General features: G+C 32.1%; 40 protein-coding genes and 1 pseudogene. 33 read left to right on the forward strand and 8 right to left on the reverse strand.

Annotation, left to right across the window (positions count from 1 at the left end):
* Nucleotides 1-581: 581 nt before the first annotated feature.
* The 3 genes from I6U48_RS13595 to I6U48_RS13605 are packed head-to-tail and all read right to left on the reverse strand — an operon-like array spanning nucleotide 582 to nucleotide 4655.
* Nucleotides 582-1199: a HutD family protein gene (locus tag I6U48_RS13595; RefSeq protein WP_218321008.1), complete on the reverse strand. Its 618-nt coding sequence runs from the start codon at nucleotides 1197-1199 to the stop codon at nucleotides 582-584.
* A 19-nt stretch (nucleotides 1200-1218) separates the two neighbouring features.
* Complete coding sequence (locus tag I6U48_RS13600; RefSeq protein WP_218321009.1) at nucleotides 1219-3030, reverse strand: sensor histidine kinase family protein; 1812 nt, start codon at nucleotides 3028-3030, stop codon at nucleotides 1219-1221.
* Nucleotides 3031-3047: 17 nt separating this feature from the next.
* Entirely contained in the window at nucleotides 3048-4655 is a 1608-nt protein-coding gene (locus tag I6U48_RS13605; RefSeq protein ID WP_218321010.1) for a response regulator, read from the reverse strand.
* A 358-nt stretch (nucleotides 4656-5013) separates the two neighbouring features.
* Between I6U48_RS13605 and I6U48_RS13610 the strand changes: the two genes are divergently transcribed.
* The 10 genes from I6U48_RS13610 to I6U48_RS13655 all read left to right on the forward strand — a co-directional run bounded on the left by I6U48_RS13610 (nucleotide 5014) and on the right by I6U48_RS13655 (nucleotide 17026).
* Nucleotides 5014-6000, forward strand: a complete 987-nt coding sequence (locus I6U48_RS13610) for a sugar ABC transporter substrate-binding protein (protein WP_218321011.1) — start codon at nucleotides 5014-5016, stop codon at nucleotides 5998-6000.
* A gap of 109 nt (nucleotides 6001-6109) precedes the next feature.
* Entirely contained in the window at nucleotides 6110-7615 is a 1506-nt protein-coding gene (locus I6U48_RS13615) for a sugar ABC transporter ATP-binding protein (RefSeq protein ID WP_218321012.1), read from the forward strand.
* A 29-nt stretch (nucleotides 7616-7644) separates the two neighbouring features.
* A complete protein-coding gene (locus I6U48_RS13620) occupies nucleotides 7645-8613 on the forward strand; it encodes an ABC transporter permease (protein ID WP_218321013.1) in 969 nt (322 codons plus the stop codon).
* A gap of 26 nt (nucleotides 8614-8639) precedes the next feature.
* Nucleotides 8640-9578: an ABC transporter permease gene (locus tag I6U48_RS13625; protein ID WP_218321014.1), complete on the forward strand. Its 939-nt coding sequence runs from the start codon at nucleotides 8640-8642 to the stop codon at nucleotides 9576-9578.
* 28 nt (nucleotides 9579-9606) lie between these two features.
* Entirely contained in the window at nucleotides 9607-10647 is a 1041-nt protein-coding gene (locus tag I6U48_RS13630; RefSeq protein WP_218321015.1) for a uroporphyrinogen decarboxylase family protein, read from the forward strand.
* 57 nt (nucleotides 10648-10704) lie between these two features.
* A complete protein-coding gene (locus tag I6U48_RS13635; protein ID WP_246615342.1) occupies nucleotides 10705-11025 on the forward strand; it encodes an L-rhamnose mutarotase in 321 nt (106 codons plus the stop codon).
* A 102-nt stretch (nucleotides 11026-11127) separates the two neighbouring features.
* On the forward strand, nucleotides 11128-11769 hold the full coding sequence (locus I6U48_RS13640) for a cobalamin B12-binding domain-containing protein (protein ID WP_218321016.1): 642 nt from the start codon (nucleotides 11128-11130) through the stop codon (nucleotides 11767-11769).
* Nucleotides 11770-11829: 60 nt separating this feature from the next.
* The gene (locus I6U48_RS13645; RefSeq protein WP_218321017.1) at nucleotides 11830-12636 is read left to right on the forward strand and encodes a methyltetrahydrofolate cobalamin methyltransferase; all 807 of its coding nucleotides are present in this window, start codon (nucleotides 11830-11832) and stop codon (nucleotides 12634-12636) included.
* Between the two features lie 153 nt (nucleotides 12637-12789).
* Nucleotides 12790-14484, forward strand: coding sequence for a methyl-accepting chemotaxis protein (locus I6U48_RS13650; protein ID WP_218321018.1), 1695 nt, complete (start codon nucleotides 12790-12792; stop codon nucleotides 14482-14484).
* Between the two features lie 76 nt (nucleotides 14485-14560).
* Complete coding sequence (locus tag I6U48_RS13655; RefSeq protein WP_246615343.1) at nucleotides 14561-17026, forward strand: ASKHA domain-containing protein; 2466 nt, start codon at nucleotides 14561-14563, stop codon at nucleotides 17024-17026.
* A 143-nt stretch (nucleotides 17027-17169) separates the two neighbouring features.
* Here the strand turns inward: I6U48_RS13655 and I6U48_RS13660 are convergent, their stop codons facing one another.
* Nucleotides 17170-18081 (reverse strand): helix-turn-helix domain-containing protein, encoded by a 912-nt coding sequence (locus I6U48_RS13660; RefSeq protein WP_218321019.1) that lies wholly within the window; start codon nucleotides 18079-18081, stop codon nucleotides 17170-17172.
* Between the two features lie 165 nt (nucleotides 18082-18246).
* Here I6U48_RS13660 and I6U48_RS13665 point away from each other — a divergent pair, with 165 nt between their 5' ends.
* From I6U48_RS13665 to I6U48_RS13695, 7 genes are all read left to right on the forward strand, one after another.
* On the forward strand, nucleotides 18247-19482 hold the full coding sequence (locus I6U48_RS13665; RefSeq protein ID WP_218321020.1) for a uroporphyrinogen decarboxylase family protein: 1236 nt from the start codon (nucleotides 18247-18249) through the stop codon (nucleotides 19480-19482).
* A 29-nt stretch (nucleotides 19483-19511) separates the two neighbouring features.
* A complete protein-coding gene (locus I6U48_RS13670) occupies nucleotides 19512-20165 on the forward strand; it encodes a cobalamin B12-binding domain-containing protein (protein WP_218321021.1) in 654 nt (217 codons plus the stop codon).
* Nucleotides 20166-20369: 204 nt separating this feature from the next.
* Entirely contained in the window at nucleotides 20370-21371 is a 1002-nt protein-coding gene (locus tag I6U48_RS13675; RefSeq protein WP_218321022.1) for an ABC transporter permease, read from the forward strand.
* A 13-nt stretch (nucleotides 21372-21384) separates the two neighbouring features.
* On the forward strand, nucleotides 21385-22434 hold the full coding sequence (locus I6U48_RS13680; protein ID WP_218321023.1) for a sugar ABC transporter substrate-binding protein: 1050 nt from the start codon (nucleotides 21385-21387) through the stop codon (nucleotides 22432-22434).
* Nucleotides 22435-22776: 342 nt separating this feature from the next.
* Nucleotides 22777-24285, forward strand: a complete 1509-nt coding sequence (locus I6U48_RS13685) for a sugar ABC transporter ATP-binding protein (RefSeq protein ID WP_218321024.1) — start codon at nucleotides 22777-22779, stop codon at nucleotides 24283-24285.
* A 29-nt stretch (nucleotides 24286-24314) separates the two neighbouring features.
* The gene (locus I6U48_RS13690; RefSeq protein WP_218321025.1) at nucleotides 24315-24638 is read left to right on the forward strand and encodes an L-rhamnose mutarotase; all 324 of its coding nucleotides are present in this window, start codon (nucleotides 24315-24317) and stop codon (nucleotides 24636-24638) included.
* Nucleotides 24639-24668: 30 nt separating this feature from the next.
* Entirely contained in the window at nucleotides 24669-25757 is a 1089-nt protein-coding gene (locus tag I6U48_RS13695) for a methyl-accepting chemotaxis protein (RefSeq protein ID WP_218321026.1), read from the forward strand.
* A 356-nt stretch (nucleotides 25758-26113) separates the two neighbouring features.
* Here I6U48_RS13695 and I6U48_RS13700 read toward each other — a convergent pair whose 3' ends face one another.
* On the reverse strand, nucleotides 26114-27022 hold the full coding sequence (locus I6U48_RS13700) for an AraC family transcriptional regulator (RefSeq protein ID WP_218321027.1): 909 nt from the start codon (nucleotides 27020-27022) through the stop codon (nucleotides 26114-26116).
* Nucleotides 27023-27205: 183 nt separating this feature from the next.
* On the opposite strand from I6U48_RS13700, the gene I6U48_RS13705 reads away from it, so the two are divergent.
* The 4 genes from I6U48_RS13705 to fucO are packed head-to-tail and all read left to right on the forward strand — an operon-like array spanning nucleotide 27206 to nucleotide 32493.
* Nucleotides 27206-28999 carry an L-fucose isomerase gene (locus tag I6U48_RS13705; protein WP_218321028.1) on the forward strand — a complete coding sequence of 598 codons (1794 nt, stop codon included), beginning with the start codon at nucleotides 27206-27208 and terminating at the stop codon, nucleotides 28997-28999.
* A 20-nt stretch (nucleotides 29000-29019) separates the two neighbouring features.
* Complete coding sequence (locus I6U48_RS13710) at nucleotides 29020-30570, forward strand: FGGY-family carbohydrate kinase (RefSeq protein ID WP_218321029.1); 1551 nt, start codon at nucleotides 29020-29022, stop codon at nucleotides 30568-30570.
* A 26-nt stretch (nucleotides 30571-30596) separates the two neighbouring features.
* The gene (locus I6U48_RS13715; RefSeq protein ID WP_218321030.1) at nucleotides 30597-31283 is read left to right on the forward strand and encodes a class II aldolase/adducin family protein; all 687 of its coding nucleotides are present in this window, start codon (nucleotides 30597-30599) and stop codon (nucleotides 31281-31283) included.
* Between the two features lie 55 nt (nucleotides 31284-31338).
* Complete coding sequence (gene fucO, locus I6U48_RS13720) at nucleotides 31339-32493, forward strand: lactaldehyde reductase (RefSeq protein ID WP_218321031.1); 1155 nt, start codon at nucleotides 31339-31341, stop codon at nucleotides 32491-32493.
* Between the two features lie 98 nt (nucleotides 32494-32591).
* Here fucO and I6U48_RS13725 read toward each other — a convergent pair whose 3' ends face one another.
* Nucleotides 32592-33479 (reverse strand): LysR family transcriptional regulator, encoded by an 888-nt coding sequence (locus I6U48_RS13725; RefSeq protein ID WP_218321032.1) that lies wholly within the window; start codon nucleotides 33477-33479, stop codon nucleotides 32592-32594.
* Nucleotides 33480-33635: 156 nt separating this feature from the next.
* Between I6U48_RS13725 and I6U48_RS13730 the strand changes: the two genes are divergently transcribed.
* Nucleotides 33636-34202 (forward strand): GNAT family N-acetyltransferase, encoded by a 567-nt coding sequence (locus I6U48_RS13730; RefSeq protein ID WP_218321033.1) that lies wholly within the window; start codon nucleotides 33636-33638, stop codon nucleotides 34200-34202.
* Nucleotides 34203-34314: 112 nt separating this feature from the next.
* Here the strand turns inward: I6U48_RS13730 and I6U48_RS13735 are convergent, their stop codons facing one another.
* Nucleotides 34315-34923, reverse strand: a complete 609-nt coding sequence (locus I6U48_RS13735) for a TetR/AcrR family transcriptional regulator (RefSeq protein WP_218321034.1) — start codon at nucleotides 34921-34923, stop codon at nucleotides 34315-34317.
* A 223-nt stretch (nucleotides 34924-35146) separates the two neighbouring features.
* Between I6U48_RS13735 and I6U48_RS13740 the strand changes: the two genes are divergently transcribed.
* The 8 genes from I6U48_RS13740 to I6U48_RS13770 all read left to right on the forward strand — a co-directional run bounded on the left by I6U48_RS13740 (nucleotide 35147) and on the right by I6U48_RS13770 (nucleotide 43608).
* Complete coding sequence (locus I6U48_RS13740; protein WP_218321035.1) at nucleotides 35147-36316, forward strand: uroporphyrinogen decarboxylase family protein; 1170 nt, start codon at nucleotides 35147-35149, stop codon at nucleotides 36314-36316.
* 11 nt (nucleotides 36317-36327) lie between these two features.
* Nucleotides 36328-36456 (forward strand): hypothetical protein, encoded by a 129-nt coding sequence (locus I6U48_RS30115; protein ID WP_281421822.1) that lies wholly within the window; start codon nucleotides 36328-36330, stop codon nucleotides 36454-36456.
* 111 nt (nucleotides 36457-36567) lie between these two features.
* Nucleotides 36568-37203 carry a cobalamin B12-binding domain-containing protein gene (locus I6U48_RS13745; RefSeq protein ID WP_218321036.1) on the forward strand — a complete coding sequence of 212 codons (636 nt, stop codon included), beginning with the start codon at nucleotides 36568-36570 and terminating at the stop codon, nucleotides 37201-37203.
* Nucleotides 37200-38009, forward strand: coding sequence for a methyltetrahydrofolate cobalamin methyltransferase (locus I6U48_RS13750; RefSeq protein WP_218321037.1), 810 nt, complete (start codon nucleotides 37200-37202; stop codon nucleotides 38007-38009). Before I6U48_RS13745 ends, I6U48_RS13750 begins: the two co-directional genes overlap by 4 nt.
* 206 nt (nucleotides 38010-38215) lie before the next feature.
* Nucleotides 38216-38860: a DUF1638 domain-containing protein gene (locus I6U48_RS13755; protein ID WP_218321038.1), complete on the forward strand. Its 645-nt coding sequence runs from the start codon at nucleotides 38216-38218 to the stop codon at nucleotides 38858-38860.
* Nucleotides 38861-38962: 102 nt separating this feature from the next.
* Nucleotides 38963-39373 (forward strand): RrF2 family transcriptional regulator, encoded by a 411-nt coding sequence (locus I6U48_RS13760; protein ID WP_218321039.1) that lies wholly within the window; start codon nucleotides 38963-38965, stop codon nucleotides 39371-39373.
* A 137-nt stretch (nucleotides 39374-39510) separates the two neighbouring features.
* Entirely contained in the window at nucleotides 39511-40137 is a 627-nt protein-coding gene (locus I6U48_RS13765) for a class I SAM-dependent methyltransferase (protein ID WP_218321040.1), read from the forward strand.
* A gap of 162 nt (nucleotides 40138-40299) precedes the next feature.
* Nucleotides 40300-43608 (forward strand): ATP-binding protein, encoded by a 3309-nt coding sequence (locus tag I6U48_RS13770; RefSeq protein WP_218321041.1) that lies wholly within the window; start codon nucleotides 40300-40302, stop codon nucleotides 43606-43608.
* 216 nt (nucleotides 43609-43824) lie between these two features.
* Here I6U48_RS13770 and I6U48_RS13775 read toward each other — a convergent pair whose 3' ends face one another.
* Complete coding sequence (locus I6U48_RS13775; RefSeq protein WP_218321042.1) at nucleotides 43825-44196, reverse strand: pyridoxamine 5'-phosphate oxidase family protein; 372 nt, start codon at nucleotides 44194-44196, stop codon at nucleotides 43825-43827.
* 221 nt (nucleotides 44197-44417) lie between these two features.
* On the opposite strand from I6U48_RS13775, the gene I6U48_RS13780 reads away from it, so the two are divergent.
* The 3 genes and pseudogenes from I6U48_RS13780 to I6U48_RS13790 all read left to right on the forward strand — a co-directional run bounded on the left by I6U48_RS13780 (nucleotide 44418) and on the right by I6U48_RS13790 (nucleotide 46435).
* Nucleotides 44418-44921: an Rrf2 family transcriptional regulator gene (locus I6U48_RS13780; RefSeq protein WP_218321043.1), complete on the forward strand. Its 504-nt coding sequence runs from the start codon at nucleotides 44418-44420 to the stop codon at nucleotides 44919-44921.
* Between the two features lie 76 nt (nucleotides 44922-44997).
* Nucleotides 44998-45192: pseudogene (locus tag I6U48_RS29715) on the forward strand (VOC family protein); the annotation flags it as partial.
* A 508-nt stretch (nucleotides 45193-45700) separates the two neighbouring features.
* Nucleotides 45701-46435: an MBL fold metallo-hydrolase gene (locus I6U48_RS13790; RefSeq protein WP_218321044.1), complete on the forward strand. Its 735-nt coding sequence runs from the start codon at nucleotides 45701-45703 to the stop codon at nucleotides 46433-46435.
* Nucleotides 46436-46698 lie beyond the last annotated feature (263 nt).

The raw sequence follows: 46698 nt of genomic DNA on the forward strand, positions 1-46698 counted from the left end.
TGCAAGAAATAAGATTCCTGAGCTTCAGAAAGCATTGAAAGGTAATATTAAAGAACATCAGGTTATTATGTTAAGACATCAAAATGAAGAAAAAATTATTAAGAAGAATATAAAATCTATAGAAAGTCTCGGATATGAGGTTGTTCTACAAAAGACTTAGTTGTTTGGGGTTTTATGGTAAAATTTTAAGCCCGCCAATCGGCAGGCCTATTAGTTATGCATTAAAGTCGGAGAAAAGGTCGGCAATGCATAACGTGATGGATTGGCACTAAAATAATATACCAAAGCTGTGTAAATTCAAAAAAAGAGAGGTAATGAAGTGTTCAGAACTAGTTGCAGAGTAGACTATCAGATGAGCAGTCTGAAAAAATGAGTATGCCTTAGTGTTAATAATCCCTAAAAGAAATAAAATGTAAACCTGTTGCGCTTAGGTAACACTTAAATACTTTACAGAAAATAATAACAACTAATGGATATACAAAATCCGTTAGTTGCTTTTACGTTTCTATTATAGTTTCAGGTAATTCATTTGTATTATGAAGTATGAGATTTTATGTAGAAGTAATTTAGAGTTCGATAAATTAATTACGATAAATTATGCTTACTATTATATTAGTAATTTCTGAAGTATTGTTAGAAAGTATAAATTCATGAGTATTGCTTGAATTTACACAGTTAATTAAAATTAAATCATTTTTAACAGTTTCAAAAAATTTATCATCAATAGTAGAGTTAAATCCACCATTTACAGTGTAAAAACAAATTGCTGCTAAATCTTTATTTAATGAAGTTTTATACTCGAATTTAAGCTGTTTGTAAGGACTAATATTAAGATGAAATAATTCACCATTATAATTTTCTCTTGTCATTAAATTAAAAACAGTAGCTTTACCATAAGTTTTAGTTTTCCAATCGCCCATAAAGTCGTCTTGCTCAAAAGGGTTAAGTAATTTCTTGTAATTATTCTCATGATCAAGAGTTATTTCTCCTTCTATAACCATAAATTTACGAGAAACCTTTGGTAGACTACTAAAAGTAGATTCTGGTATATCAATTTTAGCAACTCCCAATCTCCATAAAAAGTTTTTACTGGCATAATCAGAATTTAACGGATATGTTGTAAGTTCTGTAGCCATGCCTCCAGACCAAAATGTTGGCTTGTAATTTTCCTGTCTTAGTAATTCTACATTGTAGTTCATATATTAATTACACCTCTTCTTATATATCATTTATGTTCATTATATTAAAAGATATAGGAATTAAAATTTGCACAGTAGTTCCTTTACCAGGTTCGCTGGCTATTTTCAAACCATAATTTTCTCCATAATAAAGTTTGATTCTTTCATTAACGTTTTTTAGGCCTACACCATTATGACTTTTATTTATATTATTACTTGGATTATATTTTAATATTTCTTCACATTTTGTTTTATCCATTCCAGCGCCATCATCAATAATCTCATATAGAATATTATTATCAATTTTTTTTGCATTTATAATAATTAACCCTTTTTGTCTTTTGGCCTTTATACCGTGATATATAGCATTTTCAACTAGAGGTTGAAGGATTAATTTTAATGTAGTATTATTTAGTATACTTTCATCAGCATTGATTTCATATTCAAATTTATTAGTGTATCTCATACTCTGAATAATAAGATAGTTTCGAATATGCTCTATTTCCCTTTCGACAGTAATCATTTCTTGTCCGCCACTCAAACTAATTCTAAAAAGTTTTGCTAAGGCATCAACCATCAATACCACATTTTCATTATTTACTTCTGCCATCCAAATAATTGAGTCTAAAGTGTTATAGAGAAAATGAGGATTAATTTGTGCCTGAAGCATTTTGAATTCCAATTTTCGTTTTTCTTCCTGCTCTTTTACTACTTGCTCCATAAGTATCCTAATTTCATTAATCATAGTATTGAATCTTTGACCTAACATTCCAATTTCATCATTACCTTTAAAATCTAAAGATATGTCAAGATTGCCTTTCTCAGCTTTTTTCATAAAATGTGCTAGCTTTTTTAATGGTTTTGTTATCATAGAAGCTATGAATATAGACAGCAGAAAGGCGCATAGAAGACATACAAAGCAAATAAGAAACATAAAGGTTTTCATATTATTTATTTGTTGTACTATTTCACTATATGGGGTAACGCTTACAACAGTCCAATTGGCAGGCTCGTACCTCTTAAAAGTAACTTGCTGCTTTTCTGAATTTATAGATCTTATAAAGTTTCCTTCTGCAGACTTTAGAACATCAGAAATAAGGGTATCATCAGATTTAGAGATATAACTATAATCTGGATGATAAACTATATTCCCATTTTTATCAACAATAAATACATAGCCATCTTTACCAAGTTTTGCATTTTTGCAGATATCTTCTAAGGCATCTAAGTTTAGGTCTACTAAAAGCACTCCAATTATCTCATCTTTGCTATAACTTTTAACGGCTTTACTCAAAGAAACTACTGATTTGTCACTATTGATTACGTAACTTTGAGAATGGGGGCTGACAATTATTGATTTATCATCATGTTGAAAAGCATCCTTATACCACTGTTGTTTAGTGAAGTTATAATTTTTGTCAATATTTATGCTATATTTATCACTCACTGCAGAACCATTATTAGCTATCAAAAATATCGATACAACATCTCTTCTAAGACTTTCTATTTCCGTAAGAAAATTCACTAGATTATTAAAATCCATAGTAACATCTAATTGATTATCGGGCTGTACAGTTTTTAAATATCTCTGAATATTATAATTATAATTTGCAATAGGGGATATGCTTTGCATTTCATTAACATAGAAATCAACACTTTTAATTACCTGATCCACAACCTGATTACTATAAACTGTCGTATATGTCTCTAGAGAGTTTCTATACTCGTTGATTACAAATGCACTAATAGTACATATAGTACAAATTATGAGAAGGAAAAAGGATACGATTATTTTATTTTTAATCTTTATATTTACAAAAAAATTAAGCTTGTACAAAAACAACTTTAACATAATTTTCACTCCAGAAGCTATTTGGCATTTTTGAACTCAGAAGGACTAAAGCCAATATGCTTTTTAAAACATATACTAAAATAATGAGGATCTCTAAAACCAATTTTAAACGCCACCTCGGAGGGCTTTAAATTATTAACAATTAAAAATTCTTTAGCTTTTTCCATTCGTAATTTTGTAACATATTCTATGAAGGTTTCATTATTTTCTTTTTTGAAGATTATACTTAAGTAACAGGAACTAACAGAAACAAAATTTGCAACGGTATCAAGAGATAAGTCAGGGTTCCAATAGTTTTCCTTAATGAATTTTTTGGCCTTTTCGACAGTTTGCAAATTTCTGTTATTTCCCACTACATGCATATTTGAATAAGTAGATTCTACATATTTCCATAGAAGTCTTTTTACATCATCTAAAGTCTCACAAATATTTATTTCCCTATAAATATTCAAATATAATGTATGATTTGTAGATTTTTTATCTTCAAGATTAAGTAGAAGCTTTTGTATTTGATTTATTAATTCAAACATAATAAGTTTGATATTCTCTGATGAAATATTTGAAAAGTTTATTAAGTCCGTAAAGAATGAATCGAAAGAAATTTTTACTCTTTCTAAGGATTCGAACTTAACTTTAAATAACAAATCATCGATTTTTTTAAAAGGAAAATAAAAACTTAGAGTTTCATTTGTTTTATTGTTGATACTATAAATATTATTTTCACCCATAAGAAACTTATGTTCTAAAGCGTTTAAAGCCTCATTATAAGAAGTTTTTAAATTTTTTAATTGTGATACTAAAGTTCCGATACCAATAGTTACAGTAATATGCAAGTTATTTTTAATGGTATTTTTAATTGAAAGTAATGAATCATAAATTTCCATTTCAAAAATTTTCGATTTATAATCTTCAATGCTATATATTATAACTTTTCTATTTAAATTATCATTAAAGACAAAACCAGAGTTTCCTATGGAATCAGAAATTATCTTAAGCAAATCAATATTTAAAGAAGATATGTAATTAGATTCGCATTTGCTAATTAAGTTATTTAAGCTATCAATCTCTAATACACATACAATAAATAGATTCCCAATAAAATTGATATTTAAATTTTTAAGATCAGAAGAAATTTCCTCTTCACTAATACCCTCATTTATTAAAGAATTAAAGAATTTTTCTTTTAATAAGGGAAGAGTTTCAGTAATTTGTCTTTTAATTTGGAGCAGTTTGTTATTTTCTAAGTTTTTTTCATCGAGTTGATTTTTTATTTTAGTAAGATAGTCCGTAAGTCTTGAAGAAATAATAGGCTTAAGAACATAATTGTTTACTCCAAGATCTATTGCTTTTCTTGCATATTCAAATTCATCATAACCACTTATTATAATTATTTTTGTATTAGGGAATTCCTTTAATAATTTTTCTGAAAGTTCTAATCCATCCATGAAAGGCATTGCAATATCTGTAAGAAGTACATCTGGCTTAATTTTTAATGCAAGTTCTAGCCCGACTTCCCCATCTTCGGCATCAAAGACTTCGCTAAAACCAATGGCTTTCCAATCTATTTTATTTACGATTGATTTTCGAACTAACTCTTCATCTTCTACTATGAGTATTTTATACATGGTTATTTCCTCCAAATTTAAAAGCTTTACAAGACACATTATAACAAAAAAATATAGGGCTTACAATGTGAGAAAATTCTTATAAATGCTATTATTAGAATGCAGGAATAAGCAAATGTAAAAAAGTTCATAAAAAAATTAACCGTTTACATAAAAAAATTCTATTAAAAAAAGCTTTGAATTTGAGTATTATTAACTCAAGAAAAGGAAAGTTTACAGAAAAAATATTAATGTTTTCAAAGGGATATGAAAAGGTTTTAAAAATACTACTAAAAGTCAGAGGGGGGACAATAGGTTTATGGTTATTTTTTATACCTTTTAGTATTTCTAAAAAATAAAATGTTCATGGAGGGGTAGTATGTTTAAAAAAATATGTACAGTATTAGTCGCATGTATTTTTACATTTTCTTTAGCAGCATGCGGAAATAAAACTGCACAAACTTCTGGAAGCGATGCAAGTACGACAAAAAATCAAGGAAAAAAACAGATAACATTGGGACTTGCTATGGCAGGAATGAGCTCAGCTTATCTAATGCCTTGTGCAGATTTTGCCAAAAAGGAAGCAGAAAAAAATGGAGCAAAGATGATAGTTATGGATGCTCAATGGGATGCTCAAAAACAAGCTGATCAAATATCAAATTTACTAGCACAAAAAGTTGATGCTATAATTTTAAATCCAGTTGATGCAAAATCGTTGTTGCCTTCTCTTAAAAAGGTTAAAGCAGCTAAAATACCAGTAATAAATCTTAACATGAGAGTAGCAGATACCTTGCAAGATTATGTTAGCACATATGTTGGAGCAAGTATGCCAGAAGAGGCTGAACTCGCTGCTGACTTAATGAGTGCAGCACTTGGAGATAAAGGTGGAGACATTGTAATGATAGAAGGAGCTCCAGGAAGTGATGCATCTATATACAGAAGTCAAGCCTTCAAAGATAAAATAGCTCAAAATAAGAATATAAAAATCGTAGGAATAGCAAATGGTGGATGGGACAGAGCAAAGGCCATGGCTGCAGCAGAAGATTTGCTTGCCAAAAATCCAAATATAGTCGGAATTTACTGTCATGATGACAATATGTGTATTGGGGCTATTGAAGCTGCAAAAGCTGCTCAAAAAGCTGATAAAATTAAATTTATAGGTATTGGTGGAAGTATTGATGGTTTAAATGCAATTACAAAGGGAGAGATGTATGGAACTGTAACACAACCACCAGATTGGGAAGGTGCTGAAAGTGTTAGACGTGCTATAGATGCAGTTAATGGCACTCAGTTAAAGTCATGGTATAGAGACCCAGTTGAAAAAGTAACTAAAGAGAATGTATCGAAATTTAAGGGGTTATGGTAATAACATAAAATGTCATATAGTTGATACTTTATCATATCGTGGGCTAAAACTCACGATATGAATATCGATATGATGTGCCGTTTTATGTTTTGTAATTGGAGGGGAGAGAATGAACGAAGTAATTCTGAAAATGGTTGAAATAGGCAAGTCATACCCAGGAGTTAGAGCCCTTGATCATGTTGATTTTGAAGCAAAAAAGGGTGAAGTACATGCACTAATGGGTGAAAATGGGGCAGGAAAGTCAACACTCATGAAGGTACTTAATGGAGTTATTACAGACTATGAAGGGGAAATATTCATAAAAGGTAAAAAAGTTAATATTTGCTCTCCTACATCTGCACAAAATGCGGGAGTTAGTATTATATTCCAAGAATTTAACTTAGTAAATACCCTATCAGTAGCTGAGAATATTTTCTTAGGAAGATTGTATGGTACAAAAGCAGGGCTGATTTCTTGGGTAGATATATTTAATAATACTAAAGAGTTGTTAAAAAAAGTAGGCTTAGATATTGATCCAAAAACTAAAGTTAAAGATTTAAGCGTTGCTGAAAAACAAATGGTGGAAATTGCAAAGGCATTATCCTATAATTCTGAAATTATTGTTATGGACGAACCATCAGCTACACTAACAAAAAACGAGTTGGATAATCTTTTTAAGATAATTTTTGATTTAAAAAGTAATGGAGTAACCGTAATATATATTTCACATAGACTTGAAGAAATATTTGAAATTTGTGATTCGATAACAATTCTTAGAGATGGAAGGTCAATTAAAACTTGTTCTGTAAAAGAAATTGATAGAGAAGGAATAATTGAAGGCATGGTTGGAAGAAGTATGGAAGAAGGAGAATATCCTGAAAGACCAACTGTGAAACTCAATGAAGTTATAATGGAAGTAAATAACTTGAATCGTAAAAATGTTCTAAAAGATATCAGTTTCAGGCTTCATAAGGGTGAAATATTAGGACTAGCAGGCTTAGTTGGAGCTGGAAGAACGGAACTTGTAAGAGCAATTTTCGGTGCAGATAAAATAGATTCCGGTGAAATAAAAATTAAAGGTAAAAAAGTAAAAATAAAAAATCCTATAGATGCAAAAAGAAATGGCATGGCTTTATTAACTGAAGATAGGAAGCAGCAGGGACTTGTGCTTAAATTTTCTATTAAATCTAACATTTCGATTACTAAATTGAAAAAAATTTGCAAAAAAGGATTATTATCAAAAGACATGGAATCAAAAGCTGCCGCAATATATGTAGATAAACTTCTTATAAAGACGCCTTCATCTAAACAGAAGGCTCTTAATTTAAGTGGTGGAAATCAACAGAAGGTTGTTATTGGCAAATGGCTTTTCGCAGATTCCGAAATTTTGTTTCTTGATGAACCTACAAGAGGAATAGATGTTGGAGCAAAGTATGAAATTTATTGTATAATGAACGAACTAATAAAAGAAGGTAAATCTATAATAATGATTTCATCTGAAATGCCTGAGGTTATTGCAATGAGTGACAGGATTATCGTTATGCATGAAGGTCAAATTAAAGGGGAAATTTCAAAAGATTGTGCAAGTCCTGAGAAAATAATGGAATATGCCATTTGTACTCCTGAAAATTCGTAGTGAAATAAGTACAATGTGGGGGGATATTAATGAGTGAAATTAATAAAAACATTCTTAAAACAAATAATGTGAGTTTAAATCAATTAGCAAAAGAATATGGAATATTTATTGCACTAATTTTTCTTTTGATTGTGTGTTCGATAGCGTCCTCGTCATTTTTAACTGGAACAAATATGATGAATATCCTGAGACAAATATCAATAAACGGTATACTCGCAGTTGGAATGACATTTGTAATGATAGGTGGAGGATTTGATTTATCAGTAGGTTCCATACTCTCTTTTGCAGGAGTTATAGTAATAGGCATTCAAAGTGCGGTATCTGCACCAGTAGCTATTATTGCAGCTCTGCTTATAGGAATTTTGGCAGGACTTTTAAATGGTACTATAATGGCTGTAATCAATGGAGATAGTGGTGATGCTTTTATGATAACCTTTGGTATGCAGTCTTTTCTTGCAGCTTTAGCATTATTATATACTGGAGGAGTAACCTTAAGAGGAAGTAATTCACCTATATTTAACTTTATTGGTAAGGGCTTTGTTGGACCCATCCCTATGCCTGTTCTAATATTTATAATAATTGCGCTTATATGTCATTTTGTACTTACAAAGACTCGATTTGGAAGAGGGGTATTCTTATTAGGAGGTAACTATGAAGCTAGCAGACTTTCTGGAATAAATGTTAAGGTAATTAAGGCTTCAACCTATGTTATTGCAGGTACAGCGGCAGCAATTGCAGCTATGGTTATAAATGCAAGGACTATGGGGGCATCACCAATACAAGGTGTTGGATATGAATTCGATGCAATTACTGCAGTTATAATAGGCGGTACAAGTTTATCAGGAGGAGAAGGAAGTGTACTTAAAACTTGTGTAGGTGTTCTGATACTCGGCATTATTTCAAATATCTTAAACTTGTTTGGCTTTTCGGTATACGATCAGTATATTGTGAAAGGTATCATAATACTCTTAGCGGTATGGTTTGACAGTAAAAAATAATTTATTATGAAGGGGTGGTGCGCCAAATGATTTTAACTATAGGGAAAAATATCTTAAAAGAGAAAATGTTAATGCTGCTTTTAGTTATGATTATAATAATGTCCTTTTTATCACCTGTATTTTTAACGACGGTAAATTTCATTGATATGTTGACACAAATGTCAATATATGGCCTAATCGCTTGTGGAATGACTATTGCAATAATATGTGGTGATTTTGATCTTTCAGTAGGTTCCGTTGCAGCATTGAGTGGTTTAATTATGGTTATGCTTGAACCGAAGGTTGGATTGGCAATGGCTATTTTGATTACATTAGTATTAGGTATTGCTATGGGCTTGATAAATGGATTTTTAGTAACTGTAGGAAAAATAAATTCTTTTATAGTTACATTGGGTGCCATGACAGTGTATTATGGAGTAGCTTTAAAGATATGTAATGGAAATCCGGTTCAAAGTACTAGTGATGCACTAATTGAAATAGGAAATGGAACAATAGCTGGAATACCCTATCCTGTAATTATATATTTTGTATTTGTTGCTATTACTCAAATTTTACTTATAAAGACTAAGTATGGCAGAAATATTTATGCAACTGGTGGAAACTATGAGGTTGCTAGATTAACAGGCATAAATGTAAAATTTTATAAAATATCAATTTTTATTGCCACTTCCTTAACCGCTGCAATAGGAGGAATGCTGCTTGCCTCAAGACTTGGTACAGCAGCACCTAATAATGCTCAAGATGCTGCCATGACTGTTATTTCAGCAGTTGTAATAGGCGGTACAAGTTTAGCTGGTGGTCAAGGTAATGCGATTAGAACAGTGTTAGGTATGTTGATACTTGGCATACTTACAAATGCTTTCAGTCTTTTGAATATATATCCATATTATCAAACAGCAATTAAAGGTATTATACTTATAGCAGTTGTTGCAGCAGATAGTTATTATAAAAAGAACAAAAATTAAGAATTAATTATTGGGAGGGAAAATTAATATGAATCATTTCGAACGTTTTTATGCAACTATTGAAAGGAAACCGGTAGATAGGCCAGCATCATGGCTGGGAATACCAGATCACAAAGCATACAAGGGATTATTTGACTATTTTAAAGTAAGCAATCTTGATGAGTTAAAAGCTAAAATTGATGATGATGCTTATCCTGTTGAACTTCCATACCATTCTCCAAACAGCAATGCAATTTATGCAGCTTTTAACTTTGCAAAAAAGAATTTTGATGGAGTAGAAGATGCAAGAACACTTACTGCCCCAGGCTTCTTTGAAGATTATTCAGATCCTGATCTAATTAATGATTTTGACTGGCCAGATCCAGAAAAATATATTTCTAAAGAAGAATGTCTAAATGCTGTTGAGAAAGCTCCAAAGGATCGTCCGACTTTAGGCGTAATATGGTCAGCACATTTTCAAGACACTTGTGCAGCATTTGGAATGGAAACAGCTCTTGTAAAGATGCTTATAGAGCCAGAGATGTATGAAGCTGTAGATAAAAAAATCTTAGACTTCTATTTAAGGGCAAATGAAATATTCTTTGAAGCTACAAAAGGTAAGCTTCATGCAGTTTTAATCGGAAATGACCTAGGCAGTCAAGCAGGGCTCATGTTGTCGCCGGATTCAATAAGAAAATTTGTTATCCCAGGAGCAAAGAAACTTGTTGAACAAGCTAAAAGTTATGGACTAAAGGTATTATATCATTCATGTGGATCTATAGTAGAAGTTATTCCAGATCTTATAGGCGCTGGAGTCGATGTTATCCACCCAATTCAAGCACTTGCAAAAGGTATGGACCCTCACAATTTAAAAGAAAAATATGGAGATATTGCTTCATTTTGTGGAGGAGTAGATGCTCAAAATCTATTGGTTCATGGAACTCCCCAGCAAGTTAGAGATAAGGTGTTTGAGCTGAGACAGATATTCCCAACTGGTTTAATTATTTCTCCTAGTCATGAGGCTATACTACCAGATATTAGACCTGAGAATGTTGCAGCTTTATTTGATGCTGTAAAAGAAACAATATAAAACAAGCAAAAAATCCACACTTTAAGACTGACATAAGTGCATTTGGAGGGAAAAATTATGAGATGCGGTTCTGTAATAAAGGTAAAGCCAGGTATGTTAGATGAATATGTTAAGCTTCATTCTTCGGTATGGCCAGATGTTCTTAAAATGATTAAAGAATGTAATATAAAAAACTACTCAATATATTATAAGGATGGCTATTTATTTAGTTATTTTGAATATGTGGGCATAGATTATGAGGGTGATATGAAGAGGATGGCAGATGATCCTACAACTCAAAAGTGGTGGGATGTAACAAAGCCATGTCATATTCCGCTTGAAACTCGTAAAAAGGGTGAATGGTGGGCTGAAATGGAAGAGGTGTTCCATTTAGACTAAATATATTTGTATGGAAACAGAAGATCGAGTTATGTATGGTTATAAATATTCATGTCATTTCCATTAAATTTAATAAAAGTATTATATAGGGAGGAAATATAAATGGATTTAAAAGAACTTTCACTTACAGTAGAAAAAGGTAACGCTAAAAAAGTAAAGGAGCTTGTGGTGCAAGCCATTGAAGAAAAGATTGATCCAGCTACAATACTTAACGAAGGTATGATTTCGGCTATGGCTGAAGTAGGGACAAAATTTAAGAATAATGAAATATATGTACCAGAAATGCTTATAGCAGCAAGAGCTATGAGTGCTGGACTGCAGGTACTAGAACCAATTTTAGCAGAAACAGGCGTGAAGCCTATTGGTAAGGCAATTATAGGAACTGTAAAGGGAGACTTACATGATATAGGTAAAAACCTCTGTGCTATGATGGTTGAAGGTGCTGGTATTGAAGTTTATGATTTAGGAATTGATGTACCAGCAGAGGAATTTGTTAAAAAAGCAGAAGAACTTGGTGCAGATATTGTTGTTATATCTGCATTACTTACAACAACAATGCCATATATACAGGAAGTTATAGATTCATTTAACAAATCTTCTGTTAGGGACAAGTATTATATTATGATTGGTGGGGCTCCTGTTACAGAAGAATTTGCAGAAAAAGTTGGAGCAGATTTATATACTCCTGATGCAGCAACAGCAGGAGAAAAAGCTAAGGAATATTTAGTTTCAGTAAAAGTTTAAATTTTAAAGTGTATGTTTTAGACATACACTTTAAAGATACATTGTAGAGGAGGATATATTATGATAATAGTTGGTGAATTAATAAACGCAAGCCGTAAAGCTATTTCACAGGCAATAAAAGATAATGATATTGATTATATAAGGAAGGTAGCAAAGGAACAACAAAAAGCAGGTGCTGATTATATAGATGTTAATGCAGGTATATTTGTAGGAAAGGAATCTGATTACCTAAAGTGGCTGGTACAGGGCATTCAATCAGAACTAGATGTTCCTTGTTGCATAGATTCACCAGATCCTAAAGCCATAGAAGCAGCTTTAGCTGTTCATAAAGGAAGCTCAATGATAAATTCTATTTCGTTAGAAAAGGAAAGATATGAGGCTATATTGCCTATAATAGCAGGTACAGATTTAAAGGTAGTAGCCCTTTGTATGGATTCAGATGGTATGCCTGAAACTGCAGATGAAAGATTAAGAATTGCAGATAAATTAGTAAATGGATTGCTTCAGCATAATATATTAATAGACAATATATACATAGATCCACTGGTTCAACCTATTGGAACTAACGATACTTTTGGATTCGAATTTTTAGATTCAATACAGGCTATCACTACTAGATTTAAGGGTATACATACAATGTGTGGTTTATCTAATATATCCTTTGGTCTTCCAGCAAGAAAGTTTATTAATCAAACCTTTGCTATTATGGCAATTTGCAAAGGATTAGATGGACTTATAGTAAATCCTTTGGATAAAGCTATGATGGCAGGTCTAATAACAGCAGAAACTTTAGCTGGAAGAGATGAATTCTGTATGAATTACTTACAGGCATATAGAAACAGTAAAATAGATTTAAGTACCCCTTAAAATAAACTTATAGTCAGTAAACTCTTTTGTCTTGGATTATTGTAGTGATTGAGCTAAAAAGGAGGTTACTGACTATTTATTTTATTAGGTTAAATTATTTATTCATATATATTTAGCTTAAAAAGTGCGCAGTATTAAACCGGGGGGATAATTGTGGTGTTAAGGTTAAAATCAATTGCTTTAAGAATTAGGATAGGTTTTTTAGTCATAATTTTATGTCTTGTTGGAGTGATTATAGTGGAAATGTATATATCTATTTCTTATAATAATAAATATAAGAATATGTTAACTTTTATTATGACCTCTAATCAGATTCAAGATTCTATTGATGAATACACAACTAACTTCAGCAATAAATTAATGTATGAAAAAGATAAAAAGAAAATGAAAGAAAATTATATAAGCTTTAAGAATAAGATATATGAAAAAGAAAATTATTTAGCAAAGAATGTATCAAAGGATAGTCAGTCAACAGCAAGTATAGAAGCAATTAGTAGATTAAGTAATGCGTATTTTAATACTATCGAAGACATTTTGAATGTTGAAGAACAAGTTAATATGAGTGATTCTTTTGATAAATATGAAGAAACTAAGAAAACTAATAGCTTTATAGATAATGAAATTTCTAAACTAATTGTCAGTGAGACCAAAAGTAATAATGCTGAAATACAAAGGCTTAATAGGCAATACTACCAAATATCAAGTATCATGGTAGTATTCATTGGAATAGTCATACTTTTGGCAATGGTATATTCTATTAGGTTATCTAACTATATATCACAAGCTTTGAGAAGATTAACGGAGATTTCAAAGAAAATAGGAGATGGAGATTTAAAATGTAGGGATGTAGTAGTAAAATCTGATGATGAATTAAAAATTTTAGCTGTTGCATTTAATGATATGAAGAATAGCCTGAAGGAAATAACTATTAAAATACGAGGAGTAGCTGGACAGGTTTTTGATTCTTCTAATCGTTTAAGTAAAAATGTTGAACAAAATTTTAAAGCTAATAATCAAATTGCTTTAGTAATACAGAATATAGCAGAGAGTGCATCGGAGCAAGCTGAAAAAACAAATAATACTGCAGTAATTATTGAAGAAACTTATAAATTGATGAATAATATTTCATTAAGCACAGAAAATGCGTTATTATTATCAGAAGATTCAAAAAAAGTATCCGAGGAAGGTTCCAATTATATTAACAATTTTATTGATAGGATTAATTCAATTAATAATTCCATACAAGTTTCAGCTAATACTTTAGATGATTTAAGCGGAAAAACTGAACGAATAGGCAATATAGTTGACTTTATAAAAGCCATAGCGGAACAGACAAATCTTTTAGCTTTGAATGCTGCAATTGAAGCCGCAAGAGCTGGAGAAAGTGGTAGAGGGTTTGCTGTAGTTGCTGAGGAAGTTAAAAAGCTAGCTATGGAGTCAGGTGAGGCGACAAAACAAATTAGCGAAGTAATAAAGAGTATTCAGCATCAAACACAGCAGGTCAAAGTGGAAATGAATAGTGCAGTATTAAATGTAAAGGATGCAGTAAAAAGAATAGCTTCAACTAAAGAGTTTTTAAATAATATTGAAAATTGTAACAATAAGGTGGATACTGAAGTAGAAGTAATTTCATCAAGTATAAGCAATCTGTTAAATGCTATGGAGAAAATTAGTGAGGAAAGCAAATACAATAATGAAATTATTCAAGCTTTTGCTGCAGACAGTGAGGAGATTGCAGCTTCAACAGAAGAGCAAATATCTAATCTTGAGCTTATGATAGAAACTACTAATGCTCTAGTTGAAGATTCAGTCAATATGGAAGAAGTAGTAAAAAAGTTTAATTTGTAATATATAGAAAGATACTGTAGTTAAATGGATTTATATGTAATGCTTACTTTCAAAAAACTTTGTGGGGAGATAGTTCATGAACGTTTTTAATGGAATAGATTTAATTGTTGAAGAGAAAGAAATAATAAGGTTACTAGGATATAGGGATTCACAACCAGGCGAAGAAATAATAGAGGCTATTAGGGAAGAAATTAAAGCATGTAGAAATTATTTAAATTCAGTAGTTTATTATGAAAAAATAAATATAAAGAGCATAGAGGATAGTCAGGTTATACTGAAAAATGGTATTTTCTTAAGTGGAGAATTTATATCAAGAAAATTAAATAAATGCAAATATATTGTAGCTGCTGTTACAACATTGGGCAGAGAAATAGACGAAAGGATAAAGGAAGCCTTTGATGGCGATGATTATTTAAGAGGAATGATTATGGACAACATAGGAATTGCTGCACTTACATATGTAGATAAATTATTTTGGATTAGTATGGTAGAGCATATTGAAGGAAGCAGTATAGGAATAACAGAAAAGCTTTCACCAGGAGATAAAGAGTGGGCACTTGAAGAGCAGAAAAAACTCTTTCAATGTATAGATAAAAACTTTACAAAAGTGGGGCTTACAGAATCATTGCTCATGACGCCAATAAAATCAACTTCAGGAATATTTGGCTTTGGTGAAAATATAGGAATTACTAAAAGTGAACATTTATGCAGTGAATGTAAATTGAAAAGTTGTTCGTATAGAATGGATAAAAAAATTAAGCTTAAGGTAGATAAACAGGTAATGGAAGTAGAGTCTGGGACAAACTTACTTGATATACTAAGAGAAAATAAAATATTCATAGATAATCCTTGTGGTGGAAAAGGAACTTGCGGAAAATGCAAGGTGAAATTAATAAAGGGACTTAAAGAGCCTACATCATTAGATATAAAACATTTAAGTAAGGAAGAAATAGAGGAGGGAATTAGGTTATCTTGTAATATAAATATAAGTGAAACTACTGAGCTAATAATCCCTGTAGATAACGAAAAAATGAATATTGCGGTAGCCATGGAGAAATATGAATTTGATGTAGATTCAATGATCAAGAAAAAATACTTAGTTATGAAGGAACCTTCCATTGAAGATCAAAGAGATGATTATAAGAGAATTAGCGATGCTTGTGGAATAAGGGATTTACTTATTGGAATTAAAGATTTAGCAACAGTAAGTGAAAAATTAAGAAAATATAACTTTGATGTCACAGCAGCAATTTATAAAAATCAACTTATACACATAGAAGAAGGTGATGAGAGGGAAAAGATCTATGGATTAGCTATTGATGTTGGAACTACCACTATAGCAGCATACCTTTTAGATATGAATAATGGTAAAGTTATGGATGTAGAACCACAAATTAACATGCAAAGAATTTATGGAGCCGATGTTATTTCAAGAATCGATTTTACTGTTGAAAATAAGGAAGGACTAAATACTTTGAGACAGTGCATAATTGGACAAGTTAACTCAATAATTGAAACATTGAGTGCTAGAAATAGTATCTGTAAAGATAATATATATGATGTAGTTATAGCAGGAAATACTACTATGATTCACTTATTGCTTGGACTACCTTGCAAGCAAATAGCTATGGCTCCATATATTTCAGTAGTTACAAAGGCTCTTGAAATTAAAGCTGAAGAACTTGGTATTATAACTCAAGGTATAGTAAGTATTATACCAGGGATTTCAGCCTATATAGGTGGTGATATTGTTTCAGGAATTTTATCTAGTGGAATGCTGAATTCGGAAGGACACTCCCTGCTGCTAGATCTTGGAACTAATGGGGAAATGGTTTTAGGAAATAAAAGCGAGATTATAACCTGTTCCACTGCTGCAGGACCTGCTTTTGAAGGATCAAATATCAAGCATGGTGTTGGTGGAATAAAAGGTGCAATATGTAAAATCGATTTGTCACAAGATAAGGTATATGAGACTGTAGGAGGAGAAAATCCAATAGGAGTGTGTGGTTCGGGAGTTCTTGATACAGTGGCACAATTTTTAAAATATGGCATTATAGATGGCACAGGTAAAATTATTGATAAAAATGAACTGGGAGAGAAATATAAGGACAGGTTAATGGATACAGGTAAAATGAAAGAATTTATTTTGGCAGAAGATAAGATGAACAACAAAATTATAACTTTTACTCAAAAGGATGTAAGAGAGGTTCAACTAGCTAAGGCTGCAATAAGTGCGGGAATTAAAATTCTTTTAAAGGAAAAAAATATACAGCTAGAAGATATAGAGACAATGTATATTGGTGGGGGATTTGGAAGCTATATGGATGCAGAAAGTGCCATAACCATTGGAATGATACCTAAAGAACTAAAAGATAGGATAAGGTCTATTGGAAATTGTTCAGGAGCTGGTGCTAAAATGTATTTAATGTCAAAGAAATTAAGAGATAAAGCATTGGAGATTTCTCGCAAAGCAAATTATATAGAACTATCTAGAAGAAGTGATTTTCAGGAGTATTTTATTGATTCTATGTTGCTTGAGTAGAGGGTACTGAAAATATAAATATCTGATATGGGATCTATATTTGCTGTAATTATCTATAATAAAAATAAAAGAACACTTTTTATTGATAATAATTTTGCAATATTATTAACAAAAGGTGTTTTTTATATGCGTCTATTTTTCATTTATAATCGCCTTCCTAAAATTGTGTCTATAGAGGAGTACTGTTCCTGATATTTTTTGGGACTTACTCCTTTATACTTTTTGAATAATCTACTAAATTGAGCACAATCAGAAATTCCAATAAGAGCTGAGGTATCAGATATACTGTAATACATGGATAAATAGTGGCATGCTAGTTCAATCTTCTTTTCATTAATATAGCCTATTATAGTCTTTGATAGATGATTTTTAAATAGATACTCAAGATTGCGTTTAGAAGTACAACAATATTTGGCTATACTTTCTACTGAAAGCTTTGTATGTAACTTAGCATCAATATAGTCTAATGCTTGTTCAAGAGTGCTTTGTTCAGTAAAAGAAGCATTAGCTGAATTGTGATTTGATAGACATAAGAGACTTTCTAATATTAAATTTTTAATTGCCTGGTATGTTCCATAATTTGAACCTTTACTTATACTTATGGAATTGTAATCTGCCACAAAGCCTAAGTATGCAAAAAGCTGCTCCTTATGTTTTACTATTGGTTTATGCCCACATAGAAAATTATTTATAAGTTTATCATTCTGCGAAGTTGTAAGGGAAATTGAATTTACCTTTATATTGATAAAAAAATATATTAATAGTAGCTCTTTATTTGAAGCAATACCTTGTATTTCGTGTTTTACACCTGGATCTGCTATTATTAAATCCCCAGGAGCTAATTCATAGATTTTATCATTATAAATATACTTACCATATCCGGAAAGTATCACGCATAATTCATAGCTATTATGATAATGAAGTTGATTTGATATTTGTTCATTTCCGAAAGAGCAATAAGTTCCAGTTTTACAGAAAATAGAGTACATGCCAAAATTATCTTCTATTCTTTTTCCACATATATGCTCTGTTATAGGGAGATTATTTTTTCCCATAATAGATCCCTCCATAAAATTCAATACAATATGATTATACTGCTGACTTCGTTTTTTATCAAATACACTTCGTTTTTGATTATTCAATAAGCAAAGAATTGTGACTATAATTTTAATATAGAAAGTTGAAAAAATTAAGAATACTTAGAAAAATGAGGTGTTGACATGAATTCAAGAGAAAGAGTTTTAAGCTCACTGAACCATAGGGAGCCAGATGGTTTAGCAGTTGATTTGGGATCTAATCCTAGTTCAGGTATATCAGCCATAGCTCACAGCAGGCTTGTAAATAAGCTTGAATTAAAAAATAGAAAAACTAAAGTATTTGATGTAGTACAGCAAGTGGCTCAACCAGAGATGGAATTAGTAGATGCTTTAAATCTTGATGTATTAGATATTGGGCGGGTATTCAATGTAAACGATACAGATTGGTATGATTTTACCCTTTATGATGGAACAGTAGTGCAATATCCAACATGGTTTAAGCCAGATCGTCATCCAGATGGTTCTTATACATGTTCTAAACATGGCAAAATAATTGCTAAGATGCCATATGGTGCAACGTTTTTTGATCAAACGGTTTTTCCTTATATAGATGGTTATCCAGAAAACTACAAAGATTTAAGTGAGGCAATGAATGTGGTTTTGTGGCAGGCTTTAGTTCACAGCCCATGGGATCACGCAGCTGAAGATAACTTTTGGGAAGTTCTTAGAGAAAGAACCCTTGAACTAAGAAAAAATACAGACAAGGCCCTAATGATAACTTGTGGCTGCAATCTTTTTGAATGGGGAACCTTTTTAAGGAAAATAGATAATTTCTTAATGGATATTTTACTTGAACCTGAAGAAATAGAAAAATTAGTGGAAGCACTTATGGAAAAACATTTAGCTTCATTAAAAAATGTATGTGAAGCTGTAGGTGATATAGTTGATATTATAAGATTTGGAGATGATCTTGGAATGGATAGCGGTCCTTTTATGGCTCCAGATTTATATAGAAAACTTTTTAAACCTCATCATACAATACTTAATGCTTATGTGCATAAGCACAGTAATATGAAAACTTTTCTTCATTCCTGTGGTTCTATATATAAGGTAATACCAGATTTAATAGAAGCTGGATACGATATTATAAATCCAGTTCAAACAGTTGCAAAAGACATGGAGCCAGAAAGATTGAAAAAAGAATTTGGCAAAGACATAACCTTTTGGGGTGGTGGATGTGATACAAGAAAAATTTTAAATCATGCAAAGCCAGAAGAAATAAAGGATCATGTAAGAAGAAACATAGAGATATTAGCACCTGGGGGAGGATTCATATTCAATCCTGTTCATAATATTATGCCAGATGTTCCACCAGAAAATGTAATCGCCATGTTTGAGGCTGTAAACGAGTATAGATAGAATTAAGTGATATTTAGGAGGAAATAGAAATGGATTTAAAAGAACTTTCGCTTATGGTTGAAAAAGGAAACTTTAAAAAGGTAAAAGAACTTGTGCTGCAAGGAATTGAAGAAAAATTAGATCCAGCAGCTATCCTTAATGAGGGCATGATTTCAGCTATGGCTGAAGTAGGGACAAAATTTAAGAATGGCGAAATATTTGTGCCGGAAATGCTTATTGCAGCAAGAGCGATGAGTGCAGGTCTTCAAGTTTTAGAGCCAATTTTAGCTGAAACAGGAATTAAGCCTATTGGAAAAGCAGTTATAGGAACAGTAAGAGCGGATTTGCATGACATAGGAAAAAACCTTGTAAAAATGATGTTAAAGGGTGCTGGTATTGAAGTATATGATTTAGGTATAGATGTGCCATCAGAAGAATTTCTTAAAAAGGCCAAGGAAATAAATGCAGATATAGTCGTTATATCAGCATTACTTACAACGACAATGCCACATATAAAGGAAGTAGTGAATTTATTCAATCAATCAGGTAATAGAGAAAATTACTACATTATGATTGGAGGAGCTCCTGTAACAAGCGAATTTGCAGAAGAAGTAGGAGCAGACTTATATACTCCGGATGCAGCTACAGCAGCGGAAAAAGCCAGGGAATATTTAATTTCAGATTTGAAAATCAAGTCTATATAGGTATCTGGAGGAAATAAAATTATTATATACACACCCACAGACGATATTTAACTTATATGGCTGGATACATTGGCATTCTTACGGCATTATAAATATCTTTGGTTTCAGCGAAGTATTTAATGTGCTTTTAAGAATGTCAATACATCCCTGCGTATAAGTTAAATATCTAGCTTGGGTATCTATTAAATGGGAGTGTGATCTAACTTGAATTTTGAAGTAGCAAAAAATGAAAATGTAAAAACGAAGAAAAGCTTTATTTCCAGCCTACTAAAAAGAAGTGATATAAGTGTAATAATTGCAACGTTATTTTTGATATTGGTATTTGCAATTACTACAGAAAGTTTCCTGTCATCATATAATATATTTAATGTATCTAGAACCGCTTCTTTATACCTGTTTGTAGCCCTTGGACAAGCTATAGTAATTATAATAGGCGGTATGAATATTGCTCTTGGAGCCATAGGAGGAATATGTGTTGTAGCCTTTGGTTATAGTGTGCAGGTACTTGGAATGCCCAGTTGGGCGGCAGTTATAGTTGCAATTTTAGTTGGAGGAATTTGTGGATTATTAAATGGATTCGTTGTAGTTAAACTTAAACTAAATTCCTTTGTTGTAACGCTTGCTAGTTCTTTTATTTTTACAGGTTTAGTTAATGGTATCTCTAAAGGTTATCCATATACGAAGATACCAACATCTTTTACCACCATTGGAAGAGAAGGTTTTTTAGGTATGCCTTATCTGTTCTGGCTTATGATAGTGACACTGATTATAGTATGGTATGTATTTAAGTACACAGTAATTGGAAGACAAATACTAGTTACTGGTGGTAATGAAGTTGCAGCACGTATGTCAGGGATAAAGACAAATAATATTATTTTATTATGTCATGTTTTATCAGGAGTATTTGCTGGATTAGCTGGAGTTTTATGGATTTCTAGATTAGGTTCAGCGCCACCTTCTACAGGAGGGGACTGGATGATATTCTCCTTTGCAGTAGCAATAATAGGTGGAACAGCACTTTCAGGTGGAGAGATTACTGCACTTGGCTTGTTTGCAGCTTCATTTATGATAGCACTTATCAATAACGGTTTAATTATGATGAATGTAAATGTTTACTTCGAGCAGACATTCCTTGGAATCATCATAATGCTTGCCATATTTTTTGAGAGCTTCAGGCTTAAGTTTAACTCATATAAAAAAATTTAAGGGAGGGTCATTAATGAATAAGAAAAATCTATCAAAAGTCATTGCTACTATTGCAACTACTGTATTTTTGGGAGCTACTCTTACAGGTTGCGGCAGTACAGCAAAAGAGAACTCTGAAGGGAGCAATAAAACTGACTTAAAAATAGCATGGTATGCGTCTGCACCTCATCCATATTTTGAAGATGTAAAAAAAGGTGTTGAAGGCTTTCAAAAGGAAACTGGAATTACAGTTACTGAGCAAATCGGTCCGGATTGGAAGCAGGAAAGTGAAAGTCAAAACATAGAAGCGCTTGCAGCTAAAGGAATTAAATATTTTGCAATATATCCAAGCGATCCTGCATCAGCTAATGGGTTAATAGATGAACTTGATTCAAAGGGAATAAATGTAATTAATTTTGGAGCCTCCACTACAGAGCCTACAAAGGCTAAATTTTATGTTGGCACCGATGTCAAGCAAGCAGCAATGGATGCTACTGAAAAATTAATTAGCCTAATGGGAGATAAAGGAAACATAATAAATGTTCTCGAAGTACTTGAAGATGCAAATACAAAACTCAGAAAAGAAGGAGTAGAAGAAGCTGTTAAAAAGCATCCAAATGTGAAAATTATTCAAGAAATTTCAGGTATGAAGAGTAATGAAGAGGCAGTCCAAAAGATTCAAGATTCAGTAGCTGCAAATATTGATAAGGTTGATGGAATCATTGCAACAGGAGATACAACCAGCGTAGGTATAGCTCAGGTAATGGCAGACATTAAAAAGAAGGGCAATACAAGAACTATACACACTATAGGAATAGATACAGACCCAATAGTAATAAAGGCAATCCAAGATGGGTATATGGATGCAACAGTTTCTCAAAATCCATATGGACATGGGTACTTGTCTTGTACGCTTCTTAAGTATCTTTCTGCAGGGTGGAAACCTAAGGCTGGGCAATATAGAGTAGATACAGGAACAGTTATTGTTACTAAAGCTAACGCCACTAACTATCAAGATGAGTTAACCAAGAAAACTGCGGAGATAAAAGCAAATTTAGAGACAAAATATTTAGAAAAAAAATAATAGACTATAGATGACCAAGCAGATATTTAATTTATACTACAAGAATTATTGGATATATTTTTAGAGAACAATTGACAGAGGACAGAGGACAATGAAGGAGAGTTTTCTTCCTTATGTCAGAAAACTAATTTGTTTTTTAGGCTCGTTTTGCTAATGCAAAACGTCGCTTACTCAGAGGATACTCGTGGAAAACAATAAAACAGTAGTTTTTTAAAATTAAAGATTTTTTGTAGAGAAACGGAGAAAAATCCTCCTTCACTGTCCTATGTCAATTGTCCTCTGTCCTCTAAATATTTGCAGCATCTATAATTATAAAATTTTTCATATATAAGGAGATTGAATATGTTAGAGCTAAAAGGTATTGTTAAAGAGTTTCCTGGCGTAAAGGCGCTAGATAATGTATCTTTAACCTTTAAGGAAGGCGAAATTCACGCTCTGCTAGGAGAAAATGGTGCAGGAAAAAGTACTCTTATTAAGATAATATGTGGAATATATAAAGCAGATAAAGGTAAGATGTTTTTAAATGGGAAAGAGCTTAATTTTCGGAACTATAGAGATGCTATAGATAATGAGATCAGTATTGTTCAGCAGGAAATTCAAGTTATACCAGAGAGCAGTATTGGTGAGAATATAATGCTTGATAAATTGAATTGGTATTCTAAATCCGGGAAAATTAATTGGAATGCAATCAATGCAGATTCTAAAAAATATTTAGAAATGGTTGGGTTAAATATAGATCCGAGGGACAAGATCAGACCACTTAGCGCCGCTCATAAGCAACTCATTCAAATAGCTAAGGCATTAGCATCAAATGCTAAAGTGCTGCTTTTAGATGAGCCTACTTCTTCCCTTACAAATCATGAGGCGTCAAAATTGTTTGAAATAGTTAACAAATTAAAAAATGAAGGCGTTGCACTTATTTTTGTATCTCACAAACTAGAAGAAGTACTTGAAATATGTGATAAAGTTTCAGTTTTAAGGGATGGCAAGTATATAGGTACAGAAGATTGTAAAAATCTTTCTAAACAACAAATTATTAAGATGATGATTGGAAGAGAAACAAAAGACATTTATATGGGTAAGCTTGATGTAGATAAGAGTAAAAAAGTGCTTGAAGTAAAGAATTTATATCAAGAAGGTACATTCGCAAATCTTAATTTTGAACTATATAAAGGTGAAATATTAGGGTTTTACGGACTGGTTGGCTCCGGAAGAACTGAATTAGCTAAAATACTTATTGGTGAAGATAAGAAATATTCTGGAGAAATATTTATAAATGGCGAGAAAGCTAAAATATCATCAATGGCAGATAGCTTGTATAAATACAAGTTGGGATATGTTTCGGAAAACAGAAAAGAAGAAGGTCTTATACTTAGTAGTACAGTGAAAACTAATATAGGTATTACTATATGGAGACTAATTGTAAATAAATTTTTAAAAATGGTCAACTTAACCAAAGAAAAAGATGAAGCACAGAAGATGGTAAATGCTTTAAAAATTAAAGTAACAGGTGTTCATGATGAAGTTGGCAAGCTAAGTGGAGGAAACCAACAAAAGGTTAGTTTAGCAAAATGGCTTTCAGCAGGTTGTGATATTTTGATAATTGATGAGCCTACTGTTGGAGTTGATATTGGTGCAAAAGAGGCAATACATCAAATAATATGGGATTTAGCAAAGATTGAAGGCAAATCAATAATATTAATCTCCTCCGATATGCCAGAGCTTTGCAAATTATCTAGAAGGACATTAGTATTTAAAAACTTTTGTGTATCTGGTACTTGTGAGGGGATAAATGATAGAGAATACAGCTATGATGAGTTAAGCACTATGATTGGAACTCATTTGGCTTGATTTATTTTTATAAGAATTGAGGTGATAGCATGAAAAGATACGGTTCGGTTATAAAACTGCATCCTAACATGGTTGAAAGATATAAAGAACTTCATAGTGCAGTCTGGCCAGAAATACTGGCCATGATAAAAGAATGTAATATACGTAATTATTCAATATACTATAAAGATTTATATCTTTTTAGCTACTATGAATATATTGGCATGGACTACGAGGAAGATATGAAAAAGATGGCTTCTGACCCTACTACAAAAGAATGGTGGAAACTTACAGACCCTTGCCAAAACCCTCTTGAAACAAGAACAGAAGACGAATGGTGGGCATCGATGGAAGAGGTTTTCCATATGGATTAACACTACATATAATTCCAGGAGGCGGACATCATGATAACCAATAAAATTGCAAACACCATTTCAAAGTTGGCTAATTTTGCCCATGAAATTTCAGAAGGTAATCTTGATGTTAAAAAGATTGAAGTTTATTCAAAAGATGAAACATCTGTCCTTGCCAATGCCTTTAATAAAATGGTGGGTAGCTTAAGAGCATTAATAGGAGAAATATCATCAAGCAGCAAAGAAGTGTCCCAATCTTCCGTTTTGCTTATGGTAAATTCAGAACAGAATGCAAAAGCAATTGAATTAATTGCCGCCGGCATAAATCAAGTTTCCGTAGGTGCAACGGATCAGACTCATTCTTGTGAAAAGACTGTTATCGTAGTAAGTGAGCTATATGAAAACAATAAAAATATTGATGGAGATGCCCAAAAGGTTCTAGAAACCGCTGAGTCTGCCATGAAAGCTGCATATGTTGGTAATGAAAATATGGAAATATTAGTTAATGAAATAAAGGTAATTGAAGATAAAATTATCGAGACTCAAAGTGTTTCTGAAAAATTGATTGCAGAGTCCACAAACATAGCAAGGATACTTGAGCACATTATCAATATTTCATCTCAAACTGATTTGTTAGCGCTAAATGCTGCAATAGAAGCTGCAAGGGCAGGAGAATATGGAATAGGCTTTACTGTTGTAGCTGACGAGATTAGGAAACTTGCTGAAGACTCAGCAAGAGCAGCTAAATCCATAACAGCGATTTCAAAAGAGATTCGGAACAATTCTCAAGCTTTATCAGATAGTATGACACTTGGTGTGAATGAAGTAAAAGAAGGCATATCCATAGTTGGAATTGCACGGAATTCATTTGATGAAATAATGAAGGCAAATTCAAAGGTTGATTTACAGATAAAAAATATAAGTAAAGAAATTAAAGACATGGTTGAAAATATAGCAACTGTGGAAGAAATGAGTAAAATCATATTAAGTTCTGCAACTCAATGTTTAGATGTAAGTAGGAATGTTGGATGTACAGTGGAAGAACAGCTTGCTAGCATAGAAGAAGTAAGCTCTTCAGCGGCATTACTTTCTGGCATGGCAGAGGATCTTAATAACTCAATCAGTTCTTTCAACATCTGATTTTACTTTAAAAAAACTAAGACATGATGACATTCTACAGAGAGTTAACCTTCTGTGGTTCTTCTCTATATAAATAAACACACCAGAAAGTAGACTTATGCGCAGGTATATGTTTCCAAAGCTGAAGGCATATATAAAAACTTTTTAATCAATGTTAGTGAAGTATTTTAGAAAATCTTAGGACTTCTGATATGTTTGAGGTACGAGTTTATCAGATGTTCTTAGATTTTCAAAATGCTAAGCTTTAGATTGATAAAAAGTTTTTATAGTGCTGAAGCTTGAAAACATATACCGGAGTATAAGTCTACTTTCGTCCGTGGTTATCTATAGTGCAAAAGTCCTATTTTTTATTGAATTTAATAAGCGGAACTTGGTAAAAAGATGCTATCATCATTGGTATTATGACAATTTTCATTGTAAGTTTTCTCTAGTTTTGAATATTTGCTAGGTGTAATTCCTTTGTATTTTTTAAATGACTTAATAAAATAGCTTAAGTCATTAAAACCACAATTATATGCAATGTCTGTTATGGAAAGATTTGTAGTTGCTAATTGATAGCTAGCGCATTCTATTCTATAGTAATTTAAGTAATCTATAGGAGTACGATGAGTCATTTCGTAAAAAAACTTACAAAAATATTTTCGAGACATGCCAACAACTTTAGATAAATCCTCTAAGGTTATTGTAGAAGAATAGGATTCTTCTATTACTTCTAAGGCCTTTTTTAATTGCATAATTTTTTTACTGTCTTTTAAAAAGTCTGTTGAATATAATTTATTGTTGTACATAAGGCCAAAGATTTGATATAAAAGTCCCAAAGTAGTCAACTCATAGCTATCTTTTTGGAGCTTTAATGCTTCAAATAAAGAAAAAATAATTCTATTAAGTTCTGAATCGGATTTAGGAAAGTAGTCATTAACAATTATGTTATGATCTATTATGTTTTGAATATATTTGGTTCCAGAAAAGTTTTCCTTTAATAATAAATTCATATTAAAGACAACACATTCATATATACAATCTTTAGGCACTGCAGAATGTAGAATACCATCTCTTATAAAAATAATATCTCCTTCTTTTGCTAAAATTTCTTTTTGATTTAAATAAACAGTAAGACTTCCTTTTAGAATTCGGATTATTTCATATTCTACGTGCCAATGGTACGACATCATGTACCTAGGATGCATTTTATCTACATAGTGAAATTCTACTGGAAAATTGAAAGTACCTCTTTGTTTTATTTCATTATAATCTGAATATCTCATATTATAAAACTCCTTAACAAAAATATGAATATTGTTATATTTTTTGCTATTATAACACAAGTATTGATTAAGTTACAAATCGTATAATTAAATTGTAATTAAAAAAGAGATTAGAAATGAAATACTTCAGATATTTACTTTTAAAGTAATTTAGAAAACAAAAAAATGAGGGAGGATATTAACATGTCAAAGAGCAGATTAATAGGAGATTATCCAGTAATAGGTATAAGACCAACTATTGATGGAAGAAGAGGAATGTTAGACGTAAGAGGTTCTATGGAAGAGCAAACCATGGCAATGGCGAAGGCAGCAGCTAATCTTTTTACATCAAATCTTAGATATTCAAATGGAGAACCTGTAAAGGTTGTCATAGCAGATACAACTATAGGAAGAGTTGCTGAGTCAGCAGCTTGTGCTGCAAAATTTAAAAAAGAAGGAGTAGATATTACTCTTACAGTTACTCCATGCTGGTGTTATGGAGCAGAAACAATGGATATGGACCAAATGACAATAAAAGGAGTCTGGGGATTCAATGGAACTGAAAGACCAGGAGCTGTATATTTAGCATCAGTACTTGCAACCCACGCACAAAAAGGATTACCTGCTTTTGGAATATATGGACATGATGTTCAAGATGCAAATGATACAGAAATTCCTGAAGATGTTAAAGAAAAACTATTAAGATTTGGTAGATCAGCAATTGCGGCAGCTACTATGAGAGGAAAATCTTATTTGCAGATTGGATCAATTTGTATGGGCATTGGTGGATCAATAATAAGTCCTGAATTCTTTGAAGAGTACCTTGGCATGAGAGTTGAGTCTGTAGATGAAGTAGAAATTATAAGAAGAATGACAGAAGGAATATATGATAAAAATGAATATGAAAAAGCCCTTGCATGGACAAAGAAATATTGCAAAGAAGGTTTTGATAAGAATCCAGTAGAAGCACAAAAGACTAGAGAAGAAAAAGATAATGATTGGGAATTTGTTGTTAAGATGATGTGCATCATAAAGGATTTAATGAATGGAAATGAAAATCTTCCTAAAGGATGTGAAGAAGAAAAAGTTGGGCATAATGCTATAGCAGCAGGTTTCCAGGGGCAAAGACAGTGGACAGATTTCTATCCAAATTGTGACTTTGCAGAAGCTTTACTAAATACATCCTTTGATTGGAATGGAGCTAGAGAACCTTATATATTGGCAACTGAAAATGATACATTAAATGGTACAACAATGTTATTCAATAAGTTGTTAACGAATAGAGCTCAGATATTTGCAGATGTTCGTACTTATTGGAGTGCAGATGCAGTTAAGAAAGCAACTGGATATGAAATTGAAGGAGCTGCTAAAGAGGCCGGGGGATTTATACATCTAATTAATTCAGGAGCAGCGTGTTTAGATGCTAATGGAGAAGCAAAGGATTCAAATGGAAATGCAATAATGAAGCATTTCTTTGAGGTAACAGAAGAGGATCAGAAAAAAATACTTGAAGCTACTACTTGGAATGCAGCAGACCAAGGGTATTTTAGAGGTGGTGGATTTTCATCAAGATTCTTAACTAAGGATGTTATGCCTTGCACTATGGCCAGACTTAATATTGTTAAAGGATTAGGACCAGTCCTTCAATTAGTAGAAGGATGGAGTGTAGAACTTCCAGAAGAAGTAAATGAAATTTTATGGAAGAGAACTGATTATACATGGCCTTGTACTTGGTTTGCACCAAGAATAACAAAAGATGGACCATGTAAATCAGCATATGATGTTATGAATAACTGGGGAGCTAATCATGGAGCAATAAGCTATGGACATATAGGTGCAGATTTAATAACATTAGCTTCTATTTTAAGAATTCCAGTATGTATGCACAATGTTCCAGAAGAAAAGATATTTAGACCAGCAGCTTGGAATGCATTTGGACAAGATAAAGAGGGACAAGATTATAGAGCTTGTGCAACTTATGGACCACTATATAAGTAGAAAATTTAGTAGGTGGAAATATGAAAAAAGAAAAACGAGTATTAGCCTTTGATTTTGGGGCATCCGGTGGAAGAGCAATGCTTGGAATATATGATGGAAGTAATATTAAGATAGAGGAAATTCATAGATTTTCAAATGACCCAGTTATTGTAAATGGAACTATGTACTGGGATATATTAAGGCTATTTTATGAAATAAAGCAGGGACTTATAAAAGCAAAGTTTCATGGAGGATTTGACAGCGTTGGTATCGATACTTGGGGAGTTGATTTTGGAATTATCGATGAATGCGGAGACTTAGTAGAAAACCCTATTCATTATAGAGATGGTAGAACAAAAGGAATGCTAGAAAAGAGTTTCGAGAAGATATCTAAAGATGAATTTTATTATATTACAGGAAATCAATTCATGGAAATTAACACAGCATTTCAATTGCTATCTTTAGTTGAAAAGAGATCGTATTTGTTAGAAAAAGCGGATAAAATTTTGTTAATGCCTGATTTGTTAAATTATATGCTGACAGGAATTAAAACAACGGAATATTCTATTGCATCTACTACTCAGCTGTTAGATGCAAAAAAAGGAATGTGGTCTGACAAAGCAATAGAAGCTTTAAATATACCCAAAAAATTATTTACAGAAATCATTCCTACGGGTACAAAAATTGGACAAATTTCAGATGAAGTATGCAGCGAGTTAGGAATTAAAAAATGTGATGTAATTGCAGTAGCTGGTCACGATACTCAAAGCGCTCTTGTATCTGTGCCTAATGAAGAAGAGAATTTTATATTTATTAGTTGTGGCACTTGGTCACTGTTTGGAACAGAATTAGAGAAACCATTGATTAATGAAAAATCCAGTAAATATAACATAACTAATGAGGGTGGATATGGAGGAAAAGCTTCTTTTTTAAAAAATATTATTGGTTTATGGTTAATTCAAGAAAGCCGAAGACAATGGATAAAAGAAGGCGAAGAGTTTGGATTTAGTGAGTTAGAGAAAATGGCAGATTCAGCTGAGTCTTTTAAATGTTTTGTTGATCCGGATGCATCTGAATTTGTACCAGCCGGTAATATTCCAGAGAGGATTCGTGAATATTGTAAAAGGACATCACAAAAAATTCCAGAGACAAAGGGTGAAATTGTTAGATGTATTAATGAAAGCCTTGCACTCAAATATAGATATGAGCTTGAAAAAATAGAAGAATGTACTGAAAGGAAATATGAAAATATTTATATGGTGGGCGGAGGCATTCAAAGTAAACTGCTTTGTCAGATGACGGCAGATGCATGTAATTGTAAGGTTACAGCAGGACCTGTGGAAGCAACAGTATTTGGAAATATAGTGCTGCAGTTAATAGCCCAAGGAGCTATTGATGCACTTGAAGAGGCTAAGAAAATTGTTGCAAAATCACCAGATATCAGGCGTTATAGCCCACAAAACACTTCTCTTTGGAATGAAGCATATGAAAGATTTAAGGAGGCAAAGACAGCCTATGCAATTAGAGCAACAAGTGAGAAAGCACTTTATGCTAATATTATGCTGCAAAAAGGTGTTGTAGTTGAAGATTAAGATATAAACATTGGAGGACATTTATTATGGAATATATGGAAATAAGAGAGCAAATATGTGATGTGTGCCACAAAATGTGGCAGCTAGGATGGGTGGCAGCAAATGATGGGAATGTATCGGTAAAGCTTGAAGATGGTACATTCTTAGCAACACCAACTGGGATTAGTAAAAGCTTTATTACTCCAGAAAAATTAGTTCACATCGATGAAAATGGTGAAATACTAGATGGACTAGAAGGATATAAACCATCCTCAGAAATTAAGATGCATTTGCGCTGCTACAAAGAAAGAGATGATGTAGGTGCAGTTGTACATGCTCACCCACCTACAGCTACAGGTTATGCAGTTGCACATGTAGATTTAGACCGTTATACCATGATTGAAACAGTTATAGCTATAGGTTCAATACCTGTAACACCTTATGGAACACCATCTACTTATGAGGTTCCCAATGCTATAGCACCATACCTTCAAGAGCATGATGTCGTGCTATTAGAAAATCATGGAGCGTTAACTGTAGGTTCAGACTTGATAACTGCGTATTATAGAATGGAAACTTTAGAATTGTACGCAAAGATTAGCTTGACAGCACATTTACTTGGTGGAGAAAAAGAAATTTGTAAAGAAAATATTGATAGATTAATTAGCATGAGAAAAGGATATGGAGTTACAGGAAAGCATCCTGGATTCAAGCGTTATAGAAAAGAAAAATAGAACATAAAAATAGCAACATAAAAATATAATCTTATTAGATAAGGAGTTGATTGTTATGGTAAACAGAATGGTATTAAATGAGACAAGTTATATTGGAGCAGGTGCAATTGAAAATATTGTTATAGAAGCTAAAACAAGAGGTTATAAAAAAGCATTAGTTGTAACTGATAAAGATTTGATTAAGTTTAATGTAGCAACTAAAGTAACAGGTCTTCTACAAGCAAATAACTTAGCTTTTGAAATATTTGACGATGTAAAAGCTAATCCTACAATAAGTGTAGTAAAAAATGGTATAGAAAAATTTAAACAAGCTGGGGCAGATTATCTAGTAGCAATAGGTGGAGGCTCATCAATCGATACTGCAAAGGCTATTGGAATAATTATTAATAACCCTGAGTTTTCAGATGTAAGAAGCCTGGAGGGCGCAGTTTTAACTAAAAATAAATGTGTTGATATAATAGCAATCCCAACAACAGCAGGAACTGCAGCAGAAGTTACAATTAACTATGTAATTACAGATGAAGAGAAGAAACGTAAATTTGTATGTGTAGATCCACATGATATTCCAGTAATAGCGGTTGTTGATTCAGAAATGATGTCATCAATGCCAAAGGGGTTAACAGCAGCCACTGGAATGGATGCTTTAACTCATGCTATTGAAGGATATATTACAAAAGGTGCCTGGGAATTAACAGATACATTACATTTAAAGGCTATTGAAATTATTTCCCGTTCTTTAAGAAGTGCAGTAGCAAATGAACCTAAAGGAAGAGAAGATATGGCACTTGGACAATATGTTGCTGGTATGGGCTTTAGTAATGTAGGACTTGGCATTGTTCACTCAATGGCACATCCACTTGGAGCTTTTTATGATACTCTACATGGAATTGCTAATGCAGTAATATTGCCATATGTTATGGAGTATAATGCAGAAGCTACTGGAGAAAAATATAGAGAAATTGCCAGAGCGATGGGAGTTCAGAGTGTGGATTCTATGTCTCAAGAGGAATATAGAAAAGCAGCTATTAATGCAGTTAAAAAGCTTTCAGAAGATGTTGAAATTCCTAAGACATTAGATAAAATTGGAGTTAAAGAAGAAGATTTACAAGCACTTGCAGAATCGGCATTGGCGGATGCTTGTACACCAGGTAACCCAAGAGATACAAATGTAGGAGAGATATTAGCAATTTATAAAAAAGCTTTCAAATAATAATATTTTAAAGTAAGATATTCATAATAAAAAAATAAATTATGTAGATTATTAAAAGGAAGTTATAGTAATTTTTTAATGATAACTTCCTTTAATTTTTATATGAAATCATAAATATAATCTATTAACTCATTATTTTTTCCACATCTCTTGTCAACTTCATTTTGGACGATACAAATATCATAGTAGTAGTCTTCTGTAAGAGGGATATAAGTAATTCCTTCTCTATTAAAGTGTGTACAGACATCTTTAGTTGCGAATGTAATACCCATATCTTTTTCAACTAGGTTAAATATCATCGGCAAGTTATAATAGTTGATATATGTGTGGATTTCCAGATCAATTCCTGCATTTTTCATAACCTCTTGTGTCATTATATAGGGATATTCATTTACATCACTGGTTATCAACTTATTTCCTGCTAGGTCTTTTACAGAAATCTTATTACATGATGCCAGTGGATTGGATTTGCTCATCAGAACACAAAGCTCTTCTCTGAATAATACATCATATGACAATTTTGAATGACGTTTGGAAATTGGTGTATATTTTATAATAGCAAGATCCAGATTATTAGAAAGTAGCATCATCTCTAGATTTTCTACGCTGTCCACTTTGATTATATAGCTATCTTTACTATTGCTTGATATGAAACTCATAACGGCATCATTGATAGGTGTTGTAAATGAAAGTTTGTACAAACCAATGTAGTGGGATAAAGTTTTTTCTGAATAATTTTTCAGTTTGGACATAAAAAGATTGTATTCACTTAGAAGTGGTGTCGAATCTCTTACAAATTTCACTCCGGTTTGTGTGAGTTCTACACCTCTTTTACTCCTTATAAATAAGGTCGTTTTTAATCTTTCCTCAATGGATTTAATGCTTTGAGACAAACTTGGTTGAGTAATATGCAGATATTCAGCTGCTTTCGTAAGATTCTTAAAATCTGCAACAGTTTTAACGTATAAAATTTCTCTTATTTCCATGATTATCTCCTTTTTATCATAAGTAGCACTTATTAATGTAATTATATATAACTATTTTAATTTTTACAAGTATGTTGTTATAATGAGGTTAAAGGATGTAAAAAACATATTTACTTGTAGTTATTCATTGTTAAAGGCTATTATAAGGAGGGTACTATGGTTAATATCAATTACAAAGTAGTTACAACCGATAATATTGATTTTTTAGAGGGATTATGTAATCAGTTGATGAAATTTCAAGCAGATAATTCAAAGACTCGTGCAGATATTATGGCAAGCATGAACTATGATAACAGATTGAAGCTGGAATATGCTAATACTTCAAGAAAACATATGGTAGTTGCATATGATGGGGAAAGGCCTGTAGGTTTTGCTTTTGCAACCATTGGAAGTGTAACCGAAGAAAATTTAAATGGAAAACCCGATTGGGCATCAGAATTGAAGGGCATAGGATTTTATCCGGAAAATTATGAAGTACCGAAAACAATTGGAACTTTCAAATTACTTTATGTTGACGAGGAGTATAGAGATTTGAGTATAGGTAGACAATTGTCAAATATGATCATGGAATGGTTTAACAGCCATGAAGATGTAGATGATCTATGGGTATATGTCGCAAATGGTAACGAGATTGTAGGAAAATTATACGAAAAGTATGGTTTTAGGCTAAGTCATAGTGTTTTTAATGGGTTTATTTATGCTTACTATCAAAAAATAAAATAAAATCTTATCAATAGAGCTCTTTTTGACAAGATATTAAGAAATATATAAAGAAAAAAAATCCTAAATGATAAAAAAAGGTTTCCAGTTATATATAGGAGGAAACCTTTTTTTATTATTTATTTTTGGAACAGTCTAAAATTGATCTTAAAAAGTTTTCGTAAAAACTATCAAAATTTTCTTTAAAGTCAAAATTACCATTGCTGACACACCATTGATAGATTATTCCATATATATTAGTAAAAATGAATTTTGAAACTTTTTTAACATCCAAATCTGCGGGAAATATACCTTCAATGATTCCGTGTTTTAATATATTTGTTATGACATTTACTTGAAAAGTATTATTTGAAGCAAAATTCGCATGTTGATTTTCAAGCTCTATTTTCAAGACAATTTTTGTTTCCATAAGCCTATCTTTTGAAAAATAGTTATTATACCAATCGAACATGGCTCTTAATTGCTTATCAGCAGGCAAAGACAAATGGTTGTTATAATGGTTCAGATAATCACCTTCAGCAAGTTTGTATCTATAGATTATTATATCTGACTTGCTTTTGAAATAGTGATAGAATGCTCCTCTGGAAAGATTAAGTGCACTGCAGATATGCTCCACAGTGACGTTGTCGTAACCTTCGGATTCAATTAACTTAAATGCTACCTCCAAAATATTTAATTTAGTTTTTATGGCCTGTTCAGCTCGTTTAGTTATTGTTCCAGTCATATTAGTATACCTTTTGCTTTTTTTATTTAATATTATATCACAATGATAACATTTTACAAAAAATTTCGAACTACTTGATTAACATACATGTGTATGTTAATATAATATAAAATAAATTACATACACGTGTATGTGAAATTTTAAACATTGACTAATTCGAAACAACTTTGTGTAAACGATTATAAAACTTGAAAAAAGAATAAAGAAGGATGGTGAAAAATTAATGAGTGACATGCAAAAGATTTATGACGAAAAAGTAAAAAGAATTGTAACAACATCTAACCACCAGGAGCCAGATAGGGTACCTGTGCTGTCTATGTTTGGAACATGGGCAATTTCTTATGCTGGTGGTACTGTACAGGAAATGGCGGACAACCCTGAGAAGGAAATAGAATATTTCTGCAAACCACATGAAGACATATATTCAGATGCTACCTACACAGCTGGATTAGCATTTGATGCTAAAACTGCAGATATTCTTGGAACAAAAAGTCATTTTATTTCTGATGATGGAACCACTGTACAGCACCATGAAACCTGTTTAATGGAGACAGAAGAATATCCTGAGCTTATAAGTGATCCTATGGGATATACCTTTAACAAGTTGATGCCTAGAAAATGTGCAAACTTGAACAAATCCAGTTCAGAAAATTATGAAACTTTAAAAAATCTTGTTGAGCATTGGAAAGTAAAGGGTGCTGCACAGGCAAAGCTTGTAAGTACATTAAAAGAAAAGCTTGGTGTGCCAGTAATCACAGGTAACTTTGTATATCCTCCAATGGATGCTATCTTTGATTATTACAGAGGCTTTAAAGGAACATCACTTGATATGAGACGAAATCAAAAGGAACTTCAGGAAGGAGTTGAAGCTTTGTTTGATTTTTGCAGCGGTCTTATGGGAATTACTCCAGAAACAAAAAGTGTACCTGAATTTCCATTCTATGCAACAATGATGCATATGCCAACCTTTATGAATCCAAAACAATTTGAGAAATTCTTCTGGCCGACTTATGAGAAAATGTGGAGGAAGGTGTATGAGTGTGGTGGAAAGCTAATCATATTTTTGGAAGGCAACTGGGAAAATAAGTACGAATTTTTAAACAGTTTTCCTAAAAATTTTGCACTCGGAATTCTTGAAGGCGATGATGTATTTAAAGCTAAAAAGTTGATTGGTGACAATATGACAATTGTAGGAGGCATGCCTATGGATCTTCTAAGAGTTGGCACCAAAGAAAAGTGTATCGATTATGCAAAAAAAGTCGTAGATGAATGTGCACCTGGAGGTGGATATATATTTGCATCAACTAGGGAGATGCTTTCTAAGGGAGATGTAAACGTTGAAAACTTGAAGGCTGTCAATCAGTTTGTACATGAATACGGAATATATAAATAGGAGGATGAAAAATGGAAAAGGATAAAACTATTTTGGAACTTCTTGATAAACTGGAAAAGGAAGAGCTAGATTTTCTTCCTGATGAAAATGCAAAAAAAGCTTTTATGGCCTTAATAAAATTTATGATTGTGGCAATTTAATATTGAGTAGATACAAAGTCTAAATCTTTAGAACAGCAGTAGGGTAAATGAAAGAACATAAATATTCATTAATAATAAGGCATTTAAAGTATGGAGAGGAAGGTTGTTAAAATGTTAGATACTGAAAAAATTGTACAAGCAATGGGGGACTTAGAAGAAGATGATCTAAAGGAAATGCTAAAGGAACTTATGGCAGATGGAGGAAATGAGGCAATGGCTGCAATGGAAGCTATGCAAAAGGGCATGGACATTGTTGGTGAGCGCTTTGAGAGTGGGGAATATTTTGTTGGTGATTTAATTTTTGCTGGAGAAGTTATGACTGATGCTATGGAGATAATTAAGCCTGCACTGGCTAAAAACAGCGATTCTTCTTTAGGAAAGTTAATTATATGCACCGTTAAGGATGATCTTCATGACATTGGCAAGAATATTGTAAAGAGCATTCTAGAAGCAGGAGGATTAGAGGTTGTTGACCTTGGTATCGATACTCCTTATGATAAAATCATTGCTACTGCAAAAGAACAGAATATTAATATTATAGTACTTTCGGGTGTCTTGACCTTGGCGCTAGATTCTATGAAGGCAACTGTTGAAGCATTTAAGAACGCAGGTATCCGTAATAATGTTAAGATTCTTGTTGGTGGTAATCCTGTAAGTGAAGTAAATTGTGCGGACATTGGTGCTGATGAATGGGCTCATTCTCCACAGAAAACTTTAAATGTTTGTAAAGGATGGGCTCAAGCATGATCATCATAGGAGAAAAAATTAATGGTGCTATTCCAGTAGTTGCAGAAGCAATTAAGAATCGTGATGCAGAATTTATAAAAGCACGTGCTCTTGACCAGATACAAGCAGGTGCTGACTATCTAGATGTATGTGCAGGTACAGCACCAGAAGAAGAATATGATGCTTTGTGCTGGCTAATTGATACCGTGCAGGAAGTAGCTGCAAAACCTATCTGTATCGATAGTCCAAACCCTCATATGTTAGTAAAGGTATTTCCAAAGTTGAAGGAGCCAGGATTGATTAATTCTATTTCTCTTGAAGGGGATAAGTGTGATGTGTTACTGCCACTTCTTAAGGAAAATCCTGAGTGGGGAGTCGTTGCTCTATGTTGTGACCAGAGTGGTATTGCAAATGAAGCAGATAAAAAAGTGAAGATTGCCTTTGAATTAATTGAAAAAGCTGCAGAATATGGGATTGAGCCTGGTAGAATCCATATAGATCCTCTTGTATTAGCTTTATCTGCAGTTAACGATTCGGCAGTGAATTTTTTTGAGGCCATTAGACAGATTAAGAGTAAATATCCTACAGTTAAGGTGACTGCTGCACTATCTAATATTTCCTATGGGTTACCAGTACGTAAATTGGTAAATATGAATTTTCTCACCTTAGCTATAGAAGCAGGTTTAGATTCTATTATTGCAGATCCACTTAATAGGGATGTTATCGGTGCAATTTTTGCAACTGAAGCACTTTTAGGACGAGACCATTGTTGTCGTAAATATAGCAATGCTTATCGAAAAGGCAAAATTGGTCCTGTAAAAGTATAATATTAAGCTTTAAAGTATATATTTAAAACTATTGGTAGTGTTTAGAAAATATAAATATGTTTCTAGAGGACAATTGACAGAGTACAGAGGACAGTGAAGGTAACTTTTCTTCTTTCATTGTCTTCTGTCAATTGTCTTTTGTCCTCTAAAAACATTTAACTTGTGTTAATTGTTGCTAATAAATATTGGATTTAGGGAGTGAAAGTATGGAAAAGGTAATCTTGGCTTGCCGTACTATTGAGCCAGAAGTTAAGCTAGCAATGGAAAAAACTTGTGTACAGTATCCAGTGTATTGGGTAGAGTCTGGACTTCATAATGTTCCACAAAAGTTACATGATGCTCTGGAAGAGAATTTAAAGGCATTACCTGAAAATACAACTGTCCTCATGGCATTTGGATTTTGTGGAAATACCGTTTTAGGGTTACACACTGGCAGTCATTGTGTAATAATTCCTAAAGCTGACGACTGCATTACCTTGATACTTGGTTCTGCAGAACGGAGAAAAAATATGGAAGGAGAAAAAGGCACTTATTTCCTAACCCCTAGCTGGTTAAAAGATGAGGCTAACATTTGGAATGAATACAAGCATGCTTTGAATAAATATGGAGAAAAACGTGCTAAACGTATTATGCAGGTTATGTTTAAAAACTATGAAAGGATTATGGCCATTGAAACTGGTACTTATGACGCTGCAGCTTTCTTTGAAATTTGTAAAAAGGTTTCTGCAGATTTGGAACTTAAGCCAGAAGCTTGCAGCGGAACAACAGCATGGTTAGAAAAATTATTGACTGGCCCATATGACGAAAATTTCCTGATAAGTGAGCCAAATAGTGTGATTAGAATTTTGTAAAATAGCCATAATAATTATTTTTGTAGTATTGACAAAAGTAATTATTATTCGTAGAATTATAGATAAATAGACTCTGTAATATCTATTGAAGGAGAGGATAATTTGAAATATTCGAAAGCAACAAATTATGCACTACACACCGTTTCCTACATGATTGCACATGATAAGACTGATAACTTGGGTTTACAAAGACTAGCAAGCCATTTCAAAATATCTGCCACCTATCTTTCAAAGATTTTAACGCAGTTGGTAAAGGCAGGCTTAATTCAGTCAACTCCTGGTGTAAAGGGTGGTTATATTTTACGTAAAAAGAAAGAGGACATCTCATTTATGGATGTGATCAGGGCAACTGAAGGCGCTGGAGCACTATTTAACTGTGAACTCCATGAAGGAGAAGATGAGTGTAGTATTTTCAAAGTAATGAAAGAAGCAGAAATTGTGATGGAAACATATCTGCAGAATAAAAAGCTTTATGAATTAGTCCAAAATACAAAAATCAATGAAATGGGTTAGTCACACTGAAAAAATTTTGCAATACAACTTTTTAGTTCGACAGTCCAATCAAATCTTATTATATAGTTTTTTGTATTTTAATTACAGATATTAAATATCTGTAATATATGTATTAAATAGAAAAGGAGAGATATATTATGACAGAATTTTGGGAATCAAGTTTTGTAGAAAAACAAATGATGTGGGGACTTGAACCTGCAGACTCCGCAATCTTGGCAAAAGATTTTTTCCTTGAGAAGGAAGTTAAGGAATTATTAATTCCGGGTATTGGGTACGGCAGAAATGCAAAGGTGTTTCTAGATAATGGAATCAATGTAACAGGTATTGAGATATCAAAAACAGCCATTGATTTGGCAAGACAAAACGGGCTTAAGATTCCTATATATCATGGTTCAGTAACTGATATGCCTTTTGATAATAAACTTTATGATGGCATATTTTGCTTTGCACTTATTCATTTGTTGGATGATAAAGAAAGGAAAAAATTAATTAAAGATTGCTATAATCAGCTAAAACCTAAAGGATATATGATTTTTACAGCTATTTCGAAGAAGACCCCAATGTTTGGAAAAGGAAAAGAATTGAGCAAAGATAGATTTCAGACAAAAGAAGGAGCAAAATTGTTTTTTTATGATACTGATTCATTAAAACAAGAATTTGGGAATTATGGTTTAGAAGAATTTTCGGAAATTGATGAGCCTAGTAAAGATAAGAAAAATAAACCCCTGTTGAAATTTACAATTATAAAATGTAAAAAAGAATAATTACTAAATGTACAAAAAATTAAGACATTTCAAAAAAATATCATAATATATTAAACAGTTTGTCAATTATTGTAAATGAGAAATGGAAATTTATGAAATATCATGGTAAGATAATATATATATAACACAAATGAAAATGATTACGGTTTGGGGGGTATTATCATGGAACTTTATAATTCCTTAGACGATATTGATGAACAGGTATCTATAGTGGTAACCAATGATATTGTTACAGAAGTCAGTCAGTCATTTGCCGATATGACTGAATATTCTATTAATGAGCTTTTAAACAAAACTATTACAAAAATATTTAGAACGTTAAGAGTCGGTCCTGACTTCAATACTGAAAATATTAATAAACAGGTGGACTATTTTATATTTACAAAATCCCTTGAAGTCAGATTTGTTTATATTAAGGTAGTAGAAGATATGGGCAGACAAATGTATTTTTTTGAGGAAAAGCCTAATTCAAGGCTTGAAAGTAAACTATTTGCTATTAATAAGCTTCTGTCAGATGGTCACGTGGGTATAGGTATCTATACTTCTCCTGACTTGACTCTTATTAAAGCAAATCAGTGTTATTTAGATGTATTTGATGAACCATATAATAGAAAAGAGGTTGCTATAGGTAATACTTTATATAAACTAGTTAACTGGAATGATAACAACACTTGGGGACGAGATATATGGGAGAATATAATAAAGAGCGGTGAAATCTTTTATGGTAAGGAGATAAAAGGGTTAACTGGAAAGTGGAAAAATATATATAATGACAATACTATTATACCTATTATTGAAAATGGTGAAGTAAAATTAGTAATATCAATATTCGAAAATGTAACCGAGAAAGTTTTATCAAGAAAAAAAGTGGAAGAACAGAAAAAGATAATAGAACGGCAGAAAAAACTACTTGAATTAGAAATATCGGATACCAAACTTTTGCAAAGTGTAAGCATGGAGCTTTTTCGCGAAGATAATATTAAGATATTGTATGAGAAAATCATTGATGCAGCAATGCAAATTATGCATTCACAATATGCGACTATACAGATCGTATATCCTGGACATGGTAATAGCAGTGATAAACTTCAAATGTTAGCCTATCGTGGATTTGAACTAGAGGCTGTAAAACTGTGGGAATGGTTGGATGTTAAATCTGCACGCACTACTGGCTGTGAGACTTTGAGAGCAGGTTATCGTATCATCGTACCTAATGTGAAGGAGTGCGAATTCATGCAGAATACAGAAGACCTTGATGTATATCTGAAAATAGGAATTAATTCCATACAGTCCACACCCTTGTGCTCACGAAATGGCAGAATTATAGGGGTGTTATCTAACCATTGGAAAGAAGCTCATAAGCCTTCAGGACGTGAATTAAGGCTTTTAGATGTGCTAGCAAGGCAGGCAGCTGACCTAATCGAGCAAAGGCAGGCTGAAGAAAAGTTACGTGAGAGTGAAGAGAAGTACCGTGCACTATTTGAACATATGAACAAAGGCTTCTTTCTTGCTGAAATTATTTGTGATGAATCAGGAAAACCAATAGATTATCTTCATTTAGCAGCTAATGCTGCCCTTGATACAGCTATTGGCCTAAAGCGTGAATTAATCGTTGGCAGGACAAGACGAGAGGTTCTGTTAACTCAAAGTCCATGGATTGATATATTTGGTAAAGTAGCCATGACAGGCGAGGCAACTACCTTTGAAGGATACTCCGAAGGCCTAAAACGCCACTTATTAATTAAAGCTTTTTCACCTAAGCTGAAGCAGTTCGCCTGCCTTATTGAGGATATTACTAAACGTAAGAAAATGGAGGAAGAATTAACTAAACAAAATCAGATTATAAATGAACAAAAAGAACAGCTTCAGGCTATAATTGAAAATATGTCTGATGGATTATCCATTTTTGATAGTAATGATAAGTATATATTGTTTAATAAGGCTGCACGGCAAATGTTCTTTCCTTCTTATAGTTATATGGAAAAACCCTGTGATGGTTTTTATCAATCTGAAAATTTTGATGCAGAAGGCAATATAATACCACTTGAACATATTCCTGCTAACAGAATTAAGCGTGGGGAAAAATTCACAGGTATGTATATGAATGTAAAGCTACCTGATAAAATATTGCATATTAGTGTAAGTGGAACTCCAATTTATGATGCTAATAACAAATTGGCAATGGGAATATTATGCTCACGGGATATTTCTAAAATTATAGAATATGAAGAAAAGTTAAAACGGCAAAATGAACAGTTGCAAGTTATACTAGACAACATGCAGGAAGCTCTGTTTGTATTTGATAAGGATAGTAAATACATAATTATAAACAAAAAAGCTAAAGAATGTTTTTCAACTTCATTTGATAAAATAGGTGATAGCTATAAGATTGCTGAATTTTTTGATTTAGAAGGAAAGGAAATTCCTTTGGAAGATCATCCTAATTACCGTGTAAAGAATGGGGAAGTTGTAAAAGATAAGATTGTAGTCCTTAAATTAGATGGACAGAAGTTTTACGCCATTATAAGTGGAATACCAATCTTTGATGAAAAAGGAAACTTCCTTTATGGGGTTATCAGTGGTCGTAATATAACAGAATTTATGAAAAGTCAGCAAACTTTAAGGGAAACACAGGATAAATTACTTAAAGCAGAACGTGAAAAGAATGAGGCTCTTGAAAAAGCAATGGAAATGAAGGATGAGTTTTTATCTCTTATATCTCATGAGTTCAGGACGCCTCTTAATGTAATAAATACAGCCATCCAGACTTTAAATTTTGTATATGCAGAACAGATGACAGATAAAGTTAAAGAGTACATGCATACTATAAAACAGAATACTAACAGGCAATTAAGACTTGTAAACAATCTTCTTGATATAATTCGTGCCAATTCAGGACGCATAAAGATAAATAAGAAAAATATTGATATAGTTTTTTTAACTAAAGCAATCACTGAATCTGTATATCAGTATGCTTCTCATAAAGGAGTAAGTGTAACTTTTTTATCTACACTTACAAAGAAAATAATAGGAATTGATGATGAGAAATACGAGAGGATAATTCTAAATCTCTTATCAAATGCTATTAAGTTTACCTCAGAAGGCAAATCTATTGTTGTAAAACTGCGTTCTTTGAAAGGTAATATATGTGTTGAGGTAAAGGATACTGGAATAGGGATACCACCTGGTAAGTTAGAGGTTGTCTTTGAGAGGTTTGGACAGGTTGATAGTTCATTATCAAGGCAGGCAGAGGGTACGGGTATAGGTTTATCACTTGTCAAGAGATTTGTTGAAGCATTAGGTGGAAGCATATCTGTTAAGAGTAAAGTAGGTAAAGGTACAGCATTTACTATTCTACTTCCTAATGAGACTATAGTAGAGGAGCAAAATGAAAAGCCAATGATAGATTTGATGAGTGACAATCGCCTCGTACAAACTACACACATAGAGTTTTCTGATATTTATCTATAATAAAATATAAAATTGATTGTTATACATTTTTATGCCTACCTTTTTCGTTTTGAAGTAGATATATAAAGTGTTAGTTTATATAAAAAATAAGGTCTAGGATTAGTTCTAGACCTTATAAAAACTAGTTTAAGAAGAGATAATTTAGAAAATTCCACAACCTATACAATCTGATTTGTTGATTTTTCTTGGCATTATTTTCTCCTTACATTTAAAAGATTATAATGTTTGTTTGCAAGAGGTAACTGTAACTTCTAATGTTCTTGTAAGGAATGGACACTTTTCTTTCATCATATTAAAGTTATCTCCATCTCTTAGGAATTTAGCAGTTCCTTCAAGCAAAAATCCAGTTCCGGGATATTTGAAGCCCATTACTTCCTTACTACCAAGAGTCAATTTAACTTTAGGGTTAGCATTAGTATTTTTTTCTGTTTTAATCATAGCAGCTGCAGGAATTAAGATTTTATTTTCTTCTGTAATAATTAAATAACTGTTCCAGGTATTAACCACATGAGCTTCATTATTTGCACAAGTTACAATAGAAACTACTCCTTCATGATTTAATACCTCAAAAAATTTTTCCGTAAACATTTTTCATGCCCTCTTTCGCTTAAATTATGGATAAAAAGTATCATGGATATAATTTATCGACGACAATTATTGTCTTTAATAAGAATATAATTTCTTCCCCATTTTGTCAATAGAAATATTTTGTAAAAGAGTATATCTATAGTTGTATGATTATCTTGAATGAGAATAAATAATAGTATATTATTAATAAAAGATTATATACATCAAAGGAGTATGAAAAAATGAAATTTTCAGTAGGAGTAGAATATGCATTACATTGCTTATTATATATGGTGAATTCAGAAGAAGGCAAATCTGTGGGAATAAGGGATTTAGCGACATTTCAGGGTATACCGGAAACTTATTTATCAAAAGTATATGCAAAATTAAGTAAGTCAGGAGTTATAAAATCTATATCAGGCGTAAAAGGTGGTTATGCATTAGCTCGTAGTGCAGAAGAAATAACGTTTTGGGATGTTGTTGAAGCAGTAGAAGGAAGTGAACCATTTTTTCAATGTGCAGAAATTAGGCAAAATAATATATTATTAGATAAAGATAATTTACCAGATACACATACTAAATGTCCTTGTTTAATAAAAGTTGTAATGTTAGAAGCAGAAGATGAAATGAGAAAATATTTAAATAATAAGACATTAGCATGGTTATATAATGAGGTATATAATAAAAAGCTTCCAAAAGAGGTGGAAAAAGCAACAATTGAATGGTTTAGTAATAAAAGAAAGTAGAATTGTAAAAAAAGAAGGAGGCTATATTGTACAAAAGATAATTCCACATTTATGGTTTGATTAAGAAGCTGCTCAGGCAGCCAAATGGTACATCAGTTTGTTCGAGAATTCGAGAATTATTAACGTCGTTACGATTCCAGATACCCCATCGGGCGATGAAGAACTCATTGACTTTCAACTTGCTAATCTTGGATTTTCAGCAATCAGTGCAGGGCCGTATTTTACATTTAATCCATCGATTTCTTTAATAGAAGTTTTAGGTCTAGAATAAATTAATGAGATTTTGATAAATTTGAATTGGTTAATGATATAGAGTTATGTTTCATAGCTAAGAAGAAGTATATTTAATAATATTTTCTTAACTGTGTATATTATTTAAAGACAAAAAATGTTGACAGAAAAAATACTATGCTATATACTTTAAGGGTAATTTTTTTATTGAAAAGGAGATTCAAAGGGATGATTCTGGTTGTTCTTAACTAAACTATTAAAATTAAATAGTTTAAGATGCTTTAAAGTTCTATTGTTGAATTTTAACTAAGGTGCATTTTAAGAGCAATATCGTCTATTAACCTCTTTTATAATAATAAAATAACTTTAAATACACATATAGTACTATATATGCTTATTTTTATTAAGCTAAAGTATCAGTAACATATGTTTTGTATTAGATTTAATTTAAATATAATAAAAGACTTTTATATAAATGAAATCCCCGTAGACGATATTGTTTGCCTATGGGGATTTTTAATTTTGTACTAAGAAAGGTAGGAAATTTTATGGCTTTAACAAAAGTTACAGAAAGGATTTATTATCTTATAAACAACAAAGAAACGGATAGACCAGTGCTTGGATACATTAAAGGAGATAAGTATTCTTTGATGGTAGATGCAGGAAATTCAAAAAATCATGTTGAAAAATTCAATGATTCTATAGAAAAATTAAATTTAAAATTACCAGACTATGTTGCAATTACTCATTGGCATTGGGATCATAGTTATGGGATGCATGCAGTTACAGGAAAAACAATAGCATGTGAAATAACTAATGAACAATTAAAGGTTATGTCTGAATGGCAATGGACAGATGAAGCAATGAAAAAGCGTCTTTTAACCGGGGAAGATATTGAATTTGCGGATACTAATATTCGTAAAGAATATAAAGCATTTCAAGATATAAAAGTTATAACTGCGGATATAGTATTTAAAAACAATTTAAAAATAGACTTAGGGGGAGTAACAGTTATTTTAAAGAATGTTATTTCGCCTCATTCTGAGGATTCAGTAATAGTTTATGTACCTGAAGAAAAAGTAGTATTTATAGGAGATGCTTATGGAATGGACTATTATAATAATTGCAAATATGATCCAGTTAAATTAGAGAGTTTTATATATATGCTAAATAATTTAGAGTTTAATCTTTGTTTTTCAGGACACTCATCACCTATAAATAAAACTGAGATTATTGAGTATTTAAAATTACAACATAATAAAATTTGTATAGACAATGATTAATTATTATCACAATTTAGTTTTTAAGAAAAGAGAATAATCTTCTTAAATTTATAAAAAAATAGTGAAATTTTAAGAATAAAGGATATAAAATTTATGAATAAATTTGGGCAAGATCTAAAATCTATTTATCCAGATGAAACCTTTTGGAAATATGACTAAGTTAGTTCATATTTTTCTTATAAAACGTATTAAAAGGGGCTGTCGCACTTAGGTAAGTATGGCAGAAAGTAGACTTATTCTGCGAGATATGTTACCAGACTTCG

Origin of the sequence: Clostridium thailandense (assembly GCF_019207025.1) — a bacterium.
Classification (GTDB): domain Bacteria; phylum Bacillota; class Clostridia; order Clostridiales; family Clostridiaceae; genus Clostridium_AM; species Clostridium_AM thailandense.

Coding starts and splice junctions, on each gene's coding strand:
- I6U48_RS13610 (WP_218321011.1), top strand. CDS start 5,014: ATGTTTAAAAAAATATGTACAGTATTAGTCGCATGTATTTTTACATTT.
- I6U48_RS13770 (WP_218321041.1), top strand. CDS start 40,300: ATGGAACTTTATAATTCCTTAGACGATATTGATGAACAGGTATCTATA.
- I6U48_RS13635 (WP_246615342.1), top strand. CDS start 10,705: ATGAGATGCGGTTCTGTAATAAAGGTAAAGCCAGGTATGTTAGATGAA.
- I6U48_RS13730 (WP_218321033.1), top strand. CDS start 33,636: ATGGTTAATATCAATTACAAAGTAGTTACAACCGATAATATTGATTTT.
- I6U48_RS13645 (WP_218321017.1), top strand. CDS start 11,830: ATGATAATAGTTGGTGAATTAATAAACGCAAGCCGTAAAGCTATTTCA.
- I6U48_RS13685 (WP_218321024.1), top strand. CDS start 22,777: ATGTTAGAGCTAAAAGGTATTGTTAAAGAGTTTCCTGGCGTAAAGGCG.
- I6U48_RS13665 (WP_218321020.1), top strand. CDS start 18,247: ATGAATTCAAGAGAAAGAGTTTTAAGCTCACTGAACCATAGGGAGCCA.
- I6U48_RS13750 (WP_218321037.1), top strand. CDS start 37,200: ATGATCATCATAGGAGAAAAAATTAATGGTGCTATTCCAGTAGTTGCA.
- I6U48_RS13745 (WP_218321036.1), top strand. CDS start 36,568: ATGTTAGATACTGAAAAAATTGTACAAGCAATGGGGGACTTAGAAGAA.
- I6U48_RS13735 (WP_218321034.1), bottom strand. CDS start 34,923: ATGACTGGAACAATAACTAAACGAGCTGAACAGGCCATAAAAACTAAA.
- I6U48_RS13660 (WP_218321019.1), bottom strand. CDS start 18,081: ATGGGAAAAAATAATCTCCCTATAACAGAGCATATATGTGGAAAAAGA.
- fucO (WP_218321031.1), top strand. CDS start 31,339: ATGGTAAACAGAATGGTATTAAATGAGACAAGTTATATTGGAGCAGGT.
- I6U48_RS13765 (WP_218321040.1), top strand. CDS start 39,511: ATGACAGAATTTTGGGAATCAAGTTTTGTAGAAAAACAAATGATGTGG.
- I6U48_RS13630 (WP_218321015.1), top strand. CDS start 9,607: ATGAATCATTTCGAACGTTTTTATGCAACTATTGAAAGGAAACCGGTA.
- I6U48_RS13625 (WP_218321014.1), top strand. CDS start 8,640: ATGATTTTAACTATAGGGAAAAATATCTTAAAAGAGAAAATGTTAATG.
- I6U48_RS13640 (WP_218321016.1), top strand. CDS start 11,128: ATGGATTTAAAAGAACTTTCACTTACAGTAGAAAAAGGTAACGCTAAA.
- I6U48_RS13775 (WP_218321042.1), bottom strand. CDS start 44,196: ATGTTTACGGAAAAATTTTTTGAGGTATTAAATCATGAAGGAGTAGTT.
- I6U48_RS13715 (WP_218321030.1), top strand. CDS start 30,597: ATGGAATATATGGAAATAAGAGAGCAAATATGTGATGTGTGCCACAAA.
- I6U48_RS13695 (WP_218321026.1), top strand. CDS start 24,669: ATGATAACCAATAAAATTGCAAACACCATTTCAAAGTTGGCTAATTTT.
- I6U48_RS13790 (WP_218321044.1), top strand. CDS start 45,701: ATGGCTTTAACAAAAGTTACAGAAAGGATTTATTATCTTATAAACAAC.
- I6U48_RS13725 (WP_218321032.1), bottom strand. CDS start 33,479: ATGGAAATAAGAGAAATTTTATACGTTAAAACTGTTGCAGATTTTAAG.
- I6U48_RS30115 (WP_281421822.1), top strand. CDS start 36,328: ATGGAAAAGGATAAAACTATTTTGGAACTTCTTGATAAACTGGAAAAG.
- I6U48_RS13595 (WP_218321008.1), bottom strand. CDS start 1,199: ATGAACTACAATGTAGAATTACTAAGACAGGAAAATTACAAGCCAACA.
- I6U48_RS13615 (WP_218321012.1), top strand. CDS start 6,110: ATGAACGAAGTAATTCTGAAAATGGTTGAAATAGGCAAGTCATACCCA.
- I6U48_RS13600 (WP_218321009.1), bottom strand. CDS start 3,030: ATGTTAAAGTTGTTTTTGTACAAGCTTAATTTTTTTGTAAATATAAAG.
- I6U48_RS13755 (WP_218321038.1), top strand. CDS start 38,216: ATGGAAAAGGTAATCTTGGCTTGCCGTACTATTGAGCCAGAAGTTAAG.
- I6U48_RS13700 (WP_218321027.1), bottom strand. CDS start 27,022: ATGAGATATTCAGATTATAATGAAATAAAACAAAGAGGTACTTTCAAT.
- I6U48_RS13690 (WP_218321025.1), top strand. CDS start 24,315: ATGAAAAGATACGGTTCGGTTATAAAACTGCATCCTAACATGGTTGAA.
- I6U48_RS13710 (WP_218321029.1), top strand. CDS start 29,020: ATGAAAAAAGAAAAACGAGTATTAGCCTTTGATTTTGGGGCATCCGGT.
- I6U48_RS13680 (WP_218321023.1), top strand. CDS start 21,385: ATGAATAAGAAAAATCTATCAAAAGTCATTGCTACTATTGCAACTACT.
- I6U48_RS13740 (WP_218321035.1), top strand. CDS start 35,147: ATGAGTGACATGCAAAAGATTTATGACGAAAAAGTAAAAAGAATTGTA.
- I6U48_RS13670 (WP_218321021.1), top strand. CDS start 19,512: ATGGATTTAAAAGAACTTTCGCTTATGGTTGAAAAAGGAAACTTTAAA.
- I6U48_RS13620 (WP_218321013.1), top strand. CDS start 7,645: ATGAGTGAAATTAATAAAAACATTCTTAAAACAAATAATGTGAGTTTA.
- I6U48_RS13705 (WP_218321028.1), top strand. CDS start 27,206: ATGTCAAAGAGCAGATTAATAGGAGATTATCCAGTAATAGGTATAAGA.
- I6U48_RS13780 (WP_218321043.1), top strand. CDS start 44,418: ATGAAATTTTCAGTAGGAGTAGAATATGCATTACATTGCTTATTATAT.
- I6U48_RS13605 (WP_218321010.1), bottom strand. CDS start 4,655: ATGTATAAAATACTCATAGTAGAAGATGAAGAGTTAGTTCGAAAATCA.
- I6U48_RS13655 (WP_246615343.1), top strand. CDS start 14,561: ATGAACGTTTTTAATGGAATAGATTTAATTGTTGAAGAGAAAGAAATA.